The sequence below is a fragment of the Aneurinibacillus sp. REN35 genome (genome assembly GCF_041379945.2).
In the GTDB taxonomy this organism is placed as follows: Bacteria; Bacillota; Bacilli; order Aneurinibacillales; family Aneurinibacillaceae; genus Aneurinibacillus.
Window position 1 is genome coordinate 403213 of the sequence record NZ_JBFTXJ020000001.1, and the last position, 57671, is coordinate 460883.

The 57671-nt window shown below is 44.2% G+C and carries 54 protein-coding genes (2 of these 54 only partly in view); 44 read left to right on the forward strand and 10 right to left on the reverse strand.

The genetic code is table 11. The annotated features are described in order from the left end of the window. From AB3351_RS01980 to AB3351_RS01990, 3 genes are all read left to right on the forward strand, one after another. Nucleotides 1-1284 carry the 3' portion of a methyl-accepting chemotaxis protein gene (locus AB3351_RS01980; protein ID WP_371145435.1) on the forward strand. Its footprint begins 456 nt before the window's first position, so only the last 1284 of its 1740 coding nucleotides appear in the window; the start codon falls outside the window, past its left edge; it ends in the stop codon at nucleotides 1282-1284. A 124-nt stretch (nucleotides 1285-1408) separates the two neighbouring features. Beyond that, nucleotides 1409-1948, forward strand: a complete 540-nt coding sequence (locus AB3351_RS01985; protein WP_371145436.1) for an AMP-binding protein — start codon at nucleotides 1409-1411, stop codon at nucleotides 1946-1948. Beyond that, nucleotides 1920-2138 carry a hypothetical protein gene (locus tag AB3351_RS01990; protein ID WP_371145437.1) on the forward strand — a complete coding sequence of 73 codons (219 nt, stop codon included), beginning with the start codon at nucleotides 1920-1922 and terminating at the stop codon, nucleotides 2136-2138. Before AB3351_RS01985 ends, AB3351_RS01990 begins: the two co-directional genes overlap by 29 nt. Nucleotides 2139-2232: 94 nt before the next feature. Here AB3351_RS01990 and AB3351_RS01995 read toward each other — a convergent pair whose 3' ends face one another. Genes AB3351_RS01995 through AB3351_RS02005 form a run of 3 tightly spaced genes read right to left on the reverse strand, consistent with a single transcriptional unit; the run spans nucleotide 2233 to nucleotide 5167 of the window. Further along, on the reverse strand, nucleotides 2233-3513 hold the full coding sequence (locus tag AB3351_RS01995; protein ID WP_371145438.1) for an MFS transporter: 1281 nt from the start codon (nucleotides 3511-3513) through the stop codon (nucleotides 2233-2235). A 25-nt stretch (nucleotides 3514-3538) separates the two neighbouring features. Next, on the reverse strand, nucleotides 3539-4405 hold the full coding sequence (locus tag AB3351_RS02000; RefSeq protein WP_371145439.1) for a DUF6282 family protein: 867 nt from the start codon (nucleotides 4403-4405) through the stop codon (nucleotides 3539-3541). A gap of 27 nt (nucleotides 4406-4432) precedes the next feature. Further along, complete coding sequence (locus AB3351_RS02005) at nucleotides 4433-5167, reverse strand: MBL fold metallo-hydrolase (RefSeq protein WP_371145440.1); 735 nt, start codon at nucleotides 5165-5167, stop codon at nucleotides 4433-4435. A gap of 285 nt (nucleotides 5168-5452) precedes the next feature. Between AB3351_RS02005 and AB3351_RS02010 the strand changes: the two genes are divergently transcribed. The 11 genes from AB3351_RS02010 (at nucleotide 5453) to AB3351_RS02060 (ending at nucleotide 17780) form a co-directional block, all read left to right on the forward strand. Further along, nucleotides 5453-6151 (forward strand): FadR/GntR family transcriptional regulator, encoded by a 699-nt coding sequence (locus AB3351_RS02010; protein ID WP_371145441.1) that lies wholly within the window; start codon nucleotides 5453-5455, stop codon nucleotides 6149-6151. Between the two features lie 30 nt (nucleotides 6152-6181). Then, nucleotides 6182-7579: an FAD-binding oxidoreductase gene (locus AB3351_RS02015; protein WP_371145442.1), complete on the forward strand. Its 1398-nt coding sequence runs from the start codon at nucleotides 6182-6184 to the stop codon at nucleotides 7577-7579. A 1-nt stretch (nucleotide 7580) separates the two neighbouring features. Continuing rightward, nucleotides 7581-8885, forward strand: a complete 1305-nt coding sequence (locus tag AB3351_RS02020) for a (Fe-S)-binding protein (RefSeq protein ID WP_371145443.1) — start codon at nucleotides 7581-7583, stop codon at nucleotides 8883-8885. 288 nt (nucleotides 8886-9173) lie between these two features. Then, the gene (locus tag AB3351_RS02025; protein WP_371145444.1) at nucleotides 9174-9926 is read left to right on the forward strand and encodes an urease accessory protein UreH domain-containing protein; all 753 of its coding nucleotides are present in this window, start codon (nucleotides 9174-9176) and stop codon (nucleotides 9924-9926) included. 68 nt (nucleotides 9927-9994) lie between these two features. Beyond that, a complete protein-coding gene (locus tag AB3351_RS02030) occupies nucleotides 9995-11473 on the forward strand; it encodes a multicopper oxidase family protein (protein WP_371145445.1) in 1479 nt (492 codons plus the stop codon). 399 nt (nucleotides 11474-11872) lie between these two features. Further along, nucleotides 11873-12574: a GntR family transcriptional regulator gene (locus AB3351_RS02035; protein ID WP_371145446.1), complete on the forward strand. Its 702-nt coding sequence runs from the start codon at nucleotides 11873-11875 to the stop codon at nucleotides 12572-12574. A gap of 109 nt (nucleotides 12575-12683) precedes the next feature. Beyond that, entirely contained in the window at nucleotides 12684-13868 is a 1185-nt protein-coding gene (locus AB3351_RS02040; RefSeq protein ID WP_371145447.1) for a saccharopine dehydrogenase family protein, read from the forward strand. A gap of 185 nt (nucleotides 13869-14053) precedes the next feature. Next, nucleotides 14054-15505: a CoA-acylating methylmalonate-semialdehyde dehydrogenase gene (locus AB3351_RS02045; protein ID WP_371145671.1), complete on the forward strand. Its 1452-nt coding sequence runs from the start codon at nucleotides 14054-14056 to the stop codon at nucleotides 15503-15505. Between the two features lie 63 nt (nucleotides 15506-15568). After that, complete coding sequence (locus AB3351_RS02050) at nucleotides 15569-16369, forward strand: ABC transporter substrate-binding protein (RefSeq protein WP_371145448.1); 801 nt, start codon at nucleotides 15569-15571, stop codon at nucleotides 16367-16369. A 24-nt stretch (nucleotides 16370-16393) separates the two neighbouring features. Further along, on the forward strand, nucleotides 16394-17050 hold the full coding sequence (locus AB3351_RS02055; protein ID WP_371145449.1) for an amino acid ABC transporter permease: 657 nt from the start codon (nucleotides 16394-16396) through the stop codon (nucleotides 17048-17050). Next, a complete protein-coding gene (locus AB3351_RS02060; protein WP_371145450.1) occupies nucleotides 17028-17780 on the forward strand; it encodes an amino acid ABC transporter ATP-binding protein in 753 nt (250 codons plus the stop codon). The genes AB3351_RS02055 and AB3351_RS02060 overlap by 23 nt, the downstream gene beginning before the upstream one ends. A 174-nt stretch (nucleotides 17781-17954) precedes the next feature. Here AB3351_RS02060 and AB3351_RS02065 read toward each other — a convergent pair whose 3' ends face one another. Beyond that, complete coding sequence (locus AB3351_RS02065) at nucleotides 17955-18257, reverse strand: hypothetical protein (RefSeq protein ID WP_371145451.1); 303 nt, start codon at nucleotides 18255-18257, stop codon at nucleotides 17955-17957. A 218-nt stretch (nucleotides 18258-18475) separates the two neighbouring features. Further along, complete coding sequence (locus AB3351_RS02070) at nucleotides 18476-20749, reverse strand: ATP-binding cassette domain-containing protein (RefSeq protein ID WP_371145452.1); 2274 nt, start codon at nucleotides 20747-20749, stop codon at nucleotides 18476-18478. Between the two features lie 105 nt (nucleotides 20750-20854). On the opposite strand from AB3351_RS02070, the gene AB3351_RS02075 reads away from it, so the two are divergent. The 9 genes from AB3351_RS02075 (at nucleotide 20855) to AB3351_RS02115 (ending at nucleotide 30947) form a co-directional block, all read left to right on the forward strand. Then, entirely contained in the window at nucleotides 20855-21796 is a 942-nt protein-coding gene (locus AB3351_RS02075; protein ID WP_371145453.1) for a helix-turn-helix transcriptional regulator, read from the forward strand. A gap of 256 nt (nucleotides 21797-22052) precedes the next feature. Then, on the forward strand, nucleotides 22053-23117 hold the full coding sequence (locus AB3351_RS02080) for a putative 2-aminoethylphosphonate ABC transporter substrate-binding protein (RefSeq protein ID WP_371145454.1): 1065 nt from the start codon (nucleotides 22053-22055) through the stop codon (nucleotides 23115-23117). 19 nt (nucleotides 23118-23136) lie between these two features. Then, entirely contained in the window at nucleotides 23137-24180 is a 1044-nt protein-coding gene (locus AB3351_RS02085; RefSeq protein ID WP_371145455.1) for a putative 2-aminoethylphosphonate ABC transporter ATP-binding protein, read from the forward strand. A 31-nt stretch (nucleotides 24181-24211) separates the two neighbouring features. Next, the gene (locus tag AB3351_RS02090; RefSeq protein ID WP_371145672.1) at nucleotides 24212-25906 is read left to right on the forward strand and encodes a putative 2-aminoethylphosphonate ABC transporter permease subunit; all 1695 of its coding nucleotides are present in this window, start codon (nucleotides 24212-24214) and stop codon (nucleotides 25904-25906) included. A gap of 24 nt (nucleotides 25907-25930) precedes the next feature. Next, entirely contained in the window at nucleotides 25931-26728 is a 798-nt protein-coding gene (gene phnX, locus AB3351_RS02095; protein WP_371145456.1) for a phosphonoacetaldehyde hydrolase, read from the forward strand. Between the two features lie 33 nt (nucleotides 26729-26761). Next, nucleotides 26762-27874, forward strand: a complete 1113-nt coding sequence (phnW, locus tag AB3351_RS02100) for a 2-aminoethylphosphonate--pyruvate transaminase (RefSeq protein WP_371145673.1) — start codon at nucleotides 26762-26764, stop codon at nucleotides 27872-27874. A gap of 37 nt (nucleotides 27875-27911) precedes the next feature. Beyond that, the gene (locus AB3351_RS02105) at nucleotides 27912-29111 is read left to right on the forward strand and encodes a saccharopine dehydrogenase family protein (protein WP_371145457.1); all 1200 of its coding nucleotides are present in this window, start codon (nucleotides 27912-27914) and stop codon (nucleotides 29109-29111) included. A gap of 41 nt (nucleotides 29112-29152) precedes the next feature. Beyond that, entirely contained in the window at nucleotides 29153-29938 is a 786-nt protein-coding gene (locus tag AB3351_RS02110) for a DeoR/GlpR family DNA-binding transcription regulator (protein WP_371145458.1), read from the forward strand. Between the two features lie 205 nt (nucleotides 29939-30143). Continuing rightward, nucleotides 30144-30947: a helix-turn-helix domain-containing protein gene (locus AB3351_RS02115; RefSeq protein WP_371145459.1), complete on the forward strand. Its 804-nt coding sequence runs from the start codon at nucleotides 30144-30146 to the stop codon at nucleotides 30945-30947. 133 nt (nucleotides 30948-31080) lie between these two features. On the opposite strand, the gene AB3351_RS02120 is transcribed toward AB3351_RS02115, so the two are convergent. Then, nucleotides 31081-32502, reverse strand: coding sequence for a sigma-54 interaction domain-containing protein (locus AB3351_RS02120; RefSeq protein ID WP_371145460.1), 1422 nt, complete (start codon nucleotides 32500-32502; stop codon nucleotides 31081-31083). A 261-nt stretch (nucleotides 32503-32763) separates the two neighbouring features. Between AB3351_RS02120 and AB3351_RS02125 the strand changes: the two genes are divergently transcribed. From AB3351_RS02125 to AB3351_RS02165, 9 genes are all read left to right on the forward strand, one after another. Further along, the gene (locus AB3351_RS02125) at nucleotides 32764-33957 is read left to right on the forward strand and encodes an ABC transporter substrate-binding protein (protein WP_371145461.1); all 1194 of its coding nucleotides are present in this window, start codon (nucleotides 32764-32766) and stop codon (nucleotides 33955-33957) included. 83 nt (nucleotides 33958-34040) lie between these two features. Further along, the gene (locus AB3351_RS02130) at nucleotides 34041-34916 is read left to right on the forward strand and encodes a branched-chain amino acid ABC transporter permease (RefSeq protein WP_371145462.1); all 876 of its coding nucleotides are present in this window, start codon (nucleotides 34041-34043) and stop codon (nucleotides 34914-34916) included. Further along, complete coding sequence (locus AB3351_RS02135; RefSeq protein WP_371145463.1) at nucleotides 34917-35888, forward strand: branched-chain amino acid ABC transporter permease; 972 nt, start codon at nucleotides 34917-34919, stop codon at nucleotides 35886-35888. Beyond that, nucleotides 35863-36648, forward strand: coding sequence for an ABC transporter ATP-binding protein (locus AB3351_RS02140; RefSeq protein WP_371145464.1), 786 nt, complete (start codon nucleotides 35863-35865; stop codon nucleotides 36646-36648). Before AB3351_RS02135 ends, AB3351_RS02140 begins: the two co-directional genes overlap by 26 nt. Next, a complete protein-coding gene (locus AB3351_RS02145; RefSeq protein WP_371145465.1) occupies nucleotides 36632-37333 on the forward strand; it encodes an ABC transporter ATP-binding protein in 702 nt (233 codons plus the stop codon). Before AB3351_RS02140 ends, AB3351_RS02145 begins: the two co-directional genes overlap by 17 nt. Nucleotides 37334-37343: 10 nt before the next feature. After that, complete coding sequence (locus tag AB3351_RS02150) at nucleotides 37344-38198, forward strand: carbon-nitrogen hydrolase family protein (protein WP_371145466.1); 855 nt, start codon at nucleotides 37344-37346, stop codon at nucleotides 38196-38198. 32 nt (nucleotides 38199-38230) lie between these two features. Next, nucleotides 38231-39469, forward strand: a complete 1239-nt coding sequence (locus tag AB3351_RS02155) for a Zn-dependent hydrolase (RefSeq protein WP_371145467.1) — start codon at nucleotides 38231-38233, stop codon at nucleotides 39467-39469. 28 nt (nucleotides 39470-39497) lie between these two features. Next, complete coding sequence (locus tag AB3351_RS02160) at nucleotides 39498-40787, forward strand: ArgE/DapE family deacylase (RefSeq protein ID WP_371145468.1); 1290 nt, start codon at nucleotides 39498-39500, stop codon at nucleotides 40785-40787. Nucleotides 40788-40794: 7 nt separating this feature from the next. Beyond that, complete coding sequence (locus tag AB3351_RS02165; RefSeq protein WP_371145469.1) at nucleotides 40795-41991, forward strand: MFS transporter; 1197 nt, start codon at nucleotides 40795-40797, stop codon at nucleotides 41989-41991. Between the two features lie 19 nt (nucleotides 41992-42010). Here the strand turns inward: AB3351_RS02165 and AB3351_RS02170 are convergent, their stop codons facing one another. Continuing rightward, a complete protein-coding gene (locus AB3351_RS02170) occupies nucleotides 42011-42475 on the reverse strand; it encodes a hypothetical protein (protein ID WP_371145470.1) in 465 nt (154 codons plus the stop codon). A 200-nt stretch (nucleotides 42476-42675) separates the two neighbouring features. Here AB3351_RS02170 and AB3351_RS02175 point away from each other — a divergent pair, with 200 nt between their 5' ends. From AB3351_RS02175 to AB3351_RS02200, 6 genes are all read left to right on the forward strand, one after another. Next, a complete protein-coding gene (locus tag AB3351_RS02175) occupies nucleotides 42676-43185 on the forward strand; it encodes a DNA mismatch repair protein (RefSeq protein WP_371145471.1) in 510 nt (169 codons plus the stop codon). A 103-nt stretch (nucleotides 43186-43288) separates the two neighbouring features. Continuing rightward, nucleotides 43289-45802, forward strand: a complete 2514-nt coding sequence (locus AB3351_RS02180) for a bifunctional diguanylate cyclase/phosphodiesterase (protein ID WP_371145472.1) — start codon at nucleotides 43289-43291, stop codon at nucleotides 45800-45802. Nucleotides 45803-45970: 168 nt separating this feature from the next. Then, entirely contained in the window at nucleotides 45971-47710 is a 1740-nt protein-coding gene (locus tag AB3351_RS02185) for a methyl-accepting chemotaxis protein (RefSeq protein WP_371145473.1), read from the forward strand. Nucleotides 47711-47822: 112 nt separating this feature from the next. Further along, nucleotides 47823-48131: a monooxygenase gene (locus tag AB3351_RS02190; protein WP_371145474.1), complete on the forward strand. Its 309-nt coding sequence runs from the start codon at nucleotides 47823-47825 to the stop codon at nucleotides 48129-48131. 131 nt (nucleotides 48132-48262) lie between these two features. Next, nucleotides 48263-48928 carry a hypothetical protein gene (locus AB3351_RS02195; RefSeq protein WP_371145475.1) on the forward strand — a complete coding sequence of 222 codons (666 nt, stop codon included), beginning with the start codon at nucleotides 48263-48265 and terminating at the stop codon, nucleotides 48926-48928. A gap of 15 nt (nucleotides 48929-48943) precedes the next feature. Then, nucleotides 48944-49327, forward strand: a complete 384-nt coding sequence (locus AB3351_RS02200) for a hypothetical protein (RefSeq protein ID WP_371145476.1) — start codon at nucleotides 48944-48946, stop codon at nucleotides 49325-49327. Nucleotides 49328-49602: 275 nt separating this feature from the next. Here the strand turns inward: AB3351_RS02200 and AB3351_RS02205 are convergent, their stop codons facing one another. Further along, nucleotides 49603-50178 (reverse strand): hypothetical protein, encoded by a 576-nt coding sequence (locus AB3351_RS02205; protein WP_371145477.1) that lies wholly within the window; start codon nucleotides 50176-50178, stop codon nucleotides 49603-49605. 66 nt (nucleotides 50179-50244) lie between these two features. Then, nucleotides 50245-51138: a metallophosphoesterase family protein gene (locus AB3351_RS02210; RefSeq protein ID WP_371145478.1), complete on the reverse strand. Its 894-nt coding sequence runs from the start codon at nucleotides 51136-51138 to the stop codon at nucleotides 50245-50247. Nucleotides 51139-51262: 124 nt separating this feature from the next. Here AB3351_RS02210 and AB3351_RS02215 point away from each other — a divergent pair, with 124 nt between their 5' ends. Next, nucleotides 51263-51733, forward strand: a complete 471-nt coding sequence (locus tag AB3351_RS02215) for a SitI3 family protein (protein WP_371145479.1) — start codon at nucleotides 51263-51265, stop codon at nucleotides 51731-51733. A gap of 58 nt (nucleotides 51734-51791) precedes the next feature. Here the strand turns inward: AB3351_RS02215 and blaOXA are convergent, their stop codons facing one another. Continuing rightward, nucleotides 51792-52580: a class D beta-lactamase gene (gene blaOXA, locus AB3351_RS02220; RefSeq protein ID WP_371145480.1), complete on the reverse strand. Its 789-nt coding sequence runs from the start codon at nucleotides 52578-52580 to the stop codon at nucleotides 51792-51794. Nucleotides 52581-52848: 268 nt separating this feature from the next. On the opposite strand from blaOXA, the gene AB3351_RS02225 reads away from it, so the two are divergent. The 5 genes from AB3351_RS02225 to AB3351_RS02245 all read left to right on the forward strand — a co-directional run. After that, complete coding sequence (locus tag AB3351_RS02225; protein ID WP_371145481.1) at nucleotides 52849-54171, forward strand: uracil/xanthine transporter; 1323 nt, start codon at nucleotides 52849-52851, stop codon at nucleotides 54169-54171. A gap of 177 nt (nucleotides 54172-54348) precedes the next feature. Then, entirely contained in the window at nucleotides 54349-55482 is a 1134-nt protein-coding gene (locus AB3351_RS02230; protein WP_371145482.1) for an ABC transporter ATP-binding protein, read from the forward strand. Further along, nucleotides 55479-56147, forward strand: a complete 669-nt coding sequence (locus AB3351_RS02235) for a YesL family protein (RefSeq protein WP_371145483.1) — start codon at nucleotides 55479-55481, stop codon at nucleotides 56145-56147. The genes AB3351_RS02230 and AB3351_RS02235 overlap by 4 nt, the downstream gene beginning before the upstream one ends. Nucleotides 56148-56151: 4 nt before the next feature. Then, nucleotides 56152-57462, forward strand: coding sequence for an aspartate aminotransferase family protein (locus AB3351_RS02240; RefSeq protein ID WP_371145484.1), 1311 nt, complete (start codon nucleotides 56152-56154; stop codon nucleotides 57460-57462). An 87-nt stretch (nucleotides 57463-57549) separates the two neighbouring features. Next, a protein-coding gene (locus AB3351_RS02245) for a response regulator transcription factor (protein WP_371145485.1) crosses the window boundary here: on the forward strand, nucleotides 57550-57671 show its beginning. The gene runs 712 nt beyond the window's last position; only the first 122 of its 834 coding nucleotides appear in the window; the start codon lies at nucleotides 57550-57552; the stop codon falls past the right edge of the window.

Below are 57671 nucleotides of genomic sequence, written 5' to 3' on the forward strand. Positions count from 1 at the left end.
TATCAGTGGTCTTTATTAAATAAGAGTAACGAATTTGCCCCGAAAATTGCGTATTCACAGATGGATGAGCATTGGGGCTGGATCATTCAAGCGGGTTCGTATATGAGCGATTATAATAGTCAAGCGGATAAAATCATTTATGTTCTCCTGCTTGTCACTGCCGTATCGCTTGTTGTGGGCATGATCGTCATCTTTTTCTTTGCCGGGCATATTTCAAATCCGCTAACTAAATTAAAAGAACAGGTGAAGCAAGTGGCTGACGGTGATTTGCGTATCGAACCACTACAGGTAGCAAATAAAGATGAAGTAGGAGAATTAACGGCGTGCTTTAATGAGATGACAGGTAATCTAAAGGAGGTAATCGGTCAAGTATCTATCGCTTCGCAGCAAGTAGCGGCTACATCAGAGGAACTGCTGGCAAGCGGGGAGCAAACAGGCTGTGCAACCGAGCAAATTTCTTTGTCGATTCAGCAAATTGCTGCTGATGCAGATAACCAATCGTCTCGGGCTGTTGAAGCCGTCCGCATCGTCTCTGATATTTCTTCCGGTCTTAAGAATGTCGCCTCTAACGTTCAATCGGTTGTTCACTCGTCTGCAACCGCTTCAAAAACAGCGAAAAGCGGAAATGAAGTCATTACAAAAGCTGTAGGACAAATGAAGCTGATTAGTGAGCAGACAGGCGATACGGAAGGTGTAGTTAAATTACTTGGCGAGAAATCAAGTGAAATTGATCAGATTATTTCTCTTATTACGAGCATTGCCCAGCAAACGAATCTGCTGGCGTTAAATGCGGCCATTGAGGCAGCACGTGCAGGAGAGCACGGGAAGGGATTCGCTGTTGTAGCGGATGAAGTACGGAAGCTGGCGGAGCAGTCAGGCAATGCCGCCGGGCAAATCTCTGGATTGATTAGTCAAATACAACACGAGATTATGAAAGCGATCGAAGCGATGGACAAAGGTTCAACTGCTGTTGATCAGGGAATTACAATGGTAAATCAGGCTGGAGAAGCGTTCCATGCCATTTTAGAAGCGGTTACGACTGTGTCAACGCAAGCGTATGATGTTGATGACGCCATCCAGCAAATAAACGAAAAAGCAAAGGATATGGTAGAAACAATTGAAGGAATTGCCGCTATATCCGAGCAAGGAGCGGGCTATTCAGAGAACGTTGCAGCTGCGGCCGAACAGCAGCACGCTACAATAGAAGAAGTGGCTTCGGCGGCAAATGTTCTGTCAAAAATGGCAATGGAACTTCAGGATAGCATTCATTCATTTAAGCTATAGTATACAAGCTATTCCTTCTTTTTTAGCCTATGCGAAAAGGAGGGAGTAGCTTTTTTATTTTACCGGATAATTATTTCTGAATTTTATAAAATTTAATTATGATTACAAAAGTAGGAGGGACGTTATGATAACAGAAGGTACACTGCTTTGGGAGCCGAGTGCTTTATATAAAGAACAAGCGCATATTACGGCGTTTATGAAGTGGTTGCGCGAACATAAGCATCTGGACTTTGCCGATTACCATACCTTATGGCAGTGGTCTGTCGATGATCTGACCGGTTTTTGGGAGGCGATCTGGGAATATTCTGCTATCGAAAGTACGCATCCGTACCGCTGTGTTCTTGAGGATAATAGGATGCCAGGTGCTCGCTGGTTTCCGGGCGCCCATGTTAATTATGCTCAGCACATATTGCGTCAAGCTCAGCCGGGTAAAGCAGCGATTTATCATCAATCTGAAATTCGCCCGCTCGATACGTTAACGTGGGATGAGCTGACCGAGAAGGTGCTTATTCTCGCAAATCAACTGCGGAAGATGGGTGTGAAGCCCGGGGATCGGGTGGCCGCCTACCTGCCAAGCGTTCCAGAAGCCGTTATTGCGATGCTTGCCTCCGCGAGCATTGGAGCCGTATGGTCAAATGGAATATTCACCGCGTCATGTGCCTGATCAAATCTATCAAATTCCTATGGTTCCCTATACGCTGACGGGTAAGAAAATGGAAGTACCGGTGCGTAGAATACTTATGGGAGTTCCTGAAAGTAAAGCTGCAAACCGCGATGCGATGGCGAATCCTCATTCGTTGGATTTCTTCATAGAATTTACGAAAAAAGTAAGCGAGAAGAACATAGCGACTTAATCCATATCAACTGTGTAAGAGTTTGTAAAACAAAAGGGGCTTGTCCATGAATAATGGGGCCCCTTTTTGCATGCCGACAGATTTGTATAAAGAATTATGTAAGTTCTTTGCCTTTGGTCTCCGGCAAAAAGAAAATCACAAGAACGGCCGCCAAGCCGAAGGCAACCGATGTAGCGCTAAATGCTGCCCCTAATCCCATCGTTGTTGCTAACGCACCGATGGTAAATGGAGCGGAGGCGGCTATCGCTCTGCCGAAATTATAGGCGAATCCTTGTCCTGTGGCCCTGATTTCTGTTGGGAATAATTCCGCTAATACGGCACCAAACCCGCTGAAATAGCCGGAGCCGAAGAATGCCACAACAGGTCCTAGAAGCAGTAGGCGAGTAGGGTCCTGAGAGAATCCGTACAATGGCACCATAATCGCTGCCATAACAAAGAAGATAATAAAAGTAATTTTACGACCGTATTTGTCTGCAAATATCCCAAAGCTTACATATCCTAACCAGGCACCCACCTGCATAATGACAATCCAACTTGTTTGTTTCATCAGGTTAAGGCCGGCACCACCTTGTTCTATTGGCGTGGCTAAATAAGTTGGAATCCAGGTAAAAAGCCCCCAGTAGCCAAACTGTGCGCAGATGCTGAGTGCAGAACCAAGGATTGTCCAGCGCAATACTTTTTTATCAAATAATTTTTTAAGAGAGCCTTTTTCTTTTTTAGAAGTTTTGTTTTGTTCTTTTTGTCTTTCTTTCCAAATGTCTGGTTCATCCGTTCCTTTTCTAATCCAAATTGCAATAAAAGCCGGAATAATGCCGACAAAGAAGACGCCACGCCATCCAAAGGTAGGGAGTACTAAACCGGCGATAACTGCAGCAAGTCCATAACCGATCGCCCATGAACCCTGAACAAATCCCATTGCTTTTCCACGGTGTTTAGCCGGCCATGTCTCTGTAATAAGAGCAGCTCCTGCCACCCATTCTCCTCCCATTCCAATACCGACTAACAGGCGCGCTACCGCTAGCTGTGTAACCGTTTGCGAAAAGCCGCAGAGTGCAGTAAATAAAGCAAACACAATCATACTAATCATTAACGAACGAGTTCTTCCGTATTTATCAGCGACCATTCCAAAAATAATTCCACCGAGAGCAGAGCTCAAGAGGGTAAGAGAGGCGAGAAGTCCACCGATGGATTTATCCATGTTTAAGTCTGCCATTACGTATACCAATACCATGGCGTACAGAGTAACATCCATGGCATCGAGCATCCAGCCGGTACTTGATGCTACAAGTGCCTTCCACTGCTTTGAATTAATTTCCCGATACCACGGGAGGTCTTTGTTTGTCCGGGGAACGTTTTTCTGAGCTTCCATCATCATTCACCTCTTCTTACAAGTATTGTAGCTACAGACGCAGTAATTCTTTCGGAACGTCGCAGGCCATCTTTTTAATTTCTTCTTCCTGCAATCCGTATTGTAAAAGTAATTCTATGAACCGTAGATATCCTTTTGTAGGGGATGGGTGGTTGGCTTGACCGAAGTCTGTCTGTAATATACAACGCTCAATGCCTATTTGTTTAATGCCGTACACAAGTTCCTCAGGTTCAATAGATTGCCAGTTAGGCATTAAGGTCAACATGGATTTTTCTACATAGGCACCCATTCGGACAAGCTCCATTTGCAGCGAGAGATCCATCTTATTTATTTTTAAATCAGGATGTGCAACAAGTATCCTTTCAAGGCCTCGTTCAACTGAAATTTTCACTAATTCCTTGGTTTCTTGTGGAGAGAGATGCCCTGTAGCGAGAACTGCATTCGAATCTTTGATTAGATCAATGATTTCATAAACAACAGGGAGAACGCTCCCATCCTCGGAAAATATCGTAATTCCCTTTTGAGGAAGGAGGCGTATGGTTGATTTTTGTTCTTTATAATCACTTTTTCCACCATAGTAGTCAAGATGATGTTTCGCAGAACCTGTCGGCATCCAAATGATCTTAGCCCCCTGTTGAATGGCCATATCTACTGCATAGGGGTTGAGTCCTCCTACGTATTCATTGAGAACTAAAGAACCGTATACTTCGATACCGGGTACAATCTTCGTAACCAACTGGGCTCTAGAAACGGTGGACTCTTCGTGTGCTTTAAGCACAATCGCCCGCATCCCCGCAGCACGGGCCTCTTCAGCGAGTTCAAAGTCATTGACAGAGCGCGGGAAAATACTTGGACTCGAATGTACGTGTATATCAATAGCATCTTGTAGAAAACTCACTTTTTCCGCTCCTCTCTATGTGTGTATTTAAAATTCTAGGGGAATAACTCTTCCTTTTTGCTCTCCATTATCAGGCAGGCTGATGGTCACGCTGGTTTGATACATCGGTTCGATATCACATCGCTTGTTCTGCCGTGTAATTCGTAACAATCCGTCGTGGCCAGAGACGACAATGTCAGCCCATTCTTTGATCATTTGAATGCTCTGTGTACTTTCTTTATCATTCCATGTCATCGCAGCCTGCTCATGAGTAAGTTCATATCTGTTTTTTACGGCATCAGAGGCAAGCACCCACTTCTCGCCATTGTACTCTACAAAGATCGAGTACAATCCTGGCGTGTGTCCGGGAGTGAGCCGCCAATTCAATCCTTCTACCGTTCCTTCTTTACCTGATAGTATGGATAAGCGGCCGCTTGCTTCTAAACTAGGGAGCATCTCAACAGGAACGGCTAAATCCCTTTTTCCATTTTGTTTGACATGTTCCAGTTCTTTTTCATGTAGATAGAAGCGAGCGTTTTCAAAAAGCGGGTAATTGACAGCGTGGTCAAAGTGAAAATGACTTAGAAAGATGGTTTGAATTTCAGTCCGATCGATGCCTAGCTGATCCAGTTTGGATAGTAAAGCATACCGTTCATTAAATCCGACGGTATCAAATAAAATAGCCTGGCCTGGATGAGGTCGAATAAGTATGCAGCTGCTCCATCCTAAAAAACCTCTGCTCGATTTTCCTGGAAAACCGTCGAATAAAATATCAATTTTCATTGTCTATTGCGTCGCCTCCTTATGTTGTTTTCCTTTCACTCATTTCGCCTTTCTATAAAAAGTATTATAATTTTGTAATACAAATTTTTCGAAAGGCTTGTTTTCAATCTGGTTTTCAGCATAAAATTATGAGTGAAAGTATGGATATTCAACAAAATAAAGGATACATCAACATATCTACCCTGTCTATATCCATTTTCAGATTTTTTAAAATTATATTTTGTAATACAAGTTGGGTTTTGTATAAAAAAGACAGATAGAAAATGATGAAAATGAAAGGTGAATATGGAAAAGAAAGAAAAGATTTCACAGAAAATTTCGCGTGAACTACTTACTATGATAGAGGAAGGAAGGTTCCCGCCAGGCTCAAAGCTGCCTACCGAAATGGAGTTGGCCTCTCAATTTGGGGTGAGCCGGGTGCCGATACGTGAAGCGTTGAGTGTGCTGCGAGCGATGGGAGTGATCTCTTCCCAGCAGGGAGGCGGCAGTTATGTAGAGGACAGCGCGCCCTTTTCCCTGCTGCAGCATTTTCATATTCATAAAGCTAATGCAGACAATGTTAGGCACTTATTTGAAATGAGGCGGATGTTAGAGCCGGAAGCGGCGTATTTGGCTGCCCTGCGGCGAACACCGGAAGACCTCAAGCGGATCAGAGACGTGCTGAAATTGCTAGAGTCGGAGCTTATTTCTACAGACAAAACAGGCCTGGAAGCCGACGTTGAATTTCATCGTTCCATTATTCATGCCTCGCATAATCCGGTATTGATTCATACGATGGAGAATCTTTCATCGCTTTATAAAAATGCCCTATCCATTACGCTCAAGCAGAATCTTGGCCTGAAGCGAAAAAGGCAAATTGTCTATAAAGAGCATTATGATATTTTGTATGCGATTGAATCAGAAGAACCGGAGCTAGCAAAGGTACAGAGCACGATTCATTTAAAGAATGCGGAAAAGAAGCTATCTCTATGGTTCAATTCATAGCGGCTGTATGAGCGGAAAGGGAGGGACAAGATGAGGATAAATATAGAAGAAATTAAACAAATTGTAAAAAAAGGGAGAGTGCTAACGAATGAAAGCGACCGTATGAGCTACTCATTTGACGCTTCCTTTGGCACCTATGTACCGGATGTTGTCATTCAAACGAAAAGTATAGAGGAGTTAGCGGCGCTTGTTAAGCTGGCGAATCGTGAGAATATCCCAGTATATCCACGCGGTCAGTCTACCTCACTGAGCGGGGGACCGCTGCCGGTCAAAGGCGGCATGGTATTTGATCTCTCCGTCATGAATGATGTGCTGGAGATTGATGAAGAGGACCTTGTTGCGGTGGTATCTCCGGGCGTGTTGACGGCGGCGATTCATAAGGCAGCGGAAGAAAAAGGACTGCTCTATCCCCCTGATCCAAGCAGTTCCCACGTATCGACGATCGGCGGAAATATGGCTGAAAACTCCGGCGGTCCCCGTGGGTTGAAATATGGCGTGACCAAAGATTACGTGATTGGATTGGAGGTCATTACACCGGAAGGAGAGATCATTAAAACCGGAGGGCGTACGGTCAAAAATGTAACGGGATATGATCTAACCAAGCTGATCGTCGGATCGGAAGGTACGCTGGGCATCATCACAAAAGCCGTGCTGCGTCTTTTGCCTAAGCCTCCTGCCTCAGAGACGATGATGGTCGTCTTCGATGATCTGGTGGATGCTGGATCTGCGATTTCCAAAATTCTATCCTCCGGTATTTTGCCGTCCAAAATGGAATTGATGGATCAGGCCTCTATTGTAGCGGTGGAGAATTATGAGCCGCTCGGTCTGCCTGTGGATGCGGCAGCGATCATTCTGCTTGAGCTGGACGGTCATCCAGCTGCTTTGAAGGATGAAGTGGCTCAAGCAGCAGAGCTCTGCAAAGCCGTCGGAGCGCGAGATATTCGCATTCCACAAAATGCAGAGGAAAAGGCGGAAATATGGAAGGCGCGCAAGCTGGTATCCCCGGCGATTGTGCGTATCAAGCCGACAAAAATCTCGGAGGATGCCACCGTACCGCGCAGCAAAATTCCAGAGATGTGCGCGCGGCTGCAGGAGATTCGGGATCGGCATCAGGTTCACCTCGTCGTATTCGGCCATGCCGGGGACGGAAATCTTCATCCTAATATTATTTGTGATAAAAGCGATAAGGAAGAGATGCGGCGTGTGGAGCAGGCGGTGACCGAGATTTTTACAACGGCCGTGGAACTGGGCGGGACACTGTCCGGTGAACACGGTATCGGCACGATGAAAGCTCCGTTTATGGAGATGGAACTAGGAGCTGTAGGTTTGGACATGATGAAGCGCATCAAAGAGGCGTGGGATCCAAATAACATCATGAATCCGGGTAAAATTTTTCCGGAGCCCGGACAGAAATTGGAGTTGAGCTAAGATGGACACACCGATTGAACAGCTGCGCGCGGAATTTCTCTATGAAAAAACAAACAGCTGCGTACAATGCGGCTACTGCCTGCCCGTTTGTCCTACGTATGCGACGATGGGGGTGGAAACCCATTCTCCACGCGGCCGAATTAACCTTGTGAAGATGGTCGGTGAGGGAAGAATTACGGATGTATCGGTACTTGAGGAGCCGTTGGACTTGTGTCTTGGCTGCCGCGCCTGCGAAACCGCCTGTCCAACAGGTGTAGAGTACGGTGCCATTCTGGAAGCGGCTCGTGCTGCTCTCGTGAAGCGCAAGAAATTTTCCGCACCCGTGCGCCTGTTTCGCAACACGATGTTTAAAAAGGTATTTCCGAGCAGGCGGCTAATGAATCTTACAGGCCATGCGATCTGGCTCTATGAAAAAAGCGGAGTGCAGAAGGCAGCTCGCGCATCTGGAATCACGAAGAAGCTGCCGTATCATCTAGGAGCGTTTGAAGCCGTTACTCCAACCGCCGCCTCCCCAGCAGAGCGCAAACAAACGCCTGCAAGAGTAAGGGCGAAAGGAGAGAGGAAGTATACAGTTGCTTTTTTTACCGGTTGTATTATGGACGCCATGTTCCAACGGATTAATCGTCTGTCTATCCTTCTGCTTGCCGAAGCGGGGTGCGAGGTCATTGTTGTGCCAAATCAGACGTGCTGTGGTGCACTGCATGCACATGCGGGAGAATTGGAAGAAGCGAGAAGCCTTGCCAAGCAGAATATCGCCGCATTTGAACAGGAAGGCATAGACTTCATTGTCAATAATGCTGGAGGGTGTGGTGCGATGTTATATGAATACGGACACCTGCTCGCAGAGGAGAGAGAATGGGCAGACCGCGCCCGTGTATTCTCCGCAAAATCAAGAGATATCAGTCAAGTACTTATAGCCTGCGGCGGCTTATCTAATCTGCAGCCGCGTCCAGGTGAGCGTGTGACCTATCAGCGATCGTGTCATATGACAAATGTGCAGCGGGTGGTGAACGAACCGTTGGAGCTTCTTATAAGCATACCGGGCATTGAAATGATCGAGATGAAAGATGCGGCTATGTGCTGCGGTTCAGCAGGCATTTATAACATTGTTCATTATGATGCATCCATGGATATTCTTGATGAGAAGATGAAACATACGAAAGCGACAGGAGCTTCCATCGTTATTACAACGAACCCTGGTTGTCTTTTGCAGATGAAGTTAGGCATTGAGCGTGAGAATCTCTCAGAATCTGTACAGGCGATGCATCTTATTGAGTATATAGCTGAAGCAGCAGGCATTTTATAATCCAAGAAGAGACACACCCTTACCCTAAGTAGGTGGGCATGGGTGTGTCTCTCCTTCTAATGCTATAGTATTTGATCGCTCCTTTCTTTGTAAATTTCTATACGGCTTACAAGGTGTGTTTATGTTGAATGTGTCTCTTTCAAGGCACTACATTAAATATACCGTCCTTTTTTGAAGAAACTGTGAAGAAGAGGTTTTTTAGATCTTATCACCTATCGCCTTCAAACTTTCTTCACAGCTCTTTGCTTTACTGAGATATATGAATACATGCAGAGAAAGGAATGTTCTATGCTGGATTGGTATACATTTATTAGTCAATTTAGCGGATGGATTGGTGAATGGTTTGGTGTGGCTTCCTATCAGACTACGTTTCCTCTGTTAGCTGCTTTGCTGTTAGGGATTACAGGAGCATTGGCCCCCTGTCAGCTTTCCGCAAATCTCGCAGCCATTACATACTTTGGTCAGCGATCACTGAGAGAAGAAATTGATGTGGAAGTTTACTTATATATTGCAGGGAAAGTTGTGGTCTATACCTTTTTAGGTGGGATGATTTATTTGTTTGGCGAAGCTGTTTCGCAGAATTCCATTCCTCTATTTGTGTGGGCGAAAAAATTATCAGGGCCGTTATTTTTGCTTGCTGGATTGTACATGATCGGCCTATGGCAAACCCGTTTCTCGTTATTTTCTTCTTTTTCACAAAAGCTTGAGCAACAGTCAAAGCGATTAGGAAGAAAAAAAGGAGCTTTTATTCTTGGAATTGCGCTTTCGCTTGGATTTTGTCCCACGATGGCATGGTTGTTTTTTGGACTGCTCACTCCACTTGTTTTTGGTACATCCTATGGGATGGTTTTTCCAGCGGTATTTGGTATAGGAACGGCATTTCCTCTTCTTTTATTTGTCCTGTTTACGCCAATGTCTTCAGATAAAGGAAAAGGGATTCGTAAATCAATGCATTTTGGTCGCAGAGTACAAAGAATTGCAGGCATTATTTTTATTCTTATTGGTGTGAATGATATCGCTCTTTACTGGTTATCTAGTTAAATTCAATAATACCTCACACTTTCTTCACACTTCTCTGGTAGCTTGTATCCAGAAAGGGGAGAGGAAGAGTGAAGAAGTGGATGGGATGGACCATTATTATTTTGCTTCTTTTCGGAGGTGCAGCTTACGGATTAAAAGAAAAAGAGGGGCCGCCACAACATATAAATACAAACATAACAAGCATGAATCAACGAGCTGAACCATTAAATAACGCGTCAGGTCTTAAAGCACCGCTCACGCAGGGAAATAAGATTACCTATGAAATTGTCGCAGAGCAAACGCAGCAGGAAGTAGCCCCGGGGATTACACTACCAGTTTATACGTACAATGGAAGCGTACCGGGTCAAGAAATTCGTGTGAAAATGGGGCAAGACGTGGTAGTGAAGTTAACAAATAAACTTCAAGAGCCGGTGACTATTCATTGGCACGGCTATCCAGTTCCTAATAAGATGGACGGCGTGCCGGGTTTGACACAAAATGCTGTACAACCAGGTGAGACATTTGTGTATCGTTTTAAAGCATCCGTTCCGGGAACATACTGGTATCATTCTCATCAATCGAGTTCTAAACAAGTGGATAAAGGGCTGTATGGTGCATTGATTGTTGAAGAGAATACTGGAGAAGCGGGGGCGGCGCGTGATTATGCAGTATTGCTAGATGAGATGGAGAGCGGGACGAGTAAAGGCATGGGCATGATGAATTCAGGATATGATATTTTCACGGTAAATGGAAAATCAGGCACGCTCATTTCGCCATATGAGATGAAGACAGGTGAGAAAGTTCGCATGCGCTTTATCAATGCTGGATATAGTACCCACTATTTACATTTCGGTTCTCTTGCGTATCAAGTGATCGCTGTAGATGGCCAATCATTACAGAAGCCTGTAGCCGCTCAGGGTGAGCTTCTGCCTATAGGAGCTGGCGAACGTTATGATATTGAATTCATAGCTCCTGATACAAGCATCGTAGGGTATGATCAACTCGATCATAAAGCTGCTGTCGGTATGTTGATTCCGCTGAAAAATACGAATACTGATAAAGTTGAAGTACCAAAGGAGTATAAGGGGATTTTTTCTTTGGTAGACAAGGATGTAGAGACAAAGCGCGTGTCGATTGCATCTGCAGCATATGATAAAACGTATGCGATGGAATTAGGTCATGGAATGTCCATGAGTGGTATGGTATTCACGATTAATGGAAAAACATACCCTAATATTGATAAATTAGGAGTGAAAAAAGGGGATCGTGTAAAGGTTGAATTAATAAATAATGATCCTATGAATGACCATCCGATGCACCTTCATGGACATGAATTCCAAGTTCTCAGTAAAGATGGAAAAAGCCTAGAAGGAAAGCCTGTATTTAAAGATACGCTCTTACTGAAGCCGGGAGAGAAATACGAAGTCGCTTTTGTTGCAAGCAATCCTGGAAACTGGATGTTCCACTGTCATCAATTGCAGCATGCGGCTGCGGGAATGATGACGACAGTTAATTATGAAGGGTATCCTATTTCAAAGGAAATTGACCAAGCACAGAATATAGAATAGCAAAGTGAGCGAGCAGAGAGTGATTCAAAAGGACATGGTACAAGTCCTTTTGGATCACTCTCTTTATTTTACTAGTAGGATGAGGCGTGTTTGATTAATAATACGGCTATAAGAGAGGGAGAGAATATAAAAATACAATTGTTGTATACAATGATCGTATTTTGATATATCTAATAATATAATATTTTATAAATATTAATTTTATAGTGATAATATGAAAAATTAAGAAAAAATAGTTGAATTGAAAAAAATACATGGTATTATTAGTATACAAACATTGAATACAATATAAATAAACAATTATAAAGTGCAAAAAATACGCTGCTAGAATTTTGAATAGGAGAGGAGTTCATTCATGAGTAATATTGTATACAATGAGGGATTTGGAGTGGAGGTTTCATGAGCAAGAGAGCGAAAGAGTCCTTAGAAGACTATGTGTATGAGAGCATTAAATCAGCTATTTTAACAAGAAAAATCCCTTTAAAAATGCATTTAAGTGAAGAACATCTGGCGGAAGCCTTTTCCGTTAGTCGTACACCGATTCGTACGGTTCTTAAAAGGCTGCATTACGAAAAAATGATTCAGCTTCTTCCGAATAAAGGGGCCTTTATTAATCAACCGTCAACGAAAGAGATCGAGGATGTTTTTCAACTGCGGACACTGTTAGAGACAGAAGCGGTCAAGATTGCTTGTCGAAATGCTACAGAGGAGCAATTAGATGAGTTGGAGTCTTTAACGTATGCAGAAGAAGAGTTGTATAAGCAGGACAAATACGATAAAGCCATTCAGATAACATCTGATTTTCATCAAGCAATTGTAATGGTAAGCGGCAATGAAATAATGGGGAACTATAGTCGCGAGTTGATTAATATAACGAATGTCTATTTGGCTTATCACGAACATGCAGATAAAGAAAGCCCGCTTTGTCCCAATGAGCACCGGATGATCATTCAAGCGATTCGAAAAAGGGATGAAGCTGAAGCTGTGCGTGTGTTTCTTGAACATTTCACGACGGTAAAGAAACACTTGAACTTTAAGAAGGAAAATGAGGAGATTACGCTTTCTGATATTTTTAAACCGTATTCAAAAAGCAAGCAGTAATTCTAAAGTTGATGAATGAAAAGGAGGTGAGGGAAACACACGATAAGATGAATATGCGGCCGTGCTTTTTACTTTATTTACGATAGATTGTAGGGAGGTATTATACATAATGAAAATCGTTGTATTAGGCGGTGCAGGAAAAGTCGCACTAGGAGCTATTCAGGATTTTGTTGAAAATGACTCTGTTGAAAGCGTTCTATTGGCAGATATTAATGTAGACGCGCTAGAGAAGCGGAAGGCCTCTTTAGGTGCAGAAAAAGTTAGCTGCCAGCAAGTAGATTTACATGATCACCATGCTCTGGTGAGATTGTTGGATGATTATGATGCGTGTCTGAATGGAAGTTCTCATCATTTTAACCTGCAAGTAATGAAGGCGTGTCTCGAATCAAGAACACATTATACGGACTTTGGCGGATTGTTTCACTGGGCGCGACAGCAGCTTAAGATGCATGACCAGTTTGAGCAAGCGGGAATTACGGGAATCGTCGGATCAGGTAGTGCGCCAGGGATTGTGAATGTAATGGCTCGGTATGCATACGACAACCTTGACACGGTAGAATCGGTTGAGATTCGGGATGGTATTGTCAACTTCAATGCAGGAGAGTATGACTTTGTTCCACCCTATGCCATAGAGACCTTACTCGATGAGTTTATTATGAATCCATATGAATTTAGAGATGGTGAATTCGTTGAGGTAGCACCGTTTTCCGGCGGAGAAGTTATAGATTTTCCGCAGCCTATCGGTAGACAGACTGTCATTAACACCATTCATTCTGAAGTAGCGACCATTCCGTTAAGTTTTAAAGACAAAGGAATTCAAAAAGTAACGTTTAAGCTGGCATTGCCGAAGATGTTTGAAGAAAAGCTGAAGTTTTTAGTGAATATTGGTGTGGGTGGTAGCGAAGCGATTAATGTAAGAGGAACACAGATAGTACCTCGGCAAGTACTAGCTGCTCTCATTCAGCAAAATGCACAAGTGGCGGCAGCAGGCGGGCCGGTAAAACACGATGATCATAAAGCGCTGCGGGTAGAAGTGATCGGAACGAAAGAAGGACAGGACGGCAAGTATGTGATTGATTGTGTGCTCTCCCCGTATGAAAATTGGCCGCATATGTCTCAAGGCGTTTTTTCTGTAGGGTTCCCGGCGGCTGTGACAACACGATTGTTAGGAGGAGGCGAGATTACGAAAAAAGGTTTCTTTCCATCCGAAGCAGTCATTCCGCCGCAGCTATACTTTAATGAATTATCTAAGAGAGGAATTAACGTCTACGCTAACTTCATTAAACAAATTTAGACGAATGTAATGAATAGTAGCAGTGCTGCATTCGTCAGTACAACAGGAAAATTACGGATAAAATAAACTGAAAATTTATTTTTTTAAAACGATTACTTTCCTATTGTTACCATTTTTTGTGGCGCTGCTACCTCTTTTGTGACAATGTACATTATTATGCAGCAGGAGTGAGTGAAATGACAGGTATGGATCATACAGTAAGTCCATTGAAGAATTTTATAAACGGTGAATGGGTTGCATCTGATTCTCGCTATGAAGATGTGCCAAACCCGGCAACAGGTGAAGTGATTGCGCGCGTTCCTTTATCTACCCGCAAAGAATTAGATCTTGCGGTAGAGGCAGCAGGTAGAGCTTTTCTAACGTGGCGCAGGACGGCTGTTCCTCGACGCGCCCGCATTTTATTTAAATATCAGCAGCTTCTCATTGAGAATTGGAGTGAATTAGCGAAGCTGATTACGATTGAAAATGGCAAGACCTACGAAGATGCTTACGGTGAAGTGCAGCGTGGCATTGAGTGTGTTGAATTTGCAGCGGGTGCTCCTACACTAATGATGGGGAATCAGCTTCCCGATATTGCCACAGGAATTGAATCAGGCATGTATCGTTATCCAATCGGGGTTGTAGGCGGTATCACGCCGTTTAATTTTCCAATGATGGTTCCTTGCTGGATGTTCCCCTTAGCAATTGCCTGCGGTAACACGTTTGTTTTGAAACCATCGGAACGGACCCCGTTGCTTGCAAATCGCTTAGCAGAATTATTTCAAGAAGCTGGGTTGCCTGACGGTGTGCTTAATATTGTACATGGTGCTCACGATGTAGTGAATGGATTGTTAGAACATCCAGATGTAAAGGCCATCTCTTTTGTCGGTTCCCAGCCGGTAGCGGAGTATGTGTATAAAACGGCTGCAGCTCATGGCAAGCGGGTTCAAGCTTTGGCAGGCGCGAAAAACCACTCGATTGTTATGCCGGATGCGGACCTGGATATAGCTGTTCAGCAAATTGTAAGTGCAGCCTATGGCTCTGCCGGTGAAAGATGCATGGCTGCTTCCGTGGTCGTTGCGGTTGGAGCCATCGCAGAACCATTGATGGAGAAAATCACGGCAGCCATAGATAAGATCAAAATAGGAAACGGACTGGAGGAGGGCGTATTTCTTGGTCCGGTTATCCGTGATAGCCATAAAGACAGGACGATAAAATATATCGAAGCAGGCGAGAATGAAGGAGCCGCTTTACTGCGGGATGGCCGTAAGGATGTCGCCGCGAATGGACAAGGTTATTTTGTCGGCCCGACGCTTTTTGACCATGTAACAACCAAGATGTCGATCTGGAAAGATGAGATTTTCGCTCCGGTACTTTCCGTTGTGCGTGTAAGCAATCTTGATGAAGCGATCCAGGTTACAAATCAATCGGAGTTTGCGAATGGAGCATGCATCTATACTGACAGCGCAAAAGCTGTGCGCCAATTCCGTGAAGACATTGACGCAGGGATGCTCGGAGTTAATCTCGGCGTACCGGCTCCGATGGCATTCTTCCCGTTCTCCGGCTACAAGAAATCCTTCTATGGCGATTTACATGCCAATGGTCGAGATGGAGTGGAGTTCTATACCCGTAAGAAAATGCTAACTGCCCGTTATTAATGAATAGGTCCTATATAAAAACACGATAAGGCTGCATCATTTTATTGAGAAAGGGAGTAGACGATGAAAAAAAGAGGATTGTGGTTATCGCTGTTCGTACTAGGGATGGTTTTATTGATTAGTGCTTGCTCATCTTCCGCCTCTAAAGAAGGCGAAGGAGCCTCTGAGCTGGGGGCTATCAAGGAGGCTGGCGTACTGCGCGTTGGTGCGACGACAACGGGTGTTCCTTTCACATTCTTGGATACAAAAACGAACCAAATTGATGGGGTTATGGTCGATGTCGCCAAAAAAGTGGGTGAACATCTAAATGTAAAAGTGGAGATTGTACAGACAAAATTCTCATCACTCATCCCTTCCCTAGAAGCGGATAAAATTGATGTGATTTCAGCCGGGATGCTCAAGACGGAAGAACGTGCAAAGATGATCAACTTCTCCACTCCGGTCTATAACTACGGGGAAGCCTTAATCGTCCCTAGAGACAGTGAAGGGATTAAGACGTTCGAAGATTTAAAAGGAAAAACAGTAGGTGTGCAAGAAGGAACGACCTTTTTAAAGGCAATGAAAGAACAGTCGGATATAAAAGTGCAAAGTTATAAAACAATGGCGGATATGGTGGTTGAAGTACAGAACGGACGTATTGATGCGTTTCTAGCTGATTATCCTGTCATGAAGCATATGATCAATGGAAATAAGAGTCTTGGTGTGAAGATTGTAGAAGATTACAAGGCGCAGTGGCCTGGGGATGTTTCCCTTGGGATTACTAAAGGGGCAGATGATTTAACAAAGGCAATAAATGAAGCAATTGACGCAATGAAGAAGAACGGAGAACTGGAAGCCATCATTAAAAAGTGGAATTTGCAATAACGGTGAGTGAAGGAGGAAGCATCCTTGTTTGATATACTACAATTCTTACCCACTTTGCTGCAAGGTGCATGGGTTACAATCCAGATTACCGTATTATCTTTAATCATTGCCTTGGTTATCGGTATGATTCTTGCGTTAATGCGTATCTCTGATAATGTTATCCTCAGTAAAGTTGCAGGATTTTATATAAGCGTCATTCGCGGTACACCTTTATTGGTTCAGTTGATGTATGTTTACTTTGTTCTTCCTGAATTGGGCTTTAAGTTTTCACCGTTTGTTTCTGCCCTTATCGGTCTCTCGCTCAATGAGAGTGCTTATTTAGCGGAGATTTTCCGTGCGGGGATTCGTTCTATCGGCAAAGGACAATTGGAAGCGGCCTATGCAATCGGTATGAATTATCCTACCGCGATGAGACGGATTATACTGCCGCAAGCATTACGCAATGTTCTTCCGCCTATAGGGAATTCGGCTATCATTCTCCTGAAAAACTCTTCGTTAGCTGCCGTCATTACGGTTGGGGAGCTTATGCATATGGGAGAAGAGCTGGCGTCCTCGACCTTCCGTAACCTTGAGATCTTTACGCTCGTTGCGATTCTGTACTGGATATTGCATTATCCTTTGGCGTACTATATCGATTCCCTAGAAAGGAAGATGAATTATGATACGGGTCGAAGGCATTAAGAAAAGCTTCCATAACAATGACGTGCTCAAGGGAATCTCTACTCATATTAAAAAAGGAGAGACCGTAGTTATTATCGGTCCGAGTGGAAGCGGAAAAAGTACCTTATTGCGGACGATCAATTTTCTTGAAATCCCGGATGAGGGAGATATCTTCATTGACGGAAAGAAAATTCACTTCGATAAAAAGAGTAAAAAGCGAAAGAACGATGCGGAAATCTGTCAGGTTCGGGCAGAAACGGGTATGGTGTTTCAAAACTTTAATTTATTCCAGCATATGACGGTTCTTCAAAACATTATTGAAGGGCCGGTGAGTGTAAAAAAGATGGAGAAAGAAAAGGCCGTCCATATAGCAAAAGAGCTCTTAGAAAAAGTAGGTTTGGCAAGCAAGGAACACAGTTACCCGAGCGAGTTATCCGGAGGACAGCAGCAGCGGATTGCGATTGCGCGTGCCTTAGCGATGCAGCCAAAGGCGATTCTATTTGATGAGCCTACATCCGCGCTTGACCCCGAATTGGTCGGTGAAGTGCTACAGGTTATGCGTAATCTGGCAAATGAAGGAATGACAATGGTTATTGTTACACATGAAATGGATTTTGCGCGCGGAGTCGGGGATCATATCATTTTTATGGATGGTGGATTTATAGTGGAAGAAGGGCCGCCGGAAGATGTTTTTGATCGTCCCAAGTCAGAGAGGCTGCAGCAGTTTTTGTCTAAGCTGGTAGAAAGATAAGAGCATCTATCATGTTAGAGTGAAGCCGGAAGAAGTGCATACGCTAACTAAAGCTGCACGTCATATCGAACAATCCATTCTTGCAGCCACTGGCTGATTATCAAAAGAGACTGCCTGGAATCCCGTGTGGCAGTCTCTTCTTTATATACCGTTTTTACATGGAGACCAGTTTCTTTATTTGAACGAAACAGGCCGAATATAGGATAGGCCATTCGTTTGTTCATTTCGGATGCTTTGCTTAAGCTTTTGGGAGAGCTGCTCGATGAGCTTTCGCTCTGATGACCAAAGCAGCCACCGCGTCTTCTGATACTCTTCGAGTAAAGCCAGGATGGTTTCCTTTTCATCCGTAGAGTAGACGCCTTTGGCAATGGATGCGGCATAGAGAGTAAGCCGGAGTTTCATGCTGATGGAGAGATCCGCCCGCTTCTTTTGTATGAGTTTTTGAATTAATCCCAGTTCTTTTTTGGTAAACATCATATCCCCACTTACTTATCGAAGGCGTCCATAGAATGCTACTATCTTTATAGCAAGAAAGCAAGTGTGTCGTTTGTCTATGAACAGTCGAATATTGTTTATATTGTATTTTATTTCCTTACGCTCTATTCTACATGCCTCAAGCATGCGGGGCTAGATAGAGAAAGAATACAAAATTCGACAAAGTAGGTAAGGAGAGAAAGCCGCTTATTGTACGTAACTTAATTCGGCGCGATATATTCCTTAATATATTTTCCTGTGATCGAAGCCTCACACTGCAGAATATCCTTAGGCTCCCCTGAGAAAATTACGTTTCCGCCAGCCTGTCCCGCACCGGGTCCAAGATCGATAATCCAATCTGCCTGACTAATGATATCGAGGTTATGTTCAATGACAATGACGGTGCTGTCTTGGTCGATGAGACGCTCCATCATGCGCATCAACTGTTCGCAATCGGATAGATGCAGTCCTGTCGATGGCTCATCAAGTATATAAATCTTGCCTCGTTTTTCTAGTTCGGCCGCCAGCTTTACCCGCTGCCGTTCACCTCCTGATAATGTGTGCAGCGGCTGACCGAGCGTCATATAGCCTAAGCCTACATCTTTGATCCGCTGTAAAGTTGGCTGTATGTCCTTTTCCGTGAAGAACTCCATTGCTTCGTCAATTGTCATTGCCAGGATGTCGCTAATACTTTTCTTACGGAGGGAATACTGGAGCACCTCTTTGCGGAAGCGGCGCCCTTGGCATGCTTCACAAACGGTTGAGATGGTATCCATAAATGCCAGGTCGGTCGTGATGCTGCCTAAGCCTTTGCATACGGGGCAGGCTCCCTTAGCATTAAAGCTGAATAGAGAAGCGCTTACTCCGTTTTGTTCGGCAAACAGCGCACGAATCGTATCAAATATGCCGGTGAATGTGGCAATGTTGGAGCGCTGAGATGTATGGATTGGTTTTTGATCGATAAAGATCGTTTCAGAATACTGAGCAGGAAACATATGGTTGATGAGCGTGCTTTTCCCTGACCCGGCCACACCGGTTACGACGGTGATGACCCCTTTGGGGATAGAGACCGTCACGTTTTTTAAATTGTGCAGGGAGGCGTTCGCAATGGAAAGCCAGCCGGTCGGTTTGCGTACTGTTTTCTTCAACTCCGGTCGGCGATTCAGAAAGATACCAGTTAAGGTGTTTGCTTTGCGGAGGCCTGCCAGATTGCCTTCATAGACGATGGTACCGCCTGCTGTTCCGGCCCTCGGTCCCATATCAATAACATGGTCGGCAATTTGAATGACGTCCGGTTCATGCTCAACAATGATGACGGTGTTTCCTTTGTCGCGCAGCTGTTTTAACAATACGTTAATGTTATGGACATCATGAGGATGAAGCCCGGTGCTCGGTTCATCAAAAATATACGTCAAATCCGTTAAGCTGCTCCCTAACTGGCGCACCATTTTAATGCGCTGGGATTCCCCGCCGGAGAGGGTAGCGGTTTCCCGGTCCAATGTTATGTATCCGATGCCAATCGAGAGCAGCTGTTCCAAGCGGACAATAAGTGCCTGGGTGATCGTTACAGCAGCAGGCTCCTTAATTGTTCGCATAAAGTCCAGCAGCTCATTGACTTGCATGCGGGTACAGTCCGCTATTGTTTTTTCGTTTATCTTACAGGCAAGTACATGTTGATTCAGTCTGGCGCCACGGCACACCGGGCAGATCCCCTTGCCGACCATATGAGCAATCGCTTCTTTGTACCGTTGCGTGTCGCGCGAATCCTTATGCAAAAAAGTCCGTTCGATTCGAGGGATGATGCCTTCATACATGGAGGTCGGCGGCCATTCATCTGTTGGGTTTGGCGGCTTAAAGCCGGTTTTGTAAAGAAGCGTGTCCCATTCTTCCTCGCTATAATCCTTTAGTTTTTTATGATTATCAAACAACCCTGTAGCTACGTAGCGTTTCCAGCGTACTTCGCCCGGCCGAAATGTTGGGAACTGAATCGCTCCTTCATGCAATGACTTTTCTTTGTCGATCAGCCGCTCTATTTGGAAGGTGTTCACCTTGCCTAACCCTTCACAGTGCAAGCACATTCCTTGAGGATTGTTAAAGGAAAATACATCGGAATAGCCGACAAATGGCGTCCCGATGCGGGAGAATAATAGGCGCAGCAGGGAATTGATGTCCGTGATCGTACCAACGGTTGAACGCGCATTCCCGCCGATTCGCTTCTGATTGATGACGATGGCGATAGACAGATTTTCAATTGAATCGACTTCAGGGTGGCCGTAATGCGGAAGACGATGACGGATGAAGCTTGAATACGTTTCGTTTAATTGTCGCTGGGATTCAGCAGCAATCGTATCAAAGACAAGCGCGGACTTACCGGAACCGGAAACACCGGTAAACACGGTAATTTGTTTCTTTGGAATGGAAACACTCACATTGTGTAAATTTTTTTCCTTTGCCCCGATCACTAGGATGTGTTTATCTGAGAATGTTTTCACCATGAAGCTCCTCTCACACCTATTTTCATTTTGACGATCTACTCTCTATAGAGTATCGTAATAACATGACAATTATTGTCTACTTATTACCGCGATATAGGAGGCGTTATGTCAAAAGCGAAAATGATTTTCGATTTGATTATGTATGTGAATACGAAACGGAATTTTACAGCTCAGGATATAGCGGATGAATTTCAAGTGTCGGTTCGAACCGCCCATCGATATTTGCTAGAGGTCAGTGAATTGGGTGTGCCTTTATATACCGAACAGGGGCGGCATGGAGGGTACCGTACGTTAAAGAACCGTCTGCTTCCACCGATTTTGTTTGACGAAGATGAGGCGTTCGCTATCTTTTTTGCCTTTCAATCACTCAAATACTATCAATCATTACCGTTTGAGCTAAATATTGATTCAGCATCGAGAAAGCTATTTGCCAGTTTTCCTGATGACACGAAAGCAGCGATCAGCCGTCTTGAGTCGATTCTTGCTTTTTGGAATCCAAGAAGGAGTGCACCTTCTCCCTATTTAAAAGAGATCATTACGGCAGTGATTGAGCAGCGGGATATACTCATCAACTATCGATCCAAAAGGGAGACGGCGGCAAGGAGACTGAAGCCCATCGGGATATACGCACATGACGGCTTGTGGTATATGCCGGCCTATGATTGTAAGCAGGAAAAGGTTCAGTTATTTCGTGTCGATCGGATCGAGTCGTTTGCTCAGTGTGAAACGAGCACAGACTTTCAAATGGATTTGATGGAATACTTGCAAAGCTATAAGATTAATGAGCCTCTGCGACTGCACGTGACCCTTACAAGGGAAGGAATACGAAGGTGTCAAAGCGTACCCTGGCTGGAGAAGGATGTCATGGTCACAAATCAAAACCATGGGTTGATTGATACAACGTTTGATAAAAGTGAGCTCGAATTTGTTGCGCAATTTTTTCTTCAGTTAGGTACGGATGCGAAGGTGATGGAACCACAAGAGGTCGTCGATTTGATCAGAGTGAAGGCCCATCGGCTGCTTGAGCATTATCACTCGGAATCATAAATGAGCTTCTTTTTTGTTTAAGTAACCGCTCATAATCAAACGAAAGAGGGTAAAAGCACGATTCTTTCTTCAATTTTAGAGAGAATGGTGCTTTTTTAGTTTGTAGAGAGTTAAAGAGAAAAACAAACTAAAAACAACTAAAAACAACGAAATAAACAAAAGTTAATGTGGGATTAACATGGAATTAATATTTTTTCTTTATTGTAATAGGTGTTAAGCAATTGAAAATCTGTTGATACGAAGCGAGGGAGAAAAAATGAAGCGATGGAGCAAGGTTCTTCTGGCATCAATGCTGTTGCTATTGGTCATCCTGACAGGGTGCGGAGGCGGCAAGACGGCCACGGGAGAAAAAAAGCAAGGAGATGAAAAAACACTAACAATCTATACGGCACTAGAAGATGATCAAATTCAAACGTATCTTGCATCATTTAAGAAAAAATATCCGGATATTACACTGAACATCGTGCGTGACTCGACGGGTGTCATTACTGCTAAGCTTCTCGCAGAAAAAGAAAATCCGCAAGCAGATGTGGTGTGGGGAACCGCAGCAACAAGTCTGCTCGTGTTAGATCAAAATCAAATGCTCGAAGGCTATTCACCAAAAGGTATAGAACGCATCGTCCCTCAGTTCAAGGATAAAGCTGAACCTGCCCATTGGGTCGGGATTGATGCGTGGGAGACAGCGGTTATTGTAAACACGAAGGAGTTAGAGAAACGAAAGCTTCCCATTCCGCAAACGTATGCAGATTTAACTAAGCCAGAATACAGAGGACTAATCGTCATGCCGAATCCGTCCTCTTCGGGTACAGGATTTCTAACTATTTCTGGATTACATCAATTGCTTGGCGAGCAAAAGGCATGGGAGTACATTGATAAGCTGCATGAAAATATTGCGCTGTACACACATTCCGGTTCCAAACCAGCAAAGATGGCGGCACAAGGTGAATATCCGATTGGCATTTCTTTTGGCTATCGCGGAATTACAGAGAAGAAAAAGGGAGCGCCAGTAGAAGTTGTATTTCCTAAAGAAGGCTCCGGCTGGGATTTAGAAGCAAATGCATTGGTGAAAAAGAAACAGATTAAGCCGGAAGCAAAGCTATTCCTCGATTGGGCGATCAGCGATGAGGCGATGAAAGAATACAACAAGAACTTTGCGATTGTCAGCGTGAAAAATGAAGGACAGGTAATTCCAGAAGGCTATACGCAGGATCCATTACAGCAGCTGATTCCGTATGATTTTAACAAAGCAGCAACGGAGCGTGAACGTGTTCTAAAGGAATGGGATCAGCGCTATAGCGCAAAAAGTGAACCGAAAAAGTAGAAGGGGGAAGTATGAGCTTATGAAAGATGCATACCTTTCCGTACATAACATCTCCAAGCAATTTGGTGCCTATACTGCATTACGTGATATTAGCTTTACGATTCGTAAGGGTGAGTTTGTTTGTTTGCTTGGTCCAAGTGGATGCGGTAAAACGACGCTGCTCCGTACTTTAGCTGGCTTAGAACAGCCAAATCAAGGTCGGCTGTTCGTCGGAGGAAAGGATGTCACGTCTCTTCCTCCATCGCAGCGCAACTTCGGGATGGTGTTCCAATCGTACGCTTTGTTTCCGAATTTGACAGCCTATCAAAATATCGCGTACGGCTTGAAAAGCAGAAAGCTATCTAAGCGTGAGATCGAAGAAAAGGTGAGAGATGCACTCGCAATGGTTGATTTAGAACATGTGCGAGATAAGTATCCGTCGCAGCTTTCGGGAGGACAGCAGCAACGTGTTGCACTGGCGCGCGCAGTTGTCTTGTCCCCTGATTTTCTACTCCTGGATGAACCGTTATCGGCGCTCGATGCGAAAGTACGTATGAAGCTGCGGCGAGAAATTTGTGCCTTACAAGAAAGGTTAGGGATTACAACCATTATGGTTACCCACGATCAAGAAGAAGCATTAACAATGGCAGATCGCATTGTAGTAATGAACCATGCAGAAATTGTACAAATTGGCACACCGCAGGACGTCTATCAGTATCCCAGCTCTCCGTTTGTGGCTGACTTCATCGGCGCCATCAATTTTATGCCTGCTTCCCGATGGAGTAATGCGGCATCAAGCGAGGAAGGATTGCTGGCCGTGCGTCCCGAGCATATTCGCATTACGGAAGTGGAGAGTGATGTAGGCTTGCAGGCTGTGATTCGGGATATTGAATTCCGAGGTCCCTTTTATCGGGTTATGCTGCAAATGATGGATGATCATGATACACCGACGGATCAAGTTATGGTACTGGATGTATCTGCACATGTATCAGAGCGGATTCAACTAGAAAAGAATAAACGGTTATCACTTGAATTACCAATGGAGAGGCTGATCTCATTTGAAGAAGGTATGGTGGCAAAATGAGCGCGGAGAAGAAAGTTTGCTGAATAGGCCGATGATTCGTCAAAAAAATGAACACGAACAGTGGATACAAAAAGCGTTAGTACTTATCGTGTTTGTTTCCCTTTTCGTCAGTATTATTGTGCCCCTTGGTGTATTGTTTCGTCAAGCATTGGTAGATGAGGCAGGAGCGTTCATCGGTTTTTCACATATACGTACCTATCTTTCCAGTCCAGCGCTGGTGCAGTCTCTTACGAATACGGTATATGTTTCGCTGATGACAACCGTTGTATCTGTTACGCTGGCGTTCTTGTATGCCTACGCGTTTCATCGTATGGCCATGAGAGGAAAAGTGTTTTTCAAATATGTGGCATTGCTTCCGTTGTTTGCGCCAACTATGATGCACGGTATTGGCCTGACGTATTTATTCGGCAATCAGGGTGTAGTAACAACGGGGTTGTTCGGATATTTCTCTCAAGGTATTGATATTGATTTGTACGGTCCAATCGGTATTATTCTGGCAGAAATTTTTTATACATTCCCACAGGCGTTTTTAATTTTAAGCGTGTCATTGGCGGTTGCGGATTATAGGTTGTATGAAGCAGCAGATACGCTGGGTGCAGGGAGAATTCGCAAGTTTTTTACGATTACATTACCCGGGGTTAAGTATGGGCTTATCAGTTCCGCGTTCGTTGTTTTTACATTGAGTTTTACCGATTTTGGTGCACCGAAAATTGTCGGCGGACAATATAACGTGCTGGCAACCGACATATATAAGTATGTGATTGGGCAGCAAAATATGGCGATGGGTGCCACGGTGGGCATGATTTTGCTGCTTCCGGCAGTGGTCGCATTTATCGTTGACCGTTTGGTAGAGCAAAAGCAAGGTTCATTTATCACGGCTAAGTCGGTCTCGTATCGTATCGAAAAAAAAACGCTGCGTGACTCCCTTGGTTTTATATATTGCCTGCTTATAGCCTCTGCCATTTTAATTCTGCTGGGTGCGGTTGCGATGGCGGCAGTTGTAAAAGTGTGGCCGTATGATTTAACGTTTACGCTGATCCATTTTGATTTTACAACGGTTGCTGGCAGTGATGGAATGACGGCCTACCGGAATAGTGTGCTGGTCGCTTTCATAAGTGCAGCAGCAGGAGCTGTAATCACATTTATCAATGCGTACTTGATCGAAAAAAGCCGATGGATGTCAATACTACGACAGCTTAGCTATTTTATCTCCATCCTGCCAATGGCGATTCCAGGGTTGGTGATTGGACTTGCCTACGTCTTTTTCTTCAACCAGCCGGGCAATCCATTGAACTGGATGTATGGAACCATATGGATCATTATACTGGCAAACATTACTCATTTTTATTCGGTGGCATTTATCACCGCAACCAGCGCGTTAAAAAAGCTTGATAAGGAATTTGAGCTTGTTTCTGAGTCGATGGGCGTGCCATTCTATAAGACATTTTTTCGAGTTACCGTACCACTAACCTTGCCCGCGATTTTTGAGATTGCTGTTTATTATTTTGTCAATTCGATGGTGACGATTTCGGCTGTCGTCTTTCTTTATTCCGCTGATTTTAAACTGGCATCGGTAGCGATCGTTAATATGGATGATGCAGGAGATATTGCCCCAGCGGCTGCGATGTCGATGCTAATTTTGCTAACAAATATTGCTGTGCGAGCCATATATGAAGTGCTGACGGGGAAATTGCGTCAGCGTACACAGATATGGCAAAAACAATAAAAGACGGAGAGGAAGAAGAGGATCATGATACAGGGTGTAATTTTTGATTGGGCTGGAACAATGATTGATTATGGATGCTTTGCTCCACTGGCAGCTTTTATGGACGCCTTTAAACACAAGGGTGTTGAGATTACTGCGGAAGAAGTGCGGGAGCCGATGGGGCTTCCAAAGCGTGATCACATTGCGGCGATTTGCGCCATGAAGCGTGTGGCAGAGGCATGGGAGAAAAAGTATGGCAAACGTCCAGATAATGAAGATATCGATGCGTTGTATGCAGATTTTGAAGCTGGATTGTTCTCTGTACTAGCTGATCATGCAAAACCGATACCGGGGTCTGTTCAGTTGGTCGATCGTTTGCGTGCGCAAGGAGTTAAAATTGGCTCTACGACGGGATATACGTTAGACATGATGAAAGTGATCGTACCAAAGGCGAAAGAACAGGGGTATGCGCCGGACGTCATTGTAACACCTGATGACGTGCCAGCAGGTCGTCCGCTCCCTTGGATGTGCTATGTGAATGCGATGCGCTTAGGTGTGTATCCAATGTACAGGTTGGTAAAGATAGGCGATACAGTAAGCGACATTCAGGAAGGAAGGAACGCCGGAGCATGGACAGTAGGTGTCATCAAAGGCAGCAGCGAACTTGGCCTGAAGGAGGAAGAAGTGCAGACATGTGACTCAGATGCGCTCCATCAAAAAATGGATGCTGTTCGTGAACGATTTTACCATGCAGGTGCTCACTTTGTTATGGAAGCCATAGGCGAATTAGATGAAGTCATTGCTCAGATAAATGAGCGCATGCGGCAGGGTGAACGTCCGTAAGCGCGATAGGAAGGGAAGAGAAAGATGGCACATATGACGACCAAACAGTTACCGGATAACCCGTATTTGTTATTAACGCCAGGTCCGCTTTCAACAACAAAGCAGGTCAAGGCAGCGATGCTGCGCGACTGGTGCACATGGGATGAGGATTACAATGAACTTGTACAATCCATCCGCCAAAAGCTGGTAGAATTAGCCGCTTCGAATACAGAGAATTATACCGCTGTGCTCATGCAGGGAAGCGGGACATTTTCTGTGGAGTCTGTTATCGGCACAGCGATTCCTGAAAGTGGAAAGCTGCTGGTGCTGACTAACGGAGCATATGGCCAGCGAATGGTTCAGATGGCTCGTATGCTCCATATTGAAACGATTGTTCTTGATGCAGGAGAAGTTGCACCGGTAAACGTGGCGCGTTTAGAAGAAGAACTAAAGCAAGATCCGGATATTACGCATGTCGCAGTCGTGCACACGGAGACAACAACAGGAATGCTCAATCCCATTGCAGATGTTGGGAGAGTAACCAAAGCGTATGGCAAAGGCTTTATTGTCGATGCAATGAGCAGCTTTGGCGGCATTGCGCTGGATGCAGCGGAAATGGAGATTGATTTTCTGATCAGCAGTGCGAACAAGTGCATTCAAGGAGTGCCGGGCTTTGGATTTATTCTGGCAAAAAGAGAGACACTTGCCGGGTGCAGGGGACAGGCACGTTCGCTATCGCTTGATTTATACGAGCAGTGGAACACAATGGAGAAGGAAAATGGAAAATGGCGCTTTACTTCTCCGACACATGCTGTATATGCCTTTTATACTGCGTTGAAAGAATTGGAGGAAGAGGGCGGTGTTGCGGCACGGGAAGCGCGCTACCGGCAGAACCAACACATGTTGGTAGAAGGGATGCAGCGTTTTGGATTGATACCGTTGTTGGATAAGCAGCATCAATCTCCCATTATTACTTCTTTCTATTATCCAAAGAGTTCGCTGTTTACATTCAAAGCGTTCTACACACGACTGAAAAGGGAAGGTTTTGTCATTTACCCAGGCAAGATTACAACAGCAGATACGTTTCGCATCGGAAATATCGGAGAGGTATACCCTGATGATATGAAGCGATTGGTAGAGACGGTAGAAAAGAACATATTTTGGTAACACGATGTGATGATATATACTAGAAGGGAGAACAGATATGAAGGTGTTTTGTTTAGGTGGGGCAGGTCGGATTTGCCGGGAAGCTATTTTGGATTTAGTGGAGCATTCCTCGTTCGAAAAAATTACGGTGGCAGACTTTAATGAAGAGGAAGGTCGCAAAGTGGTGGAATGGTTGAATGATCCGCGCGTTAATTTTCAAAAGGTTGATGTGCGAAATCATGAGGCGACCGTAGAGCAAATGCGAGGGTATGATGTAGTAATGGATGGTACGACCATTACGCTAAACGGACTGTCTACGGCATGCATCGCAGAAGCGGGATGTTGCGGTGTTAACTTGAATGGATTCGGTGAAGAGGAAGCATCAAACGAGGTGTTTCGGAAGAATGGAAAAGCATGCGTACCGGGCTTTGGGATGACTCCCGGTGTAACACAAATGATGGCAATGTATGCAGCCAATCAATTAGAGGAGATCGAGTCCATTCGTGTAAGTCATGGTGCATTCCGCCCGATTGCTTTCTCGCGTTCGATTGCGGAGACGACGACATATGAATATGATCCGGAACTGCCTGGACGTATTGTATATGAAAACGGTGAATTTATACAGGTACCTCCGTTTGCAAGACCTCGTGAAATTCGTCTGCCAGAACCGTATGGCACAACCATACAATATATCATTCCGCATGCGGAAACAAAGACCTTAGCCAAAGCGCTGGTACATAAAGGTGTGAAATTAATTGAAGTGCGCGGCACCTGGCCAAAGAAAAACATGCAGTTGGTTCGTGCGCTGTATGATTGGGGTGTATTACGCAATGAAAAGATTGTAATGAAAGGTGTAGAAGTTGGTGTTCTTGATTGCATTAGTGAATATCTGTTCCATTCTAGGGAAGGAACAGAAACCGAATTGTACGGCTATTCGCTGCATGTAGAAGTCGTGGGTGTAAAGAATGGAAAGCGAATGCGCCATACTTTATATCACACGCACCCGGCTTCAGACGGATCGGTAGAAGGATGGGAGCAGTTGCGTGCGTATACACGCAACGTTGGCATCCCTATGGCGATTGCAACAGAAATGCTGGCAAAAGGAATGGTAAACGCAACAGGTATTCTTACGCCGGAGGAAGCATTTGAGCCGGTTTCTGTTTTTAAAGAACTGGAGAAGCGTCAAATCTTTATTCATCATGAAAGTACAGAGATCGGTGAAGAAAGCGAAGCAGAAGTAGAGTCAATATCACTCTAGTCTAAAAGGAATACTGAGATAAAACAGGAGGCTTTCGTGACGTGTCACTCATTGGAGAAGAGAGAAAGCAGTTTATTTTACAGCGATTGAACGAATCAGGAAAAGTGAGGACCATGGATCTAGTAGATAAGCTAGAGGTATCGTCTGAAACGATTCGCCGTTATTTAGAAGAGCTTGAAAATGAAAAGAAGCTGAAGCGGGTATATGGCGGAGCTGTAAAAGGAAACGATGGCAAGGAGGAACCTTCTATTTATACTCGTGAGATTCTCCATGCTGAAGAGAAGAAGCAGATAGGCAAAGCAGCCGCCAGCTTGATTCAAAGTAACGAGATCATAGCGATTGATGATGGTACGACAACGATTCAGCTTGTGCATTATCTTATGGAAAAAGAGAACATTACGGTGATTACTGCGTCTTTTCCTGTTTTATCGCTTTTGCTGCAGTATGAAAATCAAGGACTGTTTTCCGGAGAAATATTTTTTATTGGCGGTAAGGTAAATTCGCGCTATTCTCGCACGTCTGGTTCCTTAGCAGAAAAAATGATGGAAAACTTCAATGTGGATAAAGCCTTCATTGCGATTGATGGAATTTCTCTTGAAAGAGGAATTACGAGTTATGACGTTGAGCGAGCTATGCTATCCCGAAAATTTATGGAACAAGCTACACAGACAATCGTCATGTTTGATGGCTCAAAAATTGGTGCAAGCAACTTCTACAAGCTAGCAGGGCTTGAAGATGCCGATGTTTTGATTAGCAACCTCCCAGTTCCTGTGGAGTGGGAGGGAGAAATCAGACAGGCTGGGATAGAATGGTTGGCTGCTGATTAGATAAATATGGTAAATAAAGAAGAAAGGCAAATTTTATGTGTTCAGCCTTTCTTTTTTTATATTTTAGTGTGCATGTATTTGAATTTTCTAACATTATGATTGCATCCATGTTTTCTGTATGATAATATAAATGCGAACAAGGGTTCTGATCGGGCGGTGTGAATCAATTCTTACATAATCAAAAAATACGGAAGGAAGTGCAGAAATGATAACGGAACGGTCTGCCGAGATAGATGAAGTGATTGCCTATATTCACCACCATCTTGATGAGCCTTTGCCGCTTTCTCGATTGGCCAGTTATGCAGCCTATAGCCCGTACCATTTCACACGCGTTTTTAAAGAAAGAACGGGTCTCTCCCCCCTGTATTATGTTTCATCCCTGCGATTACAGAAAGCTAAGGATCTGCTGCTGCGTACCAACCTTAGTGTTCGTGATATTGGATTGGAGATCGGTCAACAAAGTCTAGGAACATTCACCACACGATTTACCGAGCGGGTGGGAATGTCACCGACCCAATTTCGAAATTCTACATTGCAAGCGGAACATCACTTGCAGTCATTGCAGATGCTTAACCGTTGGCATGCTGCTACGCCGCAAGCTATAACAAATCGATATGGCAGAATAGAAGGGACCGTCGAAGCCGCCAGTCCTTTTGATGGTGTTATTTTGATCGGTTTGTTTGCCAAGCCGATTCCAGAGGGAGTCCCTTTATATGGAACATTACTTTTTTCTTTAGGGGATTTTTGCTTTACAGGGGTTAAGCCAGGCGTCTATTATTTGATGGCTACATCGCTTTCTTGGGGAATGAACGCGATGGATGTTCTTCTTCCTCAAACAACGCTGCGCACTCGATCCAAGGAGCCGCTTGTTGTCGAACCGTATTCTTTTGTACCGTATCAGCGGGTAATGCTCTATCCTCCCCGCTTGGATGATCCGCCCATCCTGATTTCTCTTTCTCTATTAATGAATAATTTTCTTGAGCGAATGAAACAAATTAGCAACCGATAAGAGGCGATAGGATACGTTTACTGAGGAGATATTCACCCTTCATTCCCTCAAAATCAAATGTAACAGTAAAATAAATCATAGCATGAGGTTGCCTTTTTTAGAAAGGCAACCTCTTTTTGTCGTTTAGAAGATGTTACGTCGTTTCATTTGTACTATTAATTTTATATTTAGCCATTCTCCGTACTAATAATGACTGGGTGATACCTAACTCCTTTGCTGCTTTGCGTGTTGTTTTATATTTTTTATACGTGTGCTCGATTACTTTTTTTTCAATGTTTTCAAGAATATCAGGCAGGGAGCGTCCTGTTATATATGCAGCGATATCATTTTGTTTTTGCTGTAATTGCAGGAATCTCTCGGGTAAGTCAGATAGGGAGATTTCCTCTTGCTTTGCCATGACGACCAATTGTTCGAGTAGATTTTCTAGTTCTCGAATATTGCCCGGCCATTCATAGGTTTGCAGGATTTTGCCTACTTCAGTAGACAGCTTTCGCTTTTGATTATGCTGCTCATTGAACTTTTTTAAATAAAAATGTAAAAGAGGGAAAATATCCTCCCTTCTTTCACGCAATGGTGGAATGGTAATCGGCAAAATATTAAGTCGGTAGTAGAGGTCGGCCCGGAACTTCCCGCTCGCTACCATCGTCTCCAATTCTCTATTCGTAGCAGCGATGATTCGTACATTGGCTTTAAGCGGTCGAGCGGCGCCGAGCGGCGTGTATGTCTTATCCTGTAAAAGCTGAAGGAGCTTGGATTGCAGATGAAGCGGCAGTTCCCCGATTTCATCGAGAAACAACGTACCCTGCTCCGCCATTTTTACAAGTCCGATTTTTCCGCTTGTGTTTGCTCCAGTAAAAGCGCCCTTTTGATAACCGAAGAGCTCTGATTCTATCAGTGATTCAGGAATGGAGGCACAGTTAATGTGGACAAAGGGCATGGTATGCCTTTCGCTTAATGTATGAATTTGCTGTGCGGCGATGTTTTTTCCCACACCGGTTTCCCCTGTAATAAGAACCGTGGTTTCAACTCCGGCAACTTTTTCTATTAACTCGGATAGTGAGCGATAGGCTTCGCTTTGTCCAATAAAATAAAAGTCCCGATCATTTGGGATGACATATTTACTGTTCATTCTTCGAATCTCTTGACTGTACCGCCGCAGGAGCGCTTCCATATCCTCGATCTTAGAAGCGGTACGTACGACTTCGGTGATGTCCCGAGAATGGGCAACAACATATTCAATATCGTTATGTGCATTCAAAATCAAGTGGCCTGTCACCATATATTTTCTTCCATTCGCCATTTCCTGTACGGTACTAACGGCTTGTTGGGATTCCAATGTTAATTTGGTTGCAGAAGGTGAGAATGTCCCCTCCCGTTCTAACTGCGCAACGCTCTTGCCAATCATTTCCTCCTTTGTTTTCCTGCACATTTTGGCGCTGGCACTATTCATCCACAAGGTTTTACCCTCTTTATCCGAAATATAAATTCCATCACTGATAGAATTGAAAATTTTGAAAAAATAATTGGGATCAATAGAAAAGTTTTTGTTCTTCATCTGTTATTCCTCCGGTAGCTACGTATCATTATCGAATTTTTGAGTTACTTATGAATCGCGTATTCATTTTATGTGGCATCATGCGGTAAAGAAGCGATTTAATATTGAATCACATGAATTATTATTAATTCATTATAGTCCAAATATATAAAAAAATCTAACTTCTCAAGTTGGTTTTAGTGATTTATCGCCTGCTAGGCGCTTAAAAGTTGGCGTGGGAATTGCTACGTAAGAAAAGTGTACAAAAGAGGAGGGGTCTACATGAACAGAAGAAAAGTAGTACATACGTTACGTGCAATCGTATTGGGTGGTCTGATGACTTTTGCGACGGCATGCGGAGAACGAGGAGCCACCACATCGGGTTCAACAAGCGGAGGTGCGGAGGGTGACACTGTAAAAGTCGGTGCGATCTTTCCGATCACAGGCGGCTCAGCTTATCAAGGAAAAAGTTTTAAACAGGCAATTGATATGGCAGCAGAAGAGATTAACGCAAAAGGCGGAATTAATGGAAAGAAAGTAGAGCTTTTGGTTGAAGATGATAAAGGCATCCCGACTGAGGGTGTAAATGCAGCGCAAAAGTTAATTACGCAAGACAAAGTATCCGCCATTCTAGGCAACTTCAATTCTTCGGCTACACTTGCCGTACGGGCTGTAACAGAACGAGAGAAGGTAGTGCAGCTAACGCCGGGCTCGACCGCTGATGCCATTACAGAACCAGGACATGCCTATATGTTCCGCAATCTGATGCCAAATAGCGCACAAGGGCCGGCAATAGCAAAGTATTCTGTAGAAGAACTTAAATTGAAAAATATCGCAATCATAGCGGAAAATACAGATTATGGCCGCTCCGGTGCAGAAGGATATAAGAAGACGGTAGAAGAAGCCGGAGGGAAAATTATAAGCGTAGAGTATTATAACCAGGGCGATAAGGACTTTTATGCGCAGCTTACAAAGCTTAAGAACCTTAAGCCAGACGGTATTTTTATCGGGGGGCTGATTACTGAAGGGGCGCAAATTCTGAAACAAGGCCGTGACTTGGGTGTGAAGACGCAGTGGCTTGGTTTAGGCGGCTTCACGAATGATAATTTCCCAAAATTAGCTGAAGGTGCAGCAGAAGGTATGGTGCATGTTAGCTACTTTGAACCTGGTGCCTATGATTATTTCCCAGACTCTAAAGAATTCGTTGAAAACTATAACAAGAAATATGGCATGAACCCTGATATGTATGCGGGCAATGGGTATGAAGCGATGTATATTCTAGCCGAAGCCATCAAAAAAGCAGGCGGTGGAGATCGGGAGAAAATTCAACAAGCGATGAAGGAAATCAAAGATCTGCCTGGAGTATGCGGTCCCACTACATTTGATGAAAATGGACAGGCGAAGAAGCCGATGCTGTTCGTAAAAATCCAGGACGGAAAGCGCGTACCGATTGGTGCAAATAAGGACAGCAACTAAAAAATGAGCTGTTAGGAAGTCGAGGACTGCGAAGGGAATCGGCTTCCCCTTTTACATACATAGGAAAAGAGGCGATTATACGCATGATTGAGTTTATTCAACAAACGCTCAATGGCCTTGTTATGGGGAGCAGTTATGTGCTTACCGCTCTTGGTTTAACACTTATTTTTGGCATGCTGGATATGATGAATTTTGCTCATGGAGAGCTATTAATGGTAGGGGCGTTCACAGCGGTAGCGCTTGCTGTCGGATTACAGCTTCCGTATCTTGCTGCGCTTCCGATGGCAGTGGTAGTAGTTGCGTTGATTGGAATTGCTATCGAGCGCACTGCATTTAAGCCCCTGCAGAAGTCGGACCGGGTTAATCTTCTCGTCAGTTCACTGGGCGTCTCGATTATTTTGCAGAATGCCGTGGAATTAATCTGGGGTCCGGACCCGCGCAATCTGAGTTCGCCTTTCCTTGAGATGCAGATCAATGTTGGGGGCATCATTTTAAACGGACAGCGTTTGTTTATTATATTTACAGCGGCCATTCTTATCGCGATTCTATACTATGTCATTCAGCGAACGAAGGTGGGCATTGCCATGAGGGCCTGTGCCTTTGACATGGACACGGCAAGGCTGATGGGAATCAAAGCAAACACGATTATCTTGACAACATTTGCGATTGGAGCAGGACTAGCCGCAGCGGCAGGCATTCTATTAGCCCCGGTATTTAGCGTATACCCAACGATGGGTGTAATGGCGACGATGAAAGCATTTGTGGTTGTTCTTCTAGGCGGAATCGGCAACGTAAGCGGTGCCATTGCCGGCGGGCTTATTCTTGGCTTGATCGAAACCTATGCCGCAGGATATTGGTCATCAGAATATAAAGACGTTGTTGCTTTTGTCATTATGATCTTAATCCTTTTATTCAAGCCGGCAGGACTTTTTGGAAAAAACATTCAGGAGAAGGTATAGATGAAGAAAAGAATAGGACTCCTCATATGTATAGCTGCAGCAATCGGCTTTCCGTTTGTTTTTTCAGATAACTATTTGCTCCATATTATGGTGATCAGTGGCATCAACATTGTTCTGGTGCTGAGCCTTAATTTAATCGCCGGATTTACAGGCCAGGTATCTTTAGGGCATGCGGCCTTTTTCGGGATTGGTGCCTATACCTCCGCTTTGCTTGCCCTTAACGGTGTGCCTACCATGTTCTCCTTTATTTTAGCCGCCATTATCTCTGCGGTATTTGGCTTGATTATCGGTTATCCTGTACTGCGCCTGCGCGGCCACTATTTTGCCATTGCAACACTTGGCTTTGGCGAAATCATTCACCTCATTCTGAATAACTGGGTGGATGTGACGAGAGGACCGATGGGGCTAAGCGGAATCCCGAAGCCTGATCATATTGGATTTGTTGACTTTAGTTTAAAAATCGACTACTACTATTTAACACTCATCCTTGTGTTAGCGGTTATTTACCTATCAAGCCGCATAAAAAAATCAAAAATGGGCCGGGCATTGCTGGCGATCCGTACGGATGAAATTACAGCAAGCTCAATGGGCATCAATGTCGCCTACTATAAAACCACTGCCTTTGTGTGGAGTGCGGCCATCGCCGGTATGGCTGGTTCAGCCTATGCGCATTATGTTCTTTTCTTAAGTCCAGAGACCTTTAAGTTAAGCATGTCCATCAACATTCTGCTTATGCTTTTGATCGGCGGAATGGGAAGCATCGCTGGTGCGATACTCGGTGGCTTATTCATTACAGTGCTCTCCGAATACTTACGGGCGTTTGCGGAATATCAAATGCTTATTTATGGGGTGCTTATTGTTATTGTTGTTATTTTTGCGCCGAAAGGGCTTAGCGGTATGCTAGAACGTATAAAAAAAGTAGGCAAAAGAGAAAGGAAGGAACTTCATGAATCAACCTATTCTTCAAACTGATAGGCTAACCATCCGATTTGGCGGTATAGTGGCAGTTGATCATGTTAATCTAGTGATTCATGAAAAAACGATTTTTGGCTTGATTGGCCCAAACGGTGCCGGAAAAACAACAACGTTTAATCTCCTTACAGGGATATACAAGCCAACAAATGGCAGCGTGTTTTTTAAAGGAAAGAATATTACGGATCTAAAAACGCATCAAATAGCGCCGCTGGGGATTTCGCGGACGTTTCAAAATATACGGCTATTAAAGGATCATACGGTGTTTGAAAACGTCTTACTGGCGACACATTCCTCTCTCTCCTATAACTTCATGCAAGCGCTTTTTAAAATGAAGAAATTTACGATGGAGGAGACAGAGAAGGCTAATAAGATCAATGAATTGCTGGAGAAGTATGATCTATATCCGATCCGAAACGAGCTGGCAACAGACTTGCCACAAGGATTACAGCGGAAAATCGAAATCGTACGGGCTATTAGTACAGGGGCGGATTTTATCTTTCTCGATGAGCCTGCAGCCGGGCTGAATCCGGTAGAAACAATGGAATTGATGAAGCTGGTTAAGCAACTGCGGGATGAAGGAACGACCATTTGTCTGATCGAGCATGACATGAAGCTTGTTAAAGGGGTATGTGATGAAATCGCAGTTTTGAATTTCGGGAAGCTAATTGACCAGGGGGCCTACGATAAAGTTATTTCCAATCCACAGGTTATCCAGGCGTACTTAGGTAGGAGGCATGAGCATGCTCAAAGTAAATAACCTGAAAGTTTCGTACGGAAGTATTCAAGCGCTGAAAGGCATTTCTCTTGAAGTGAAAAAAGGAGAAGTAGTAACATTAATCGGCGCAAACGGGGCAGGGAAATCGACACTGTTAAAAACGATTTCGGGATTGGTCTCTGCACAGGAGGGCAGCATATTTTTCGAGGATAAGGAGATCACTTCATTATCTCCAGATAAGATTGTAAGCATCGGCATTGCCCACGTTCCAGAAGGAAGAAAGATTTTTACAAACATGACTGTTTTTGAGAATCTAAGAATAGGCTCATACCAACGCAAGGATAAGGACGGCATTACAAAAGATATGGATGAAATTTTTGAATTATTCCCTATTTTGCGGGAAAGAAAAGAGCAAATGGCCGGAACTCTATCGGGTGGAGAGCAGCAAATGCTGGCATTGAGTCGGGCTCTTCTCTCCAAGCCAAAACTTATAATCCTCGATGAACCTTCGTTAGGACTTGCGCCGGTTATGGTAGATACCGTATTTGACGTGATAGATGAGATTAGCAAGAAGGGAATCACCATTCTTCTTGTAGAGCAGAATGCTACGCTTGCCCTTGAATCATCTGAGAGAGCCTATGTTTTGGAAACAGGAAGCATTAAGATTGCCGGACAGTCGAGAGATTTATTGGAAGATGAAACCATCATTGAAGCATATCTTGGTTAGGAGGAGCGAAATGACAACAAATCAAATGATGATTAAAGTAGCGGCAGTGCAGACGAATCCAAGGATTGCTGATGCTGCCTATAATCTTGCACAAAGTATCACGTTTATTCGGGAGGCTGCAGGGCAGGGTGCAAAAGTCATTGTGTTTCCTGAATGCGCGCTTACGGGATACTGTTTTGAGAGTCGAGAAGATGCGGAGCAGGCAGCACTTCATGCGAATGGAGAATGGGTGGAAAAGCTTACGAAGGAGGCAAGAGATGCAGACGCCTATATCGTTACAGGATTTATAGAAAAGCGAAATGAAAAACTATATAATTCCCTAGCGATAATCGGGCCAGAAGGATTGATAAAGATCTATACGAAAGCACACCTGCCCCAGCTTGGGGTAGATAACTTTGTGGAACCGGGATGTGATCCGTTCATTCCTGTTGACACAGCAGTAGGGAAGCTGGGCGTTCTGATTTGCTATGATATTCGCTTCCCAGAGCAAGCACGGGCGCTGGCACTCCAAGGAGCAGATATCTTAATTCATATCACGAATTTACCGCTGACCGCTTCTTCGCAGCTCGATTACTTACTTCCGGCCAGAGCGAATGAAAACCATGTGCATATTATTTCTTCTGATCGGGTTGGCGAGGAGCGCGGCTTTGTTTTCTTGGGGAGAAGCACGATCTATGATGTAGACGGTGCGATTATCTCACAGGCAAACGATACGGATGAAATGATCATTTATGCGGAACTTGATCTTACCCAATCCCGTGAAAAATCGGTGTATTATCCACCGGCAGAAGGAAAGCCGGTTGCCCATACGAATTCATTGTTTGCTGCGAGACGAAAAGAACTGTATGGCGTGCTCAGTCAGTAAAGGAACAGCATAGGAGAGGAGAGCGGGACGCTATGGGAGACAATGCATCATATATAAATCTTGAGCGCATCATGCATACCATCAACGAAAGCAGCAAGATCGGAACGCTGTCGGCAGGTGGATTGTGCCGATTGGCGCTTAGCGATGCCGATAAACAAATGCGTGATCTTTTTAAAAGCTGGATGGAGGAAGAAGGGCTTGAGGTCCGGATTGATGATATGGGCAATATGTATGGTCGCAGAGAGGGCAGAAACAAAGAAGCGGCAGCTATTTTGATCGGCTCTCATCTGGATACGCAAACCGAAGGGGGCAATTATGACGGTATTCTTGGCGTGTTAGCATCGTTAGAGGTGATTCGTACATTAAATGAGCATCAAATCGTAACAGAGCGACCGATTGAAATTGTTAATTTCACAAATGAAGAGGGCGCGCGCTTTGAGCCGCCCATGGTTGGTTCAGGGGTACTTGCCAATGTGTTTAGCAAGGAGTATGTGTTACACCTTACGGACAAAGAAGGCCGCGTTTTTGGTGAAGAATTAGAGCGCATTGGTTATAGGGGAGAGAAGCAAAACCGCGCATACCATGTGCATCGCTTTATAGAATTACATATTGAGCAAGGTCCTGTGCTCGAACAGAATAAAATAGCCATTGGCGCAGTGGAAGGCATTCAGGGAATGACATGGCTAGAAGTAACAATAAGAGGGAAGACATCACATGCCGGCACGACTCCGATGGGAATGAGAAAAGATGCGTTGGGAGCGGCCGCAAAGATTATTAAAATGCTTAATGAATCGATACATGAAATGAACCCTGACATTCTTCTCACAATGGGGCGATTCTCCGTGACTCCGGGAACGGTGAATTCGATTCCTGGTGAAGTTGTATTTTCAGTGGATGTCCGCCACTTTGAAGACTTGATCCGCGATCATGCCGTAGAAGTGGTGAGAGAGAAAATAAGTACGATTACTGCTCTTGAAGGTTTTGAAGTGGAAATAAAAAAAATATGGGAGTCGAATGCGACACAATTTTCTTCTGATATTATTGAGTTAATAGAAGAGGCGGCCAATGCGCATGGCTATACAACGCAGAGAATGGTTAGTGGAGCTGGTCACGATTCGAAGTACATGCGAGAGATTGTCCCAACGGGTATGATCTTTGTTCCGAGTATAGGGGGAAAAAGTCATTGCCAGGATGAATATACGCTGCCTGAGGATATCGAAAAGGGTGCGAATGTTCTGCTTTATGTTGTTCGCTCATTGGCTAATGCATAAATAAACGAAGAGGAAAGGGGAGTATGCAATGACTGCAAAATCAAAAGGAGGACTTCTGGAATCCGTTATCGATCAGATTGATGAATTATGGGAAGATGAAATCGCCTTTCTGCAACAGCTTGGCAGATATCCCAGTGTACTTGGGAATGAGGCTGCTATTCAGCGCTACATAGCACAATATCTAGAAACTGAGCTGGAGCTTGAAGTGAACACACTTATCCCGGACGCCAAAAAAATCTCAAGGCTCCCCGGCTATTCTCCTGCTGAATGGTCGTATGAAGGACGTCCAGTCGTAGTAGGGAGGCAAAAAACAAAAGGTGAGAAAATCGGGAACAGCCTGCTTCTACAAGGACATATCGATGTGGTAAGTCCTGAGCCAGTCACGCTTTGGAATTATGATCCTTGGGGTGCAACAATCGTCGACAATAAGATGTATGGACGCGGCATTCAAGATATGAAATCAGGTGTGGCAGCCATGATTTTTGCAGTAAAGGCAATTAAGCGGGCTGGGATTGAGCTGGGCGCTGACGTTCTGATCGAAACGGTCATTGAGGAAGAATGTACAGGGAATGGAGCCTTAGCTGCTCTAGATGAAGGATATCTAGCAGATGGTGTGTTAATTCCAGAGCCATTTGGTCCGCATGCCCTTATTGCACAGGTTGGAGTCATATGGATGAGGATCAAGGTGAAGGGTTCAGGTGCGCATGTTGAAAGAGCTGATCGTGCGGTGAATGCTATTGTAAAAGCGTATACGGTCATTGATGCGCTTATGGCTTATCAAAAAGAAATCAATAGCAGACCAAAACATAAAGAATTTGAACACCATAGCCATCCGCTTAATGTGAATATTGGTACCATCCGAGCCGGAGACTGGCCCTCGAACGTTCCTGCCGAATGTGTGATTGAAGCTAGGATCGGCCTCTATCCTGGAGAAGACCCGCAAAAAATAAAAGAGGAAGCAAAGGCTTTTATTTTGGCCGCCACAAGCAAAGACGAATGGTTAAGAGAAGTAGAACCGGAAATTACATTCTATGGATTTCATGCAGAAGGTGTCTCGCTCAAGCGAGATCTAGAGCTGTTTACGTGCTTGCAGCAAGCACATAAGGTCACGATGGGATCGGAATTAGAATACCACTCCGTGACGGCTACGACGGATATTCGCTTTTATAATCTGTATTACGGTATACCTGCGACCTGTTACGGGCCAAGCGGTGGAAACATGCATGGTGCAGATGAGTGGGTCGATTTGCCAAGCGTAAAGAATGTAACAAAAACCTACGCTGCTTTTATTCTGGATTGGTGCAACGTACGAGAATAACGTAATTATGGAGAGAGAAGAAAAGGCGAGCTGGCTGTATATCATGACGGGCGTGCTCATCGCGCTCGTCGCCATTTCTTTTGCAAGGCTTTCTTATGGTGTCGTCCTTCCTTTTATGAAGGATGGCCTTTCCATTTCCTACAGATCGGCAGGCTTACTTGGAACAATGACCTCACTTGGCTATTTGCTTACCGTCATGTTTGCAGGAGTTGTATCTACCAAGTGGGGAGAAAAAAATACCATCCTTTTTGGCCTCTGCATTATTACTATAGGTTTTCTTAATTTATCCATCGCATCTTCGTATTGGTATAGCTCTATTTTTATGTTTTTGCTGGGTGTGGGGACTGCCTTTACGTTTACTCCCTTAATCGCTATTCTGATCGAGTGGTTTCCGCACCGAAGAGGTTTTGTGATTGGGTGTGTGAATAGCAATGCCGGAATCGGCTTATTGTTCGTAGGGATACTGGTTCCCTTCCTTACTGCGTTATATCCTGAAACATCCTGGCGATTAACATGGCGGATTTTTTGCGTGATGAGCGCATTGGTCTTCTTTGCGACGATATTTTTTATGAAAAATTCGCCACGAAAAGAGGCAGCGGTGATTCATAAGCCTTCCTCATCAAAAAAGATCTATACAGATCGAAAGGTCATTACGGTAGGTTTGCTATACGGTATTGTTGGCCTTACCTTTATCGTGCAGTCTGTTTTTATGATGAGTTTTATGCTAGAGGAGGGGCTGCCGCAGCAATTCGCAGGACAATTGATTGCTTTTAATGGTTTGCTATCCATTCTTAGCTCCCCGGTATGGGGTGGGGTCTCTGATCGATTCGGAAGAAGAAATGCGCTGATCTTCGCAATGAGCCTCAACTTCCTATCTACCCTTATTCCGGTTCTGTTTCCAAATGCTATCGGCTTTACGTTCAATCAACTGCTTCAGGGGATCGTGGCTACGGGAATATTTACCCTCGTTCAAGCATTAAGTACAGAGCAGGTGTCTTCGCGGGACACGCCGATTGCCTTTAGCTATGTTACGTTTTATTTTGCGGCCGGACAGTTTATCGGCCCGACGTTAGCAGGCTGGATTATTGATTATGGAGGCTTTAAAAGTACGTTCTTTCTTTCTGCGATATGTATGGCGATTGGTGTGTATATATCGATAAAAATTTCGCCAGCCCGCAAACGGGAACCGGAGTTAAATCGCTAACATGGTCGGTATTGTTTCATTATATTAAATCATTAATAAGCTGCTGTGGCTGAGTATAAGGCGCTTGATAGGCCGAGCGATAAGCTTGTTGACGCAATTGCTCCGTATATATATCCGCTATCTGCCTTGCTACATCCGCATCTTGTCGGCTTGATTCAAAAGATGCCGTGTTATCCTGTTGGATTGTAGGGATGCTTGTGCCTGATGACGTCTCCATGAATGGAGTGGTAGCCGCAGGCTGATATGCGGGAAGCGTGAAATCAAGCATACGCTGCGTCATTTCTAATGACGGCTGCCGTGTGATCTCAGCCGGTTCATTCAGCGTTGTGCCATCCTGTCTTTGAGCCTGACCATCTGGCGAAATCGTAGTGGTAAGTGGTAGATCGAATGAATAATCAGGTAGGGATGGAGTAGGCTGTGTCATTTGCAAGCGCATCATGGCCATTTGCTGTACAGGTGATAATCCGTAGTCATTAATTCTCATCAGTACTCTCCTTTCACCCTTTATCTATAATAACTACCCAAAAAAGTGGGTAGTTTTTCTTTTTTTTTGCAGATATGTGGCTCAATAAAGCAAATGTTGTGTATAAAAAAGCTTGTTGAAAACAAAGTAGTTCAATAGTATGATGTGCTTGTTGCAAATGATGAGAAATACATATTAAAAATGAGCGGTGAAGCCAAGACATGAAAAGAGAAGAATTCGAGATTCAAATGACGAGAGAAGAGATTATTCAGCATGGTATGCTGGTTTTTCAAACCATAGGCGCTCACTATATTTGTGAAGTGTGCATTCAAAGTGGAAGTTCGTGCTGCTATGTATGCGAGCATATAGAGGATGGGATCGGATGTCAAAAGAGGAATACGGCCTGTACAGCCTGGTTATGTGGTCTGCAGAAGTTACTCTTTCAAACCATTGGCCTGATGGATCAGTGGGAGGATTTCTGGAATCAGATACCTGGACAGCTTTTCCGCAAAGATGAGACACCGGATATCGTGAGCGTTCCCTTCTCTATGTCGATTGAGACATTCGATAGTCAATCCGGTGAACAGGTAGCGAAATGGTTGAAGCAGTATGCAGAAAAGGGAGGAGACATAGCAAAGCTAGAGAGTTACTTGGCTCATAGACATACGTACAATCGGCTTGAAGATATAAATCTAGCACAGATTGATAGGAAAGAAGAGTCGGCGGTGTAGATTCTAGCACCATATAGGTTATTTTTCCTTGCTGTTCCATATTTTTATAGTAAAATAAACCCATATAATAGAAAATACAGTCACAGGAAGAGTGGGAGAAAGGATGAATAAACAAAGAGAGGGCGTTAGACTACAGCGAGGAGAAATACATACGATTTTCATTATTATAGCTGCGTTTTTAACTTTTTTTCTCGTTCGAATAAACAGCGAGGCTTTATATGGTATTTTAGATCCGCCCAATTATTTGTCCATACACATTCTTCTTGAAGTGTTTGGGATTTGTGTAGCCTTTTCTATCGCGCTTCAGGGATGGATGATTTTTCCGCATACCATGTCCTGGCACCGCATGCTTGTAGGTGCTATTTTTGGAGTATTGGGCGTATTTGGAACCCTGCATATGCTTTCGTACAAAGGTATGCCGTTCTTTATTACAGAAAGCTCTGTCCCAAAAGCAACCTGGTTCTGGATGGCCCAGCGTTTTACAGAGTCGTGCAGTCTGCTGTTGATTTTTTTGTTTAAGGACTCGATTGTTCCTGCGGTAAGAAGGTATACGATCGTGGCGTCTGCCGTTCTTTTTTCTCTGCTTGTTTCGTCCGTTATCATGTTCAACGCATCACAGCTCCCGATGTTGGTTATTGAAGGAAAGGGCCTTACTCCTTTAAAAATCGGCTTGGAATACATCTTTTGTTTTTTTAATGTGCTAACGATTGGTATCCTTCTTCATCAGTATCGGCTTGATCGACAACCTGCGAAGCTTACATTGATGCTTGCCTGCCTGTTTTTTTTGCTTGGCTCCTTGGAATTTACTACATATAAGAGTGTGTATGATTTTAATAACCTGCTCGGGCATGTTTACCGGTTTATCGGTGTTTATTTTATTCTTAAGGGCATTTATTTCGCCACGATTGAGGAGCCCTATATTCGTTATACCGAAGCGAAAGAGGAACTGTACCAAAGTGAAAAATACCTGCGCACCATTACATCTACGTTAGGAGAAGGGGTATTAGTAACAGATAAGTGGGGTCGTATTACATTTATGAATCCGGAAGCGGAGAGACTGCTTGGCTGGAAAAAGAAAGAACTAGAAGGAAGCGTCTTCTGTGATGTTATTCTGTATGGCAGAAGTACGATTGATTTCTCTTCATCCGGGCTTCATCAGTATAAGAGTGATGACGAGATGTTTATCAGAAAAAACGGTATCGCTTTTCATGTCTCGTGCGTCTTTACTTCAATGCTTGAAGGAAGCGAGCGAACCGGTACGGTCATTGCCTTTAATGATATTACGGAACGAAAACAGCAGCAGCGTATGATTGAGCATATGGCCTATTATGATTCGCTGACTCAACTGCCGAACCGGGCGTTGTTCCATAAGCATCTCAGTGAAGCGATCGAGCATACGAAGCAGACAGAAGCCTCCTTTGCTCTTCTCTTTCTTGATTTGGATAACTTTAAGTACATTAATGATGCGCTCGGTCACTCATTCGGTGATCTCGTTATTCAAACCATTGCCGAGAAGCTGCAGCGCGTGGTAAGAGAAGAGGATATCGTAAGCCGGGATGGCGGAGATGAATTCTCACTGTTGCTAAAGGGAGTAACAAAATCGGAAGTGGAAGCAGAAGCGGCACGCATTCTCGAGGTGTTCAATAAAAGCTATACACTTAAGGAGCATGACATACATGTTACGGCTAGCATCGGTATTGCGATGTATGCGGGCGGTGCGGAAGATGCCGAGACACTGGGGCGGTATGCGAATATTGCGCTCTATGATGCAAAAAAAGAAGGAAAAGATACCTATCGCCTGTATTCGATGGATATGCAGAACTATATATTTCCTCGCGTATTTATGGAGAGTGCGCTTCGTAAGGCGATAGAGAAGGATGAACTGGTGCTCTATTATCAGCCGCAAATTGATATACAGACAGGCAGGCTTGTAGGCGCAGAGGCGCTGATCCGCTGGATTCATCCGGAGAAGGGCATGATACCGCCTGATGAATTTATTCCGCTGGCTGAAGAAACTGGACTGATTGAGTCCATTGGAGAATGGGTGCTAGAAACAGGATGCAGACAGGTCAAAACCTGGGAGAAGGCAGGATTTCCCCTGCTGCGCCTTGGGGTTAATCTATCAGGCTATCAGTTCCGGCAGCGGCATCTCAGCGACTCGATCCAGATCATACTTGAAAAAACGGACATGCCCCCTGAATTCGTTGATATAGAAATTACAGAAAGCATGACAATGAATGTAGAGCGTACTATTACCACCCTCTGCAAATTGAAAAGCATAGGCGTACAAATCAGTATGGATGATTTCGGAACCGGTTATAGTTCATTAAGCCATTTAAAGGACTTTCCGATTGACCGATTGAAGATTGACCGTAGCTTTATTCTTGATTTACCTGCCAATACGGAGGACCGGGCTATTGTTTCAACAATTATTACTATGGCGCAAAATCTGCATCTTAAGGTGATTGCCGAAGGGGTAGAAACAGAGGAACATCTGAATTTACTGCGGTATTTGTGCTGTGATGAAGCACAGGGCTATTTTTTTGCTAAGCCGCTCTCGCCAAAGGAATTTGAGCACTATTTGATCGAGGGGAAGCTGACATTTGCATCTACATAGGGAAGGAAAAGAGAGGCTGCCAAGATGTTTTGGCCGTCTCTTTTTTTATTTTTTAGACTATAAGTCCTGTAAATTTGTAATAGAATGGATTATAATACTACTTATGCTTGTGTTTATGAATTATATTAACTATGACAATGGGTTTATCGTGTGATGGGGGAGGAAGTTATGAAGAACAAATTAACTGTAAGGCTGCTCATGTATGTAGGAGGCTTAGTGGTCGTCTTAACGTTGGCCTATATGGGCCTATTCTATAAAAGCGTAGGTGACTCTGTAGAATCTACCATATCCAATTATAGTATGGCTACAGCAACACATATCTCTACCCAGATGGATTCAGCACTGTATGAGCGTTTTATCGAAAATCCGACAGAAGGCAGAGAATATTGGCTACTGCGTGAGTCCTTAAGTGATTATCGGGAAAAAACAGGAGCCCTGTATGTATATACGGTTCAAATAGCTGAGGGAGAAAAGGTAAAAGTAATGATAGACGGGCAGCCCAGAAACCTTGAGACAGCCGGAAAAATTGGCGAAGCGGCAGGCGCTACGACCTATGAGGATGTGGCTCGTGTGCTCGAAGGCGAAACAAACAGCACAGATATTGTGAATGATCCGAAGTATGGCCAATATCTATCTGCGTTTGCCCCTATCAAAAATTCCAACGGAAAAGTCATTGGGATACTTGGCGTTGACATTGAAGCAAAAGTAGTAAAAAGTGTAGAGAAACAAGTGGTGAAATCGACACTGCCGCTTTTTATCATAAGCAGCATCCTTATTACTGCCGTGATCTTATTTGTAATAGGTATTTACCTTACACGCAAGCTGCGTCCGCTTCGGTCTGTTACGAAGGCTTCTAATTATTTTTCCGATGGTAATTTGCTGAAGGCAAATGAAGAGATTACAAACGTGAACATCAAGGGAGACGATGAGATCAGCCAACTGGCTCAGTCTTTCCGCCATATGGTTGAAAATAACAAATCCATGATTCAGCTAATGATAGCGACCAGCAAGCAATTGGCCGCATCCTCAGAACAATTGCACACCCATGCAAAGGAAACGAGGGTATCATCTAGACAAGTAGCGGACAAGACACAAGACGTAGTATCGGGCATGGATATACAGCTTCAAAGCACAGATGAGAGTTCCCGGGCTATGGAAGAGATGGCAATCGGCATTCAGCGGGTAGCCGAGTCCGCCTCCGTCGTGGCTGAACACTCTGTTGATACCGTAAAAGAATCACAGAACGGACAGCAGCTCCTAGACAATGCAATTAAACAGGTACAACAAATTCAAGCATCCGTGACAAAAACGGCTCAAACGCTAGAACAATTAGGCAACCGCTCGGAAGAAATCAGCCAAATACTAGACGTAATTACAGACATATCATCACAAACCAATTTGCTGGCGCTAAATGCTGCCATCGAAGCGGCACGGGCAGGCGAGCATGGTCGGGGATTTGCGGTGGTAGCCGATGAAGTGCGGAAGCTAGCCGAGCAGTCTGCACAATCAGCGCAAAACATTGCGCAGCTAATCCATCAGGTGCAAGAGGATACAAAATTATCGATGGATTCTATGAATGAAGGGATAGAGGAAGTGAAGACAGGCATTGCCTTTATCCATGAGGTGGGAAGCTCATTTCAGCGCATCGTTCATTCCATGCAGGAAATGGCCACTCAGGCACAGGAAGCCTCGGCGATCTCTGAAGAGATGTCAGCCAGCTCCCAAGAAGTAACCGCATCGGTGAGTGAGATGGCTCGCATGGCACATGAGACATCATCTACATCGAAGCTGGTATCAAACTTATCATCTGCACAGCTTCAGGCGATGGAAGAAGTGTCACGTTCTATTCATGCCTTAACACAAGTAACGGAAGAGCTTGAGGAACGAATCAATACGTTCAAAGTCTAAATGAATGCCAGCAGTCTTTGGCATACAAGATAATTTTTTTGTGTGAATCCATATTTTTCTTGTAATGTGGCATACTATCCTTATACACACATACATAGGAGGGTACAATGCTATGTCACCTATTCTTTTGCAAATTGATTTTCCAACCGATGGACCATTCGGCAAAGAAATGAGCGAAGCATACGCAGAGCTTGCTCAGCATTTGGCGCAAACGCCGGGTCTGATCTGGAAGATCTGGACGGAAAATGAGGGAACAAAAGAGGCGGGAGGAATTTATTTGTTTACGGATGAGGCGCATGCCAAGTCCTATCTCACTGAACATACCGCTCGTCTGCAGTCATTTGGCATCCAAAATATTCGCTCTAAAATTTTTGTGGTAAACGAACCGCTGTCTGCGACAACAAAATTTATAGTCAGGTAACGTGTAAAGTACACGTAAAATAAAAGGCCAAGCATGTTGATGTAACAGCATGCTTGGCTTTTCCTTTTATCAAGGTTTCGGTTGCAAGGAAGCTAAAGAACAATCTTACTAAACATGAGATTGTGAAGCAGTTGAAAAAAGAGATGAATGGTACGCTTTTATCTGCAAAAAGCTTTTTTAAAGGTACCGGTGCTGGAGCATTGGGCGCTGCACTCTCCACTAAAGATAGCTTGGAAGCTTTGGTTAAAGATCCTGTGGGAACAGCACAAGGTGTTGTAGCAGGTGTGTGGAAAGTAGTAAGTAATCCTAAGGAGAGCTTGAACAATCTGAGTCGTGACCTTGAGGGTCTCTACTATCAAATGAAAGATGGTGGCTGGGAGACAAGAGGGCAATTAGTAGGAAGTTATGTTACATCAGCCTTATTAGATAAAGGAGTGGGAAAAGTACTAAAAGTAACTCCGAATTCTAAAGAGACTCCAAAGCTTACTCAGGGGATGGATAAAGTTAAATTCTCTACAAACAACTTGCCAAAGGATTCTAAAGAATTAATCAACAACGGATGGAAAGATGTAACACCAGAAGGAATGGCGAAAAATACTAGCTCAAGAGAGTTTATTGATCCTGAAACTGGAATGAAGGTTAGATTTGATCCTGGCAAACTAGGAACAAATGGTTTTGAAGGTAAAGATCATTATCACGTGCACAATCCAAACAGTACAGGTAAAAAGGATTATCACCTTGATATTAAAGGTAATCTAGTGCTAAAAGGCTCGAAAGCATCTCATATTGAACCGTAGCTTAGGAGGAGAAATATGAAACCATCAGAATTTATTAAAGCTCATAACCTTTTTGATAGTCTTGTTGAGGAATTAGAGTATGATGAAGTTAATAAGCAATTAAAGATAACGTTAGAATTGTGTCAGTGGAAGCAATCTTACTATGTTGAAACTGAACCAGAAATGCAGCTTGGAATATTAATATTTTCAGATGTAATATTCTACAAAACCGAACCTGAATTGTTCAATCTGAACAGTAATGAAATACTAGAGATTGATTTGCTCACATTTGATGGAGAAGGTGAGCGTATAAAAATAGTACTTAATGGTTTAGACGATGTGATTATACTAAACATTCAATCTAATGAAGTGGAATGGAAAGAAATAAAAACGGAGGGTGAACAACAGTTAGGCATTTAAAACCAAACAACAAGATCGTACAATACAACCCATAAACCATATACTAAAAAACTTAACAATACACATGGTAAACTTTCAAAGGCTTATTCCAACTTAAACGGTGAGGAGGAATGAGCCTTTTTGTATGTCCAAAATTAAAGGAGTAAAACAATGGCAAAGCAGGTACAGGCGGAGGCTACCCAGTGCCGAATGAATCTATCATTCGACACTAACCCGTACAAAAATACAGCGCGGCATGTACCATTAAGAAAAGCTGTTTTCCTATAGCATAATTTTTAGAACTTGAAGAACTCATTTGCCTTATCCAATCTTCGAATACCAATCAGATTGGTAACTGGATTAGGTGTTTCGAGAAAAAAGTCATATCGACCTGGTTCGGAACGCTTGCGAATATTGTAGTGTCTGTACTCCAGTTTACCGCCTTGAAATTGCGTCCGGCTTAGTTTCTTGCTTTTTAAATCAGTAATGAGAACAGATACATTATTGTATACTTTGCCGGATTTAGTTGTAAACCGAATGAATCCCCCATTGTTTGGAGAGCCATCGCTTCGTAGAAAGCCTATCGGAACTCCGGGATAGGATTCAGTTAGCACCCGTGCATATAATCGTGAAGCTGGCACTCCTGGAGGACCTTTCCCCAATCGAGCTCGCTCGTACTCCGCAACCGTCTTGTAAAAATACAATCTGTTTCGTGCAATCGAGCCTTTTTTTCCGACATGCCATATCATAGCGGGAGAGGTAGTAGACGTAATGGTAGTGGCTGCTGATCCATTGTGAACGCCTGTCTGCCATTTTCCATTTACACGCTGGACATATAAGATTCCCACAGATGAGCCTTTTGTAATAGCCATGTTGTTCACATCCTTTTTACAGTATGCACTCTTCGAATGATGAGGTGACCTACAACAACGAATCAATTAAAGTCCAAAGGTGATTCTCGGTATCTTTTTGCTGCGAATGATTGGTTTTTTAACGGGTGTCGATACGTTCCCATTCTGCACTTGAAACACGCTAATGTTGTTAAAATCAATCACCGCCCCGCCGGTACCGTTAATAAGATAAGGAATTCCGCCAATGTCTTTAAAGCCATAGTCATGCACGTGTCCGCATAAAACATGCTGAACTTTCTTCTTGTATTGCTGCATCAAATGTAAAAACTCTTGATTTTTTGGATGCCCCTTTACTAAAAATTCGTCCCCGACTGTCAGACAAAATTTGGTTCCATCTCCTCGGCTCCAATCTCCGGGGGATTGCGGCGGTACATGCATCATCACTACAATGTTACTGTTCTTAGGAGTCGTTCTTAGAAATTCTTTTAATTTTGTCAGTGCGAGGCCAGACTGTTCAAAACCATAGTACTTATAAGCCGCGTTGGTGATCTGAGTTTCCGGTCCAATATTATTCAAGGCAATCACTCGCAAGTGAGGCACGTCAATCTTATAATTTAATTGATTAGAGATAAGTCTCTTGTATGGATTAAGTGGGCCGCGCGGGCCGTTTCGCTCATGATTTCCAGGGACTGCGAATACAGGTATTTTCGTTTGATTCATAAATGAGACGACCGTTTCTTTAAAATAAGTTAGCTGTTCATTTGTACCAGAAAACACACTATCGCCACCAAGCAAAATAAATAGCGGGTTTTCTCTGGCGGCCGTTTCCAACCCTCCTAAGAAAATTTGATAGCGAATAATGGCTTCTTGTTTCGTTTCGCCCCAGTCAAACCATGAATCCCCAAAATAGGCAAACGTAAATGAATTTGCCTTCTTTTTATGTGCTAATATATGATGTGCGATTTGACGCATTGTTGCCATGATACTAATCCCCCCTTACTTTCATGTCTATTCTTTAAGTGAGTAAAAGGTATAGGCGAACATGCAGTACACTTTGCGGATTTTAGCGATACCAAGCCCGTACAAATGGGAAGGGTGTGATGTGATGTTTTATATTTTTTATATAGGCGCTGATTGCTTATTTGAGGAGCTTAAGAAAAACATCGAAGATTTTATAAAAGCAAACCGTCTTGATAATGGAAGCATAGGTAGAAATACAAGCGAAGAATTCGTAGTCGTATTCGATTGGGCAACGATGAGCATGAAAGAGGGAGGGCAAGGTCTCGCATTCATAAGCGAAGATTATCAAATGAATCTTACATATCGCTTATGGTTTGAAGTATTTCACAGGGAGGCGAACTGGGCGGAGCGTTTCATGACCTTTATCGGCCATATGCTCAGCAGTGTGGAAGGTGATTGTGTACTGGAGTCCAATGGAGATACTCCAATCTTAATCAGAAGAAACGGGAACGTAGTCGTTGATGACAAAAAGATGAATGGCACGCAAAGGTTTCCGTTCTATGCTTTGCATTATCCCTTTGTAGAAGGTGATGAACTGGAGGTAGATGAACGATGATGAAAAAAGCACGAACACACACAATAAAAGGTGCGTTCGTGCCATAGTTTGCGTGTTACTACTTGATTATGTGATACTTCTTTAAAATATCGAATGTAATATTCTTAGCCTGTGTACCTGTGCCATCTACATTGGTGGCAAAAGCATAAGAACGATCCCCTCCGTCCACAAAGCCAACAAACCACCCCAAGCCGTTATCGGACCTTGTACCTGTTTTTCCGTAAAGCGTATAATCATCTTCCTCCTGCTGGATCATCATTCGCTTTCCTGTCTTCATTACCGCTTTATCAAAGGGCAGTTCTTCTTTATACAGTTTCTCCATGAAATCTGTTTGTTCCAATGCAGAGATGGCAAGAGAGCTGTTCAACCAGAATTGATCAATGCCGCCGCTTATATCCTGATTGCCATAGGAGAGCTTTTGCACCCATTCTTTCATACGTTTCTCCCCGATATCTCTAGCCATCGCTTGATAATACCATACAACGGAATTGCGCATGCCCGATCCAAGCGTGTGATCGCGGTTCCACGCATCGATTTTCCGTACGACCCCATCCCACCACTTCACATCATATTCATCCTGAACCGCTTTTACTTGCAGTCCGATTAATGCATGTGGCACCTTGTAGGTAGATTCCGGTGTTCTTCTTTCCTGTGCTCTCTTTTGATTGTAGACAAATGTTTGTCCGTTTTTCATATCACGCAATACAAATGTCCCGTCACGATCCGCAAAAAACTCATCAACCTTCATTTTTTTAACCGTCTCTTTCCCTGATGGCTGAGCCTGTGCTGTAAAACCTATTGCTCCTATACATAGTAAAAGGAGCGATAACCAGATTGCTTTTTTCATCCTAGACACCTCACCTTGGTTAATGATTTTACAGTCTGATTGTACAGCGTAATTGTAGGAATATTCTATGTTATTGATATGATATTTCTATTACGTATCGATGACGTGCATGCATTTGAACCTTGTCATATACCCAGCCTACAGCGGCTCCTATCCAGGGGAATGCTTACAAAATCAGTGAGTTTCAGACATACGTTAGTATAAAAACCATTTTCATTATAGAACTTATGTTAGAATAGGTAGATAATCCTATGGGAGGGTTGGTTAAATGAATCGGTTGCGGAATTCTGTCACTTTATTAGCAGGATTTCAATGGTTGTTCTTTATGTTTGCCAATACAGTTGTCATTCCTCTTTCCGTTGGTAGCGCGCTTCAACTGGAGCAGGTTGAAATAATTTCCGCGATTCAGCGGTCTTTTATCGTTACCGGGATTGCCTGTATTCTGCAGGGGATGTTTGGCCACCGCTACGCGCTCATGGAAGGACAGTCGGGCCTGTGGTGGGGCGTGATTTTAAGTCTGGCTACGACAGCCAGTACACTACATATTGATATGGCAGCATTAGGGGGAAGCATTGCTGTTGGAGCGATAATCTCCGGTGTGCTTGTCACCGTGTTGGGCCTGCTTGGGCTCGGTGATGTACTAAAAAAATGGTTCACACCCGTTGTTATGTTTGTTTTTTTGCTTCTGCTTGCCAACCAGTTAATCTTCATTTTTCTAAAGGGGATGATCGGTTTAAATAGCGGCGATCATATCGACGTTGGCGTGGCGTGCTTTTCATTTGCTATCGCAGCGCTTACCATTCTGCTCAATGTGAAAGCAAAGGGCGTGATCAGCAATCTATCCTTGCTTATTGGTATGATTGTCGGCTGGGTTGGAGCCGTTTTTCTTTTCCCGCAGGAGGCAGCGACTTCCATTAAGACCGTTCCCTTTCTCACATGGTTTCCGTGGGGGGAACCAACGCTGCAGTGGGGAATTGTGTTGACCGTAATCATTACGGGGTTATTGAACACAACGAATACGATCGCAACATTAAAAGGAGCCGAGGATATTTATGAAAAGGAGACGAGATCAAATCAGTATCGTGCATCCCTGGCATGGTCGGGAGCTTTTACATCAGCAGCAGGAGTGCTGGGTTTGGTTCCGTATGCACCGTATGCGTCTTCGCTCGGCTTTTTACAATCCACAGGCATTAGAGAAAGGGCGCCCTTTTTTGTAGGTTCACTGTTATTTATTGTTTTGGGTATGATTCCATCGTTCAGCACGTTTTTTTCAACGATCCCGCAGAGTGTTGGCAATACTATTTTGTTTGTTGCTTATTTGCAGTTGTTTCGTTCAGCACTTACTAATATTGAACACCTTGCGTTTTCTTCCAAGAATATTTATCGTATTGCGCTGCCGGCTTTGCTCGGGATGACAATTATGAATATCCCGGCAGAAGCTTTCGCCACGATTCCTGCGCTGATTCGCCCACTGCTTTCTAATGGTTTGTTAATGGGAATTTTGATTGCCTTATTCATGGAATTCTTATATTATTTCAGTACGCTAAAAAATAATATGCAAGGCTCCGTTCATTTTACTTCAATAAAATAAGAACACCTTATCCTTATATTCTCAGCACCTGTATGCCTTTTGGGCAATGCGGGTGCTTTTATTTTTGCAGCAAAAATGTACGAGTAAAAGTAAAAATGTATTATTTTAATAATTTTTATTATTTATTATATTTTGATTATAGATACAGGCTATAAAACGAAGTGAGGTGGTGGCTGAATGGCGAGTCTTCAATTTAACCATGTGAAAAAGAGGTACGGGACCCAAGAGTATACCGTCAAGGACTTTCATTTGGAAGTAGCGGACAAAGAGTTTCTTGTCCTTGTCGGTCCGTCCGGTTGTGGAAAGTCAACAACGCTGCGGATGATTGCCGGGCTTGAAGAGATCTCGGAAGGTGAGTTCTACATTGGAGATCGACTTGTTAATGATGTGCCTCCGAAGGATCGAGATATTGCGATGGTATTTCAAAATTATGCGCTATACCCCCATATGAGCGTATATGAAAACATGGCTTTTGGCTTAAAGCTGCGAAAGCTGCCGAAGCAGGAGGTTGAAGCAAGGGTAAGAGAGGCGGCCCGTACGCTTGATATCGAGCATTTGCTGGATCGAAAGCCAAAAGCGCTCTCTGGTGGTCAACGGCAGCGGGTGGCACTTGGACGTGCGATGGTGCGCAATCCTCAGGTCTTCTTGATGGATGAACCGTTATCCAACCTTGATGCGAAGCTTCGTGTGCAGATGCGGACAGAGATCAGCAAGCTGCATAGAGAGTTGCAGACAACGATTGTGTACGTTACGCATGACCAGACCGAAGCGATGACTATGGCGGATCGAATTGTCGTCATGTATAACGGTGTCATCCAGCAGGTGGCCACACCGCAGGAGATTTACCATACACCAGCCAATACGTTTGTTGCCGGTTTTATCGGCTCACCTGCCATGAACTTTCTAGAAGGGGTGATTGAAGAAAGAGGCGGGAACGTATATTTTGCTGCTGATTCGTTTTCGCTGCTGCTAGAAGGTAGTACCGCATCATCGCTGAAAGAGGCAGGATACGTAGGAAAGGCAGTGATTTTAGGGATACGACCTGAACATATCCTTCCCGCTATTTCAGACTCTGAGAGCGCCGTGATGGGTGATATCGATATGATAGAGAATACGGGGGCAGAAGCCTTCGTCTATATTACGATGCATGCGTTATCTCTTGTGGCGAAGTGGGGAGGCAGCACGTATTACCAAAGCGGACAGAGTGTTCCGTTGTATTTTGATAGAGAGCACCTTCACTTTTTTGATAAGGAGACGAAAGAAGCCATTGCGCTTGCGGCGGTGGATGCGATGAAAGAGATGCATGTATGAAAGGGAGTATTGTTGGTGGAGGAGTGTACAGGGCTTGTGAATGGATTGCGTTTCTAGCTTATGTCAATGTGCTTTGGCTTCTCTTCTCACTGCTCGGCTGTATTCTTTTTGGCTTTATGCCGGCAACGGCGGCTATGTTTTTTTGTATACGAAAATATAGGTTTGAAACAAAGGATTTTCCTGTATGGGCAACGTTTTGGCAGGTGTTCCGCCGTGAGTACCGATCCGCTCAAAAAGTCGGAGGTATACTGGGAGCGCTGGGTGGCGGGCTGTTTCTGATACATGGCTACGTGCTTCCGGCTCTTGCCGGGGAGTGGGCGGGTCATCTATATGTGTATGGCATGGAAGCAGGCATCGTTCTATGCATTGTGTTAGCCCTGCAATATCTTTTTCCGATGCTTGCCCATGTGGAGATGGGAATGGGAGCGTATTTTAAAAATGCGGCGCTGCTGTTTCTCATCCGTCCGCTGCATGCGCTGGGTACGGCATGCGGGCTGCTTCTCATAGGAAGCATTCTGCTGCGTTATCCCTCTCTCTTTCCTTTTTATGGCGGAAGTATAGCGGCGATGTGGCTGAGCTGGAATTATGAAAGGATAGAGCAGTCGATTCGCAGCATGGAGACAATGGAAGGCACGACAAATCATATCGTAAAAAACGGAGGCTGATCGTATGTATTCAAAAAGCGCGGCATTATATGAGGAAGCAACACAATATACACCAGGAGGGGTGCATACATCGATCCGCAACATTGATCCCCACTTGATTTTTACAGAGGCAAAAGGCGCCTACATTTACGATGCAGACGGAAATAAGTATATTGATTATCAGGCCGCTTTTGGACCGTATATACTCGGACACAATCATCCGTTTGTGAATGATCGTGTTAAGGAGGCGCTTGATCGGACGGATTTGTTTGGAGTGGGGACGACGGATTTGGAAATCGAATGTGCGCGTAAAATCACCACGCACGTGCCATCGGCTGATCAGGTGTTGTTCTGCAATTCCGGCTCTGAGGCAACGTATCATGCCATTCGTCTCTCGCGTGCGGTGACGGAACGAACGAAGCTGATTAAGTTTCAGGGATGCTATCATGGCTGGCATGATTATGTGGCAAGAAACATGCTGAGTACGCCGGATAAAATCGGCAAGCGTGACCCGGGCTCGGCAGGCATGATGGAAGAAGCGATCGATCATACGCTGATCTGCACCTATAACGATCTTGAGGATGTGGAGCGTACATTCCAGCAGCATGCCGGTGAAATCGCGGCCTTAATTGTAGAGCCGATCCCTCATAACATCGGCTGTGTTATGCCGCAGCCAGGTTTCTTGGAAGGACTGCGCGAGCTGTGCAGCGCATACGGCGCTCTCTTAATCTTTGATGAAGTCATTACCGGTTTTCGGCACAATATCGGTGGCTATCAAAAGGTATGCGGGGTGACGCCGGATTTGACGACAATGGGAAAAGCGATGGCGAACGGCTTCCCGATTGCGGCAATCGCCGGAAAGAAAGAATACATGGAGCGGTTTAATACGAATCCGGGCGGTGATGTATGGTTTGCCGGTACGTACAATGGACATGCCGTAGGAACAGCCGCTACCATCGCCACGATTGAGCTGATGGAGAATGAGCCGGTGCATGAACATATTTTTGCATTGGGCGATCGGATGCGTAGCGGAATTCGGGACATTCATACACGCCTTGGCATTCAGGCTTATGTCGCAGGATTTGGCTCGGTATGGACCACATATTTTATGAACTTTGAGCCGAAAAATTACACTGACTTAATGGAAAACGATGCAGAATTGTATGTCACGTATCGTAAAAAGCTGCTAGAGCGAGGCGTATTTAAGATGCCGATGAATATTAAGCGCAATCATATCAGCTACAGCCATACAGAAAATGACATTGACAATACCCTGCAGATTATTGAAGATGTATTAAAAGAAGTAAAGCCCGTATCCTCTTCAACTGGTAAATAGTGTGAATTTTACGAAATCATCATTCTTTATAAGAGAATGGTGATTTCTCTTCATGTAGAGAGGTATTGGATGAAAGGGGTTGTCTGCATGCGAATTGTTATTGTTGATGATCAAAAATCATTGCGGTTAGGATTGGCTAAGCGTGTTGAACAGCTCGACGAGCGGTATAAGGTTGTCGGAATCGCCGGCAACGGTGCGGAAGGGGAGCA

Coding starts and splice junctions, on each gene's coding strand:
- AB3351_RS01985 (WP_371145436.1), top strand. CDS start 1,409: ATGATAACAGAAGGTACACTGCTTTGGGAGCCGAGTGCTTTATATAAA.
- AB3351_RS01990 (WP_371145437.1), top strand. CDS start 1,920: ATGGAATATTCACCGCGTCATGTGCCTGATCAAATCTATCAAATTCCT.
- AB3351_RS01995 (WP_371145438.1), bottom strand. CDS start 3,513: ATGATGATGGAAGCTCAGAAAAACGTTCCCCGGACAAACAAAGACCTC.
- AB3351_RS02005 (WP_371145440.1), bottom strand. CDS start 5,167: ATGAAAATTGATATTTTATTCGACGGTTTTCCAGGAAAATCGAGCAGA.
- AB3351_RS02010 (WP_371145441.1), top strand. CDS start 5,453: ATGGAAAAGAAAGAAAAGATTTCACAGAAAATTTCGCGTGAACTACTT.
- AB3351_RS02015 (WP_371145442.1), top strand. CDS start 6,182: ATGAGGATAAATATAGAAGAAATTAAACAAATTGTAAAAAAAGGGAGA.
- AB3351_RS02020 (WP_371145443.1), top strand. CDS start 7,581: ATGGACACACCGATTGAACAGCTGCGCGCGGAATTTCTCTATGAAAAA.
- AB3351_RS02025 (WP_371145444.1), top strand. CDS start 9,174: ATGCTGGATTGGTATACATTTATTAGTCAATTTAGCGGATGGATTGGT.
- AB3351_RS02035 (WP_371145446.1), top strand. CDS start 11,873: ATGAGCAAGAGAGCGAAAGAGTCCTTAGAAGACTATGTGTATGAGAGC.
- AB3351_RS02040 (WP_371145447.1), top strand. CDS start 12,684: ATGAAAATCGTTGTATTAGGCGGTGCAGGAAAAGTCGCACTAGGAGCT.
- AB3351_RS02045 (WP_371145671.1), top strand. CDS start 14,054: ATGGATCATACAGTAAGTCCATTGAAGAATTTTATAAACGGTGAATGG.
- AB3351_RS02050 (WP_371145448.1), top strand. CDS start 15,569: ATGAAAAAAAGAGGATTGTGGTTATCGCTGTTCGTACTAGGGATGGTT.
- AB3351_RS02060 (WP_371145450.1), top strand. CDS start 17,028: ATGATACGGGTCGAAGGCATTAAGAAAAGCTTCCATAACAATGACGTG.
- AB3351_RS02065 (WP_371145451.1), bottom strand. CDS start 18,257: ATGATGTTTACCAAAAAAGAACTGGGATTAATTCAAAAACTCATACAA.
- AB3351_RS02070 (WP_371145452.1), bottom strand. CDS start 20,749: ATGGTGAAAACATTCTCAGATAAACACATCCTAGTGATCGGGGCAAAG.
- AB3351_RS02075 (WP_371145453.1), top strand. CDS start 20,855: ATGTCAAAAGCGAAAATGATTTTCGATTTGATTATGTATGTGAATACG.
- AB3351_RS02080 (WP_371145454.1), top strand. CDS start 22,053: ATGAAGCGATGGAGCAAGGTTCTTCTGGCATCAATGCTGTTGCTATTG.
- AB3351_RS02085 (WP_371145455.1), top strand. CDS start 23,137: ATGAAAGATGCATACCTTTCCGTACATAACATCTCCAAGCAATTTGGT.
- AB3351_RS02090 (WP_371145672.1), top strand. CDS start 24,212: ATGATTCGTCAAAAAAATGAACACGAACAGTGGATACAAAAAGCGTTA.
- phnX (WP_371145456.1), top strand. CDS start 25,931: ATGATACAGGGTGTAATTTTTGATTGGGCTGGAACAATGATTGATTAT.
- phnW (WP_371145673.1), top strand. CDS start 26,762: ATGACGACCAAACAGTTACCGGATAACCCGTATTTGTTATTAACGCCA.
- AB3351_RS02105 (WP_371145457.1), top strand. CDS start 27,912: ATGAAGGTGTTTTGTTTAGGTGGGGCAGGTCGGATTTGCCGGGAAGCT.
- AB3351_RS02115 (WP_371145459.1), top strand. CDS start 30,144: ATGATAACGGAACGGTCTGCCGAGATAGATGAAGTGATTGCCTATATT.
- AB3351_RS02120 (WP_371145460.1), bottom strand. CDS start 32,502: ATGAAGAACAAAAACTTTTCTATTGATCCCAATTATTTTTTCAAAATT.
- AB3351_RS02125 (WP_371145461.1), top strand. CDS start 32,764: ATGAACAGAAGAAAAGTAGTACATACGTTACGTGCAATCGTATTGGGT.
- AB3351_RS02130 (WP_371145462.1), top strand. CDS start 34,041: ATGATTGAGTTTATTCAACAAACGCTCAATGGCCTTGTTATGGGGAGC.
- AB3351_RS02135 (WP_371145463.1), top strand. CDS start 34,917: ATGAAGAAAAGAATAGGACTCCTCATATGTATAGCTGCAGCAATCGGC.
- AB3351_RS02140 (WP_371145464.1), top strand. CDS start 35,863: ATGAATCAACCTATTCTTCAAACTGATAGGCTAACCATCCGATTTGGC.
- AB3351_RS02145 (WP_371145465.1), top strand. CDS start 36,632: ATGCTCAAAGTAAATAACCTGAAAGTTTCGTACGGAAGTATTCAAGCG.
- AB3351_RS02150 (WP_371145466.1), top strand. CDS start 37,344: ATGACAACAAATCAAATGATGATTAAAGTAGCGGCAGTGCAGACGAAT.
- AB3351_RS02155 (WP_371145467.1), top strand. CDS start 38,231: ATGGGAGACAATGCATCATATATAAATCTTGAGCGCATCATGCATACC.
- AB3351_RS02160 (WP_371145468.1), top strand. CDS start 39,498: ATGACTGCAAAATCAAAAGGAGGACTTCTGGAATCCGTTATCGATCAG.
- AB3351_RS02165 (WP_371145469.1), top strand. CDS start 40,795: ATGGAGAGAGAAGAAAAGGCGAGCTGGCTGTATATCATGACGGGCGTG.
- AB3351_RS02170 (WP_371145470.1), bottom strand. CDS start 42,475: ATGAGAATTAATGACTACGGATTATCACCTGTACAGCAAATGGCCATG.
- AB3351_RS02175 (WP_371145471.1), top strand. CDS start 42,676: ATGAAAAGAGAAGAATTCGAGATTCAAATGACGAGAGAAGAGATTATT.
- AB3351_RS02180 (WP_371145472.1), top strand. CDS start 43,289: ATGAATAAACAAAGAGAGGGCGTTAGACTACAGCGAGGAGAAATACAT.
- AB3351_RS02185 (WP_371145473.1), top strand. CDS start 45,971: ATGAAGAACAAATTAACTGTAAGGCTGCTCATGTATGTAGGAGGCTTA.
- AB3351_RS02190 (WP_371145474.1), top strand. CDS start 47,823: ATGTCACCTATTCTTTTGCAAATTGATTTTCCAACCGATGGACCATTC.
- AB3351_RS02200 (WP_371145476.1), top strand. CDS start 48,944: ATGAAACCATCAGAATTTATTAAAGCTCATAACCTTTTTGATAGTCTT.
- AB3351_RS02205 (WP_371145477.1), bottom strand. CDS start 50,178: ATGGCTATTACAAAAGGCTCATCTGTGGGAATCTTATATGTCCAGCGT.
- AB3351_RS02210 (WP_371145478.1), bottom strand. CDS start 51,138: ATGGCAACAATGCGTCAAATCGCACATCATATATTAGCACATAAAAAG.
- AB3351_RS02215 (WP_371145479.1), top strand. CDS start 51,263: ATGTTTTATATTTTTTATATAGGCGCTGATTGCTTATTTGAGGAGCTT.
- blaOXA (WP_371145480.1), bottom strand. CDS start 52,580: ATGAAAAAAGCAATCTGGTTATCGCTCCTTTTACTATGTATAGGAGCA.
- AB3351_RS02225 (WP_371145481.1), top strand. CDS start 52,849: ATGAATCGGTTGCGGAATTCTGTCACTTTATTAGCAGGATTTCAATGG.
- AB3351_RS02230 (WP_371145482.1), top strand. CDS start 54,349: ATGGCGAGTCTTCAATTTAACCATGTGAAAAAGAGGTACGGGACCCAA.
- AB3351_RS02235 (WP_371145483.1), top strand. CDS start 55,479: ATGAAAGGGAGTATTGTTGGTGGAGGAGTGTACAGGGCTTGTGAATGG.
- AB3351_RS02240 (WP_371145484.1), top strand. CDS start 56,152: ATGTATTCAAAAAGCGCGGCATTATATGAGGAAGCAACACAATATACA.